This window comes from Pseudomonas sp. NBRC 111140, from assembly GCF_001320885.1.
Taxonomy (GTDB): Bacteria; Pseudomonadota; Gammaproteobacteria; order Pseudomonadales; family Pseudomonadaceae; genus Aquipseudomonas; species Aquipseudomonas putida_P.
The window spans coordinates 1-56,130 of sequence record NZ_BCBQ01000027.1 but is presented as its reverse complement, the minus strand read 5'-3'; the positions used below and the strand labels follow the sequence as shown (position 1 = coordinate 56,130).

51 protein-coding genes (1 of these 51 only partly in view) are annotated in these 56,130 nt (G+C 62.4%); 24 read left to right on the top strand and 27 right to left on the bottom strand.

The features are described from left to right. Nucleotides 1-59, bottom strand: partial view of an aldo/keto reductase gene (locus APH42_RS11445; RefSeq protein ID WP_012271877.1) — the 5' end (the start) only. Its footprint begins 766 nt before the window's first position; only the first 59 of its 825 coding nucleotides appear in the window; its start codon is at nt 57-59; the stop codon falls past the left edge of the window. Nucleotides 60-305: 246 nt separating this feature from the next. On the opposite strand from APH42_RS11445, the gene APH42_RS11440 reads away from it, so the two are divergent. Beyond that, nucleotides 306-1,184 carry a DMT family transporter gene (locus APH42_RS11440; RefSeq protein ID WP_012271878.1) on the top strand — a complete coding sequence of 293 codons (879 nt, stop codon included), beginning with the start codon at nt 306-308 and terminating at the stop codon, nt 1,182-1,184. 11 nt (nt 1,185-1,195) lie between these two features. On the opposite strand, the gene APH42_RS11435 is transcribed toward APH42_RS11440, so the two are convergent. After that, a complete protein-coding gene (locus tag APH42_RS11435) occupies nt 1,196-2,098 on the bottom strand; it encodes a LysR family transcriptional regulator (protein ID WP_012271879.1) in 903 nt (300 codons plus the stop codon). 379 nt (nt 2,099-2,477) lie between these two features. On the opposite strand from APH42_RS11435, the gene katG reads away from it, so the two are divergent. The 3 genes from katG (at nt 2,478) to APH42_RS11420 (ending at nt 7,660) form a co-directional block, all read left to right on the top strand. After that, nucleotides 2,478-4,733 carry a catalase/peroxidase HPI gene (katG, locus tag APH42_RS11430; protein ID WP_060493314.1) on the top strand — a complete coding sequence of 752 codons (2,256 nt, stop codon included), beginning with the start codon at nt 2,478-2,480 and terminating at the stop codon, nt 4,731-4,733. A gap of 261 nt (nt 4,734-4,994) precedes the next feature. Next, nucleotides 4,995-6,206 (top strand): M24 family metallopeptidase, encoded by a 1,212-nt coding sequence (locus APH42_RS11425; RefSeq protein WP_012271881.1) that lies wholly within the window; start codon nt 4,995-4,997, stop codon nt 6,204-6,206. 119 nt (nt 6,207-6,325) lie between these two features. Continuing rightward, nucleotides 6,326-7,660 (top strand): MFS transporter, encoded by a 1,335-nt coding sequence (locus APH42_RS11420; RefSeq protein ID WP_012271882.1) that lies wholly within the window; start codon nt 6,326-6,328, stop codon nt 7,658-7,660. 68 nt (nt 7,661-7,728) lie between these two features. Here the strand turns inward: APH42_RS11420 and APH42_RS11415 are convergent, their stop codons facing one another. Continuing rightward, the gene (locus APH42_RS11415; protein WP_060493313.1) at nt 7,729-8,736 is read right to left on the bottom strand and encodes a GlxA family transcriptional regulator; all 1,008 of its coding nucleotides are present in this window, start codon (nt 8,734-8,736) and stop codon (nt 7,729-7,731) included. Between the two features lie 180 nt (nt 8,737-8,916). Here APH42_RS11415 and pssA point away from each other — a divergent pair, with 180 nt between their 5' ends. After that, nucleotides 8,917-10,245: a CDP-diacylglycerol--serine O-phosphatidyltransferase gene (gene pssA / locus APH42_RS11410; protein ID WP_082421390.1), complete on the top strand. Its 1,329-nt coding sequence runs from the start codon at nt 8,917-8,919 to the stop codon at nt 10,243-10,245. Between the two features lie 9 nt (nt 10,246-10,254). Here the strand turns inward: pssA and APH42_RS11405 are convergent, their stop codons facing one another. Then, nucleotides 10,255-11,214 carry a DMT family transporter gene (locus APH42_RS11405; protein ID WP_060493312.1) on the bottom strand — a complete coding sequence of 320 codons (960 nt, stop codon included), beginning with the start codon at nt 11,212-11,214 and terminating at the stop codon, nt 10,255-10,257. Between the two features lie 101 nt (nt 11,215-11,315). Between APH42_RS11405 and APH42_RS11400 the strand changes: the two genes are divergently transcribed. Further along, entirely contained in the window at nt 11,316-12,257 is a 942-nt protein-coding gene (locus tag APH42_RS11400; RefSeq protein ID WP_012271886.1) for a LysR substrate-binding domain-containing protein, read from the top strand. Here APH42_RS11400 and APH42_RS11395 read toward each other — a convergent pair. Then, nucleotides 12,202-12,549 carry a hypothetical protein gene (locus tag APH42_RS11395; RefSeq protein WP_012271887.1) on the bottom strand — a complete coding sequence of 116 codons (348 nt, stop codon included), beginning with the start codon at nt 12,547-12,549 and terminating at the stop codon, nt 12,202-12,204. The genes APH42_RS11400 and APH42_RS11395 overlap by 56 nt on opposite strands. Nucleotides 12,550-12,854: 305 nt before the next feature. On the opposite strand from APH42_RS11395, the gene APH42_RS11390 reads away from it, so the two are divergent. Then, a complete protein-coding gene (locus APH42_RS11390; protein WP_041166473.1) occupies nt 12,855-14,000 on the top strand; it encodes a GGDEF domain-containing protein in 1,146 nt (381 codons plus the stop codon). 767 nt (nt 14,001-14,767) lie between these two features. On the opposite strand, the gene APH42_RS11380 is transcribed toward APH42_RS11390, so the two are convergent. The 3 genes from APH42_RS11380 to APH42_RS11370 all read right to left on the bottom strand — a co-directional run bounded on the left by APH42_RS11380 (nt 14,768) and on the right by APH42_RS11370 (nt 17,751). After that, nucleotides 14,768-15,088 (bottom strand): DUF2790 domain-containing protein, encoded by a 321-nt coding sequence (locus APH42_RS11380; RefSeq protein WP_060493311.1) that lies wholly within the window; start codon nt 15,086-15,088, stop codon nt 14,768-14,770. Nucleotides 15,089-15,184: 96 nt separating this feature from the next. Beyond that, complete coding sequence (gene ppnN / locus APH42_RS11375) at nt 15,185-16,558, bottom strand: nucleotide 5'-monophosphate nucleosidase PpnN (RefSeq protein ID WP_012271890.1); 1,374 nt, start codon at nt 16,556-16,558, stop codon at nt 15,185-15,187. Nucleotides 16,559-16,689: 131 nt separating this feature from the next. Beyond that, nucleotides 16,690-17,751, bottom strand: coding sequence for a YeiH family protein (locus tag APH42_RS11370; RefSeq protein ID WP_060493310.1), 1,062 nt, complete (start codon nt 17,749-17,751; stop codon nt 16,690-16,692). Nucleotides 17,752-17,861: 110 nt separating this feature from the next. Here APH42_RS11370 and APH42_RS11365 point away from each other — a divergent pair, with 110 nt between their 5' ends. Further along, a complete protein-coding gene (locus APH42_RS11365; protein ID WP_012271892.1) occupies nt 17,862-18,770 on the top strand; it encodes a LysR family transcriptional regulator in 909 nt (302 codons plus the stop codon). Nucleotides 18,771-18,943: 173 nt separating this feature from the next. After that, a complete protein-coding gene (locus APH42_RS29165; RefSeq protein WP_082421388.1) occupies nt 18,944-19,816 on the top strand; it encodes an RHS repeat-associated core domain-containing protein in 873 nt (290 codons plus the stop codon). A gap of 71 nt (nt 19,817-19,887) precedes the next feature. On the opposite strand, the gene APH42_RS11360 is transcribed toward APH42_RS29165, so the two are convergent. Together APH42_RS11360 and APH42_RS11355 are read right to left on the bottom strand one after the other, a co-directional pair. Then, nucleotides 19,888-20,817 carry a DMT family transporter gene (locus APH42_RS11360; RefSeq protein ID WP_012271894.1) on the bottom strand — a complete coding sequence of 310 codons (930 nt, stop codon included), beginning with the start codon at nt 20,815-20,817 and terminating at the stop codon, nt 19,888-19,890. A 295-nt stretch (nt 20,818-21,112) separates the two neighbouring features. After that, nucleotides 21,113-21,706 (bottom strand): cupin domain-containing protein, encoded by a 594-nt coding sequence (locus APH42_RS11355; protein WP_012271895.1) that lies wholly within the window; start codon nt 21,704-21,706, stop codon nt 21,113-21,115. 278 nt (nt 21,707-21,984) lie between these two features. On the opposite strand from APH42_RS11355, the gene glnT reads away from it, so the two are divergent. The 5 genes from glnT (at nt 21,985) to APH42_RS11330 (ending at nt 27,778) form a co-directional block, all read left to right on the top strand. Next, entirely contained in the window at nt 21,985-23,319 is a 1,335-nt protein-coding gene (glnT, locus tag APH42_RS11350; protein ID WP_060493309.1) for a type III glutamate--ammonia ligase, read from the top strand. 66 nt (nt 23,320-23,385) lie between these two features. After that, nucleotides 23,386-24,291, top strand: coding sequence for a glutamine amidotransferase family protein (locus APH42_RS11345; RefSeq protein ID WP_060493308.1), 906 nt, complete (start codon nt 23,386-23,388; stop codon nt 24,289-24,291). A gap of 27 nt (nt 24,292-24,318) precedes the next feature. Next, the gene (locus tag APH42_RS11340; protein WP_012271898.1) at nt 24,319-24,993 is read left to right on the top strand and encodes a protein glxC; all 675 of its coding nucleotides are present in this window, start codon (nt 24,319-24,321) and stop codon (nt 24,991-24,993) included. A gap of 15 nt (nt 24,994-25,008) precedes the next feature. Further along, nucleotides 25,009-26,334: an FMN-binding glutamate synthase family protein gene (locus tag APH42_RS11335; RefSeq protein WP_060493307.1), complete on the top strand. Its 1,326-nt coding sequence runs from the start codon at nt 25,009-25,011 to the stop codon at nt 26,332-26,334. 139 nt (nt 26,335-26,473) lie between these two features. Next, the gene (locus APH42_RS11330; protein ID WP_060493306.1) at nt 26,474-27,778 is read left to right on the top strand and encodes an ammonium transporter; all 1,305 of its coding nucleotides are present in this window, start codon (nt 26,474-26,476) and stop codon (nt 27,776-27,778) included. A 63-nt stretch (nt 27,779-27,841) separates the two neighbouring features. Here the strand turns inward: APH42_RS11330 and APH42_RS11325 are convergent, their stop codons facing one another. Both APH42_RS11325 and APH42_RS11320 read right to left on the bottom strand, forming a co-directional pair. Beyond that, nucleotides 27,842-29,254, bottom strand: a complete 1,413-nt coding sequence (locus APH42_RS11325; protein WP_012271901.1) for a cytosine permease — start codon at nt 29,252-29,254, stop codon at nt 27,842-27,844. Between the two features lie 351 nt (nt 29,255-29,605). Beyond that, nucleotides 29,606-30,058, bottom strand: a complete 453-nt coding sequence (locus APH42_RS11320; protein ID WP_012271902.1) for an Lrp/AsnC family transcriptional regulator — start codon at nt 30,056-30,058, stop codon at nt 29,606-29,608. A 110-nt stretch (nt 30,059-30,168) separates the two neighbouring features. On the opposite strand from APH42_RS11320, the gene APH42_RS11315 reads away from it, so the two are divergent. Beyond that, entirely contained in the window at nt 30,169-30,783 is a 615-nt protein-coding gene (locus tag APH42_RS11315; protein ID WP_060493305.1) for a LysE family translocator, read from the top strand. Between the two features lie 66 nt (nt 30,784-30,849). Further along, the gene (locus APH42_RS11310) at nt 30,850-31,482 is read left to right on the top strand and encodes a LysE family translocator (protein ID WP_012271904.1); all 633 of its coding nucleotides are present in this window, start codon (nt 30,850-30,852) and stop codon (nt 31,480-31,482) included. Nucleotides 31,483-31,503: 21 nt separating this feature from the next. Here the strand turns inward: APH42_RS11310 and APH42_RS11305 are convergent, their stop codons facing one another. The 11 genes from APH42_RS11305 to APH42_RS11255 all read right to left on the bottom strand — a co-directional run bounded on the left by APH42_RS11305 (nt 31,504) and on the right by APH42_RS11255 (nt 42,311). Beyond that, nucleotides 31,504-33,687 carry an ATP-binding protein gene (locus tag APH42_RS11305; RefSeq protein WP_012271905.1) on the bottom strand — a complete coding sequence of 728 codons (2,184 nt, stop codon included), beginning with the start codon at nt 33,685-33,687 and terminating at the stop codon, nt 31,504-31,506. A gap of 100 nt (nt 33,688-33,787) precedes the next feature. Continuing rightward, nucleotides 33,788-34,960 carry a zinc-dependent metalloprotease family protein gene (locus tag APH42_RS11300; RefSeq protein ID WP_012271906.1) on the bottom strand — a complete coding sequence of 391 codons (1,173 nt, stop codon included), beginning with the start codon at nt 34,958-34,960 and terminating at the stop codon, nt 33,788-33,790. 83 nt (nt 34,961-35,043) lie between these two features. Continuing rightward, entirely contained in the window at nt 35,044-35,607 is a 564-nt protein-coding gene (locus tag APH42_RS11295) for an NUDIX hydrolase (RefSeq protein ID WP_012271907.1), read from the bottom strand. Nucleotides 35,608-35,609: 2 nt separating this feature from the next. Continuing rightward, on the bottom strand, nt 35,610-36,362 hold the full coding sequence (locus tag APH42_RS11290) for a GntR family transcriptional regulator (protein ID WP_003256074.1): 753 nt from the start codon (nt 36,360-36,362) through the stop codon (nt 35,610-35,612). Between the two features lie 88 nt (nt 36,363-36,450). Continuing rightward, complete coding sequence (locus tag APH42_RS11285) at nt 36,451-36,840, bottom strand: carboxymuconolactone decarboxylase family protein (RefSeq protein ID WP_060493304.1); 390 nt, start codon at nt 36,838-36,840, stop codon at nt 36,451-36,453. Nucleotides 36,841-36,928: 88 nt separating this feature from the next. Then, nucleotides 36,929-37,414 (bottom strand): flavin reductase family protein, encoded by a 486-nt coding sequence (locus APH42_RS11280; RefSeq protein ID WP_012271909.1) that lies wholly within the window; start codon nt 37,412-37,414, stop codon nt 36,929-36,931. 13 nt (nt 37,415-37,427) lie between these two features. Then, complete coding sequence (locus APH42_RS11275) at nt 37,428-38,909, bottom strand: aldehyde dehydrogenase (protein ID WP_060493303.1); 1,482 nt, start codon at nt 38,907-38,909, stop codon at nt 37,428-37,430. Then, on the bottom strand, nt 38,906-39,739 hold the full coding sequence (locus APH42_RS11270) for an alpha/beta fold hydrolase (RefSeq protein WP_012271911.1): 834 nt from the start codon (nt 39,737-39,739) through the stop codon (nt 38,906-38,908). The genes APH42_RS11275 and APH42_RS11270 overlap by 4 nt, the downstream gene beginning before the upstream one ends. A 68-nt stretch (nt 39,740-39,807) precedes the next feature. After that, nucleotides 39,808-40,404 (bottom strand): amino acid synthesis family protein, encoded by a 597-nt coding sequence (locus tag APH42_RS11265; RefSeq protein ID WP_003256068.1) that lies wholly within the window; start codon nt 40,402-40,404, stop codon nt 39,808-39,810. Between the two features lie 305 nt (nt 40,405-40,709). Next, entirely contained in the window at nt 40,710-41,750 is a 1,041-nt protein-coding gene (locus APH42_RS11260; protein WP_012271912.1) for an LLM class flavin-dependent oxidoreductase, read from the bottom strand. A gap of 75 nt (nt 41,751-41,825) precedes the next feature. After that, nucleotides 41,826-42,311: a flavin reductase family protein gene (locus APH42_RS11255; protein WP_060493302.1), complete on the bottom strand. Its 486-nt coding sequence runs from the start codon at nt 42,309-42,311 to the stop codon at nt 41,826-41,828. Between the two features lie 316 nt (nt 42,312-42,627). Between APH42_RS11255 and APH42_RS11250 the strand changes: the two genes are divergently transcribed. Further along, nucleotides 42,628-44,034: a cytosine permease gene (locus APH42_RS11250; RefSeq protein ID WP_060493301.1), complete on the top strand. Its 1,407-nt coding sequence runs from the start codon at nt 42,628-42,630 to the stop codon at nt 44,032-44,034. Nucleotides 44,035-44,086: 52 nt separating this feature from the next. Here the strand turns inward: APH42_RS11250 and APH42_RS11245 are convergent, their stop codons facing one another. Beyond that, nucleotides 44,087-45,712 carry a methyl-accepting chemotaxis protein gene (locus tag APH42_RS11245; protein ID WP_012271915.1) on the bottom strand — a complete coding sequence of 542 codons (1,626 nt, stop codon included), beginning with the start codon at nt 45,710-45,712 and terminating at the stop codon, nt 44,087-44,089. A gap of 232 nt (nt 45,713-45,944) precedes the next feature. Beyond that, a complete protein-coding gene (locus APH42_RS11240; protein ID WP_012271916.1) occupies nt 45,945-47,141 on the bottom strand; it encodes an NAD(P)/FAD-dependent oxidoreductase in 1,197 nt (398 codons plus the stop codon). A 512-nt stretch (nt 47,142-47,653) separates the two neighbouring features. Here APH42_RS11240 and APH42_RS11235 point away from each other — a divergent pair. Next, nucleotides 47,654-49,033, top strand: coding sequence for an NAD(P)-binding domain-containing protein (locus tag APH42_RS11235; protein WP_060493300.1), 1,380 nt, complete (start codon nt 47,654-47,656; stop codon nt 49,031-49,033). 117 nt (nt 49,034-49,150) lie between these two features. Next, nucleotides 49,151-49,690: an Rrf2 family transcriptional regulator gene (locus APH42_RS11230; protein ID WP_060493320.1), complete on the top strand. Its 540-nt coding sequence runs from the start codon at nt 49,151-49,153 to the stop codon at nt 49,688-49,690. 25 nt (nt 49,691-49,715) lie between these two features. Here the strand turns inward: APH42_RS11230 and APH42_RS11225 are convergent, their stop codons facing one another. Further along, nucleotides 49,716-50,627 (bottom strand): AraC family transcriptional regulator, encoded by a 912-nt coding sequence (locus APH42_RS11225; protein WP_060493299.1) that lies wholly within the window; start codon nt 50,625-50,627, stop codon nt 49,716-49,718. Nucleotides 50,628-50,729: 102 nt separating this feature from the next. Here APH42_RS11225 and APH42_RS11220 point away from each other — a divergent pair, with 102 nt between their 5' ends. From APH42_RS11220 to APH42_RS11200, 5 genes are all read left to right on the top strand, one after another. Continuing rightward, nucleotides 50,730-51,290: a carboxymuconolactone decarboxylase family protein gene (locus APH42_RS11220; RefSeq protein ID WP_041166474.1), complete on the top strand. Its 561-nt coding sequence runs from the start codon at nt 50,730-50,732 to the stop codon at nt 51,288-51,290. A gap of 99 nt (nt 51,291-51,389) precedes the next feature. Continuing rightward, complete coding sequence (locus APH42_RS11215) at nt 51,390-52,454, top strand: acyl-CoA dehydrogenase family protein (RefSeq protein WP_012271921.1); 1,065 nt, start codon at nt 51,390-51,392, stop codon at nt 52,452-52,454. Beyond that, a complete protein-coding gene (locus APH42_RS11210) occupies nt 52,451-53,272 on the top strand; it encodes an ABC transporter ATP-binding protein (RefSeq protein WP_012271922.1) in 822 nt (273 codons plus the stop codon). The genes APH42_RS11215 and APH42_RS11210 overlap by 4 nt, the downstream gene beginning before the upstream one ends. Beyond that, nucleotides 53,259-54,464 (top strand): ABC transporter substrate-binding protein, encoded by a 1,206-nt coding sequence (locus APH42_RS11205; RefSeq protein ID WP_012271923.1) that lies wholly within the window; start codon nt 53,259-53,261, stop codon nt 54,462-54,464. The genes APH42_RS11210 and APH42_RS11205 overlap by 14 nt, the downstream gene beginning before the upstream one ends. Further along, on the top strand, nt 54,464-55,219 hold the full coding sequence (locus APH42_RS11200) for an ABC transporter permease (RefSeq protein ID WP_060493298.1): 756 nt from the start codon (nt 54,464-54,466) through the stop codon (nt 55,217-55,219). Before APH42_RS11205 ends, APH42_RS11200 begins: the two co-directional genes overlap by 1 nt. A gap of 48 nt (nt 55,220-55,267) precedes the next feature. Here the strand turns inward: APH42_RS11200 and APH42_RS11195 are convergent, their stop codons facing one another. Beyond that, entirely contained in the window at nt 55,268-55,954 is a 687-nt protein-coding gene (locus tag APH42_RS11195; protein ID WP_060493297.1) for a GNAT family N-acetyltransferase, read from the bottom strand. Nucleotides 55,955-56,130: the final 176 nt, after the last annotated feature.

The following is a 56,130-nucleotide window of genomic DNA, read 5'->3' as shown; positions in this document are numbered from 1 at the left end:
CAGGTGCCCAGGCCGATTGCAGGCAGGTCCAGGCCGTTACGGGTGGTGAGCCTTTGCATGTAAATTCCTTGTAGAGGGTGCAGGAGGTGGGTCGATGGTCGGTGATCAACAGCACACGGGCCATGCGTGCAAGGTGGAAAGTGGTCGATCAGCGAACAGAAATCGCACTCAGCCTGGACAAGCGGTAAATCAACTTCCTTATGCTGCGGCATCTCTTCTAGAATTCGAGCTGTTGCATCCGCCAGGCCAGGCCTGCGCGGCCTTCCCTGGGCGTGGCATGGCGCCGCGCCGTCATCGAGAGAGCCATGAGTTCCAGCACACCGCTGTCCGGCGTCAACCAACCCCTGCGCGGCATAGCCTTGGTGGTGGTGGCGACGTTCCTGTTCGCCAGCCACGATGCCTTGTCCAAATTCCTCGGCGGCCTGTACCCGATCGTCATGGTGGTGTGGGCGCGTTATGTGGTGCATACGCTGCTGATGGCCGGCATCTTCCTGCCCAAGTCTGGCCTGAACGTATTGCGCACCCGTCGGCCGCTACTGCAAACCTTGCGGGCCCTGAGCCTGTTGAGTACCAGCCTGCTGTTTACCACCGGCCTTCAGTATTTGCCGCTGGCCGAGGCGACGGCGGTCAACTTCCTTGCCCCGGTGCTGGTCACCGCGCTGTCGGCGCCGCTGCTCAAAGAGCGGGTGACGGTGGGGCAGTGGGTGGCGGTGGTACTGGGTTTCATTGGCGTACTGGTGGTGGTGCACCCGGGTGGGGCGATGTTTACCCCGGCCATTCTGTACCCGTTCGGTTCGGCGTTGGGTTTTTGCTTCTACCAATTGCTGACGCGCATCCTTGCCGCGCATGACAGCCCGACCACCAGCAACTTCTATGCAGGGCTGTGCAACACCTTGGCTATGAGTGCACTGGTGCCGTTCTTCTGGGAGGTGCCGCGTTGGGACCATGCCCTGCTGATGCTGGCACTGGGCGGCTTCGGCATGACCGCGCACCTGCTGCTGACCCAAGCCTTCCGCCATGCGGCGCCGGCGTTGCTGGCGCCGTTCAGCTATTGCCAGATCGTGTTTGCCGGGTTGCTTGGGTTTGTCGTCTATAGCCAGGTGCCGGATACCTTGAGCCTGGTGGGTATTTCGGTGATCTGCCTCAGTGGGTTGGGCGCGGCGTGGATGCAGCGGGGCAAGTAAGGCTGCTTCAGCTACCGGGCCATGAACTGCAGAATGCGCTCGCGTAGCCAGCGCTCGGCTGGGTCGTTGTCCTGGGCGCCGCTCCAGACCATCGACAGCTCGGCTTCGGTGATATCGAACGGCGCCGGGTCGGCGCGCAGGCTGCCGTCGTCGGCCAAGGCGCAGGCGGCATAGTCCGGGACCGTGGCGATCATCTCGGTGTTGCGCAGCAAGGCGCGCAGGCTACCGAATTGCGGTACCGCCAGCACCACCTTGCGGCAACGGCCAATGCGCGCAAGGTCCAGGTCTATGTTGCCGCTCATGTCGCCGGAAAACGACACCATCACATGCGGGCGGGCGCAGTACTCGTCGAGGGTCAACGGGCCGGGGCGGTCATCGGCGCGCAGCACCCGCACGCCGATGTCGCGCAGCTTGCGGCGCTTGGCCGTGGCCGGCAGGTCGGTGGTGTAGCTTACGCCTACCGAGATTTCGCCACTGGCCAGCAGGCCAGGCATCAGCAGGAAGTTGGCTCGCCGTACCACGACGCTGATGTCTGGGGCCTCTTCGCGCAGGGCTTGCAGCAGGGCCGGAAACAGGCCGAACTCGGCATCGTCCGACAGGCCCAGGCGGAACACGTTGCTGCTGTTGGTGGGGTCGAACTCACGGGCGCGGCTGATGGCGGCGGATATCACGTCCATGGCCGGGCCCAGCTCGGCGAAAATCTGCATGGCCCGTGGTGTGGGTTCCATGGCGCGGCCACTACGGATCAGCAACGGGTCGTCGAACAGTTCGCGCAGACGGGCGAGGGCGGCGCTGACAGTGGATTGAGTGATGAACAGCTTTTCGCCGACGCGGGTCAGGTTGCGCTCGATCATCAGGGCTTCGAACAGCACCAGCAGGTTCATGTCGACGCGGCGGAGGTCGTTGCGGTTCATTGGCTTCAGGTTCCGGGAGTAGAGGGCTGGCGGTGAATTGAAGCATGCGGGAGGCCGGCTTGCATCGTACGAATGTGCCGGCCTCTTGGTGGGCTGGTCGCGCCGCTGTTCAGGCTCACCTGACAGAGCCAGCCTATCAAGCTCCAACAGCCACTCTATTAGAACTCTGCCCAAGCTCGGCTAGTCTTTCCCGTGGCCCCGCGACTTCCGCGACCGGGCGGCGTGACAGCACCTGTGTGCAACGCCGCGCCAACCCGTCGTGACAGCTTCGCAAGCCCCGTGTAGACCTGATGAGGGGTGGCACGAGCCCACATGCTCGGCTGAAAGAACACCTGGCATAGACCGGAAATCTGGATAACCGACCCAAAGGTACCCGCAGATGTCGAACGAATCGAAATGCCCGTTCCATCAAACCGCAGGTGGCGGCACCACCAACCGTGACTGGTGGCCTGACCAGCTCAACCTGAGAATTCTTCACCAGCATTCCTCGAAGTCCAGCCCCGACCCGGACTTCGACTATGCCAAGGCATTCAAGAGCCTCGACTTCCAGGCCCTGAAAAAAGACCTCACCGCCTTGATGACCAACTCGCAAGACTGGTGGCCCGCTGACTTCGGCCACTACGGCCCGCTGTTCATTCGCATGGCCTGGCACAGCGCCGGCACCTACCGCATTGGCGATGGCCGCGGTGGCGCGGGCTCTGGCCAGCAACGTTTCGCCCCGCTCAACAGCTGGCCCGACAACGTCAGCCTGGACAAGGCGCGGCGCTTGCTGTGGCCGATCAAGCAGAAGTACGGCAACAAGATTTCCTGGGCCGACTTGATCGTGCTCACCGGCAACGTTGCCCTGGAGTCCATGGGCTTCAAGACGTTTGGCTTCTCTGGCGGGCGCGCCGATGTGTGGGAGCCGGACGAAGATGTGTACTGGGGTTCGGAAAAGGTTTGGCTAGGCGGCGACACCCGCTACGGCAAGGATCAGCTCAAGGCGCAGGCGCCAGGCCAGGGTGACCTGGTGGCCGAGCCTGCCAAGCATGGCGAGGAACAGAACCGCGACCTGTCGGCCGAGCGGAACCTGGAGAACCCGCTGGCCGCCGTGCAGATGGGCCTGATCTACGTGAACCCGGAAGGCCCGGAAGGTAACCCCGACCCGGTAGCCTCGGGCAGGGACATCCGTGAAACCTTTGGCCGCATGGCCATGAACGATGAAGAAACCGTGGCGCTGATCGCCGGCGGCCACGCCTTCGGCAAAACCCATGGTGCCGGCCCCGCCGACAACGTGGGCCCCGAGCCCGAAGCGGCAGGCCTTGAGCTGCAAGGGCTGGGTTGGGCCAACAAGTTTGGCACTGGCAAGGGCGGCGATGCCATCACCAGTGGCTTGGAAGTGATCTGGACCTCCACCCCGACGAAGTGGAGCAACGAATACCTGAATAACCTGTTCAACTTTGAGTGGGAACTGACCAAGAGCCCGGCGGGCGCACACCAGTGGCGGCCGAAAGAGGGCAAAGGGGCGGGAACGGTGCCCGACGCGCACGATCCGGGCAAAAAGCATGCACCGTCGATGCTGACCTCCGACCTGGCGCTGCGCTTCGACCCGATCTACGAACCGATCGCCCGCCGCTTCAAGGACAACCCTGACCAGTTGGCGGACGCCTTTGCCCGTGCCTGGTACAAGCTGATTCACCGCGACATGGGGCCGCTGGCACGCTACCTGGGCCCAGAAATGCCCAATGAAGAGTTGCTGTGGCAAGACCCGCTGCCCAAAGCCGACCCATCCACGATCGGCGAGCAAGACATCGCGGCCCTCAAAGCCAAGGTGCTGGCCTCGGGCTTGAGTGTGGGTGAGCTGGTCTCCACCGCCTGGGCCTCCGCGTCAACCTTCCGTGGCTCCGACAAACGTGGTGGTGCCAATGGCGCCCGCTTGCGCCTGGCGCCGCAGAAGGGCTGGGCTGCAAACCAGGGTGTGGACAAGGTGCTGGCGGCACTGGAAAAAATCCAAGGCGAGTTCAACAACGGCGGCAAGAAAATCTCCCTGGCCGACCTGATTGTACTGGCGGGTACCGCAGCGGTTGAAAAGGCCGCCAAGGATGCCGGTTACAGTGGCAGCGTGGGCTTCCGCCCAGGCCGGGTCGATGCGTCTGAGGCGCAGACCGACGTCGAGTCGTTCGCCGTGCTGGAACCGCTGGCCGATGGGTTCCGTAACTTCAGCAAGGCCCGCTACAGCGTCAAGGCCGAGAAGCTGCTGCTGGACAAGGCCCAGTTGCTGACCCTGACCGCGCCGGAACTCACCGTGCTGGTGGGTGGCCTGCGTGTGCTCGGCGCCAACCATGGCGGCAGCAAGCTCGGTGTGTTCACCGACAAGCCGGGCACCCTGAGCAACGACTTCTTCCGCAACCTGCTGGACATGAGCGTGGAGTGGAAGCCTACCTCGGCGGACAATGAAACCTTTGAAGGCCGTGACCGCAAGACAGGGCAGGTGAAGTGGAGCGGTAGCCGGGTCGATCTGGTGTTTGGTTCGCATGCCCAGTTGCGGGCGTTGAGCGAGGTGTATGGCAGTAGTGATGGTGCTGACAAGTTTGTGCGGGACTTTGTCGCGGCTTGGCAGAAGGTCATGGAGCTGGATCGTTTTGACCTGAAATAGTGTTATTTGAAGCGGGGGCGCTTTGCGCCCCTTTCGCGGCGCAAGGCCGCTCCTGCAGGTACTGCGCAATCCAGAAGGTTGTGCGGTACCCGTGGGAGCGGCCTTGTGCCGTGAAGGGGCTGCAAAGCAGCCCCCAGGGCCAGTGGCGATCCCGCCAATTCCAGGTCGGATAGATACAAAAACGTCCTCGTCGGTTCTGTTGCAATGCTTCTCAGGCGGCCGGCCTGAACAGCGTGCTCACAACGACAAGGAACCCCGACCATGCAAATGCCCAAGACCCTGAAAATCCGTAATGGCGACAAGGTGCAGCCAACCTTCTCCGCCCAGGAATATGCGGCCCGCCACGCCCGGCTGCGGGCCTACATGGCCGAGCAGGACATCGAGGCGGCAATTTTCACCTCGTACCACAACGTCAACTACTACAGCGATTTTCTCTACTGCTCGTTCGGTCGCCCCTATGCGCTGGTGATCACCCAGCACAAGGTGGTTTCGATCAGCGCCAACATCGATGGCGGGCAGCCCTGGCGGCGTACGGTCGGCACCGACAACATCGTCTACACCGACTGGCAGCGCGACAACTACTTCGTCGCCATCCAGCAAGCACTGCCGCTGGCCTCGCGTATCGGCGTGGAGCATGATCACCTCAACCTGCAGAACCACGGCAAACTCGCCGCCTGCTACCCCAAAGCCGAGCTGGTGGACATCGGTGCGCCGTGCATGCGCATGCGCATGATCAAGTCGGCCGAGGAGCAGGCGCTTATCCGCCACGGTGCACAGGTGGCCGATATCGGTGGGGCGGCGGTGGTCGAGGCCCTGCGTGAGCACGTGCCCGAGTACGAGGTGGCGCTGCATGCCACCCAGGCGATGGTGCGGGAAATTGCGAAACGCTTCCCGGAGGCCGAGCTGATGGACACCTGGACCTGGTTCCAGTCCGGGCTCAACACCGATGGCGCGCATAACCCGGTGACCAGCCGCCGGGTGGGCAAGGGCGAGATCCTCAGCCTCAATTGCTTCCCGATGATCGCCGGCTATTACACCGCGCTGGAGCGCACGCTGTTCCTCGACCACTGCCCGGACGAGTACCTACGCCTGTGGCAGGCCAACGTCGAAGTGCACGAAGCCGGGCTGAAACTGGTGCGCCCCGGCATGCGCTGCAGCGATATCGCTCGGGAACTGAACGAGATCTTCCTGCGCCACGACCTGCTGCAGTACCGCACCTTCGGCTACGGCCACTCGTTCGGCACCTTGAGCCACTACTATGGCCGCGAAGCGGGGCTGGAGCTGCGCGAGGACATCGACACGGTGCTGGAACCGGGCATGGTGGTGTCGATCGAGCCGATGATCATGCTGCCCGAAGGGCGGCCGGGGGCGGGGGGCTATCGCGAGCATGACATCCTGATCGTCAACGACAATGGCGCCGAGAACATCACCAAGTTCCCATATGGGCCGGAGCACAACATCATTCGCAAATAACGAAAGGTGGCGCCTTCTTCGCGGGCCTGCCCGTGAAGAAGGCCAGCCCCAGACAACAAAAAACACTGTATGACCACAAGACCCTGCCTCCAATTAAAAGAACCAGAGGGTACCCCGTCATGTCCAGCACCACCCTGAATCCCTCCACCTTCGAAGGCCCTGCGCACAACACCGAACGCCAGGCCTTGCGCAAGGCCGCCCGGGCCAGCTTCATGGGCAATTTCGTCGAGTGGTTCGACTACGCTGCCTACGGCTATCTGGCCACCATCATCGCCGCCACGTTCTTCCCGCAGACCGACAAGACCACCGGCCTGCTGGCGACCTTTGCGGTATTTGCCCTGTCGTTCCTGGTACGCCCGCTGGGCGGCATTGTCTGGGGGCATTTCGGTGACCGCCATGGCCGGCGCAATGCGTTGTCGTGGTCGATCCTGATCATGTCGGTGTCCACCTTCTGCATCGGCCTGTTGCCCGGTTATGCGCAAATCGGCCTGTGGGCGCCGGGCTTGTTGCTGTTGATACGCCTGGTGCAGGGCTTTTCCGCCTCGGGCGAGTACGCCGGTGCTGCGGCGTTCCTGGCGGAATACGCGCCACCTGGCCGGCGGGGTTTGTACACCAGCATCGTGCCGGCCAGCACGGCGGCGGGGCTGCTGTTCGGGGCGGCGTTCGTCGCGGTGCTGCACGAGCTGCTCAGCAATGAGGCTCTGCACGAGTGGGGCTGGCGCTTGCCGTTTCTGTTGGCCGCGCCGTTCGGCCTGGTGGGGCGCTACATCCGCATGAGCCTGCAAGACACGCCCAAGTTCCTGGAGATGGAGCAGCGCCTGGAGCACAAGGCCGGCATGGCCCCGACACCGCTGCGCGAACTGCTGGGCCAGCACCGGCGCAGCCTGGCCATCGGTATTGGTGTCACCTGCCTGAACGCGGTGGCGTTCTACCTGCTGCTCAGCTACATGCCGACCTACCTGTCCAGTGAAATGGGCATGAGCGAGCGGGATTCGTTCATCGCTTCGACGGTGTCGCTGGCCACGTACATCGGCTTGATTTTCCTGATGGGGCGGCTGTCCGACCAGTTTGGTCGCAAGACCATGCTGGTGGTGGCTTCGCTGTTGTTCCTGGGGTTGACCGTGCCGTTGTTCCGCCTGCTCGACGGGCAGCCGTTGCTGGTGATTCTGACGATCCAGATTGTTTTCGGGGCGATGTTGGCAATGAATGACGGGACCTTGCCGTGCCTGCTGGCGGAAATCTTCCCCACCCGTGTGCGTTTCAGTGGCTTTGCCCTGAGTTTCAATGTGGCCAATGCGCTGTTTGGCGGGACAGCGCCGTTCATTGCCACCTGGTTGATACAGGTGACCGGCAGCAAGCTGGCACCGGCGGGGTATTTGCTGGCGGCAGCGTTGGTTGCTCTGGTGGCCATGCTGATGTGCCGGGAGACGGCCCACACGGCCCTGGAGGATTGACCAACCTGCACCGGCCTCTTCGCGGGCACGCCTGCGAAGAGGCCGGTAAAGCCATTGCAAATGCTGAATCAATGCAACGAAGCTTGCCGCCGCTCCCCCAACGGCGACAAACCAAAGAACCGGCTGTAACTCTTGGAAAAATGCGCCGGCGAGCTGAACCCGCAGGCCAGCGCCACCTCGCGCACCTGCACGTCACTGCGCAGCAGCAACTCCCGTGCCCGAGACAGCCGCAGCTCCAGGTAATACTGGCTGGGCGTGCGTTGCAGGTACTTGTGGAACAGCCGCTCCAGCTGACGCACGGTTACCTCGTTGAGGCTGGCCAACTCCTCCAGCCCCAACGGTTCCTCCAGGTTGGCCTCCATGATCGCCACCACCTGGCTCAGCTTGGGCTGAGCGCTACCCAGCAGGGTGCGCAGCGGTACCCGCTGGCGCTCACGCTCCCCGCGCACGCGGTCGCACAGCAACAGCTCAGCGGCCTTGGCCGCGATGTCCTGGCCACCGGGTTCGCGGGCAACCAGTTGCAGCATCATGTCCATGGCCGCCACGCCGCCCGAGCAGGTATAACGGTCGCGGTCCAATTCGAACAGCTGGCTGGAGATCACGATACCGGGGAAGTGGGCCTGCAACGTCGGCAGGTCTTCCCAGTGGATAGTGCAGCGGTAACCCTTGAGCAATTCGGCCTTGGCCAACAGGTAGCTGCCGGTGCAGATGCCGCCCAGTGGCAAGCGTTGGCGGGCCAGTTGGCGCAACCAGTCGATCAGCGGGCGGTTGCCACGGCTGCGGTCGATCGGGTTGGCGCCGACCACCAGCAGGGCATCCAGTGCGGGGGCATTGGCGATGCTGTAGTCGGGCAATACGCGCATGCCGTTACTGGCCACTACCGGCATATCGTCTGCCGCGATCAGCACGCTGCGAAACAGCGGCTTGCGCGCGGCCAAGTTGGCCATGCGCAAGGTTTCTACCGCCGACGCCAGGCCGATGGTGGTGAAATTGGGCAAAATCAGAAAGCCGAAGGTCTTTACGGAACAACTCTTTACAATAGACGGCGGGAGGTTTGCAGAAGCGGGGTGGACCATTGCGCTGTTCCTGTGCAAGCTGAGGCATTGTTCGTCAGGGGCAGTGAGAAATACAGCCTCGCGTGGTTCTTGTTGTTATGGGTCGTTGCCGGGTTGATCTTACACCCCGTGCGCAGCGGCCAGGAATGGCTCCGCCAACTCGCAGGGCCGACAGTGATTGCACACAGAAGGTGATCGTTCGTGAACCCCGAATCCATGCTGGCGGCGTTGCCAGGCTACGCCCTGGCGCCCGAGTCGATCCAGGTGCTGCCTGATGCCAAGGCCTATCGCACCTGCCTGTTCGACCGCATCCGCACGGCAACCCGGCGCATCGTCATCGTCGCGCTGTACCTGCAGGAAGACGAGGCCGGCCAGGAAGTGCTGGATGCCTTGTACCAGGCCAAGGCCGCGCGCCCTAACCTGGAAATCACCATTGTGGTCGACTGGTTCCGCGCCCGTCGCGGGTTGCTTGGTGGCGGGCGTCAACCGGGCAACGCTGCCTGGTACCAGGCTCAGCGCCAGCTGCGCGGGCTGGATATCGCCATTCATGGTGTGCCCGTGCAGACTCGCGAGCTGTTCGGGGTGTTGCACCTGAAGGGCAGCATCATCGACGATTGCGTGATCTACACCGGCGCCAGCCTGAACAACGTCTACCTGCACCGCTTCGACCGTTATCGCCTGGACCGCTATCACCTGTTCCAGTCACCTGAGCTGGCCGATGCCATGGTCGGCCTGGTGCAGCGTCTGCTGCACCCCACCGCCACACCGCGTCTCGACCTGCCGGCGCCGCCCTCTACCCGCAACTTGCGCGGCGACATTCGGCGTTTGCGCGCGCGGCTGCGGCGCATGGCCTACGAGGCGCCGGCCAGCGCTGCGGGGCAGGGGCTACGGGTGATCCCGCTGCTGGGTGTGGGCCGTGGCAACCCGCTGAACCGGGCGCTGTGCGCGTTGCTGGCTGCGGCGCGCACGCAGATCATCATCAGCACGCCGTATTTCAACCCGCCACGGGTGGTGATGCGCGAGCTTGACCATGCGCTTGAGCGGGGCGTGCAAGTTGAGCTGATGGTCGGTGACCGCACGGCCAATGACTTCTACATCGCCCCCGGTGAGCCGTTCAGTGCCAGTGGCGCCTTGCCTTATCTGTACGAAGACAACCTGCGTGCCTTCGCCAGGCGCCGCCATGCCGCGATTGCCAGCGGCCAGTTGCAAGTGCGGATCTGGAACGATCCGGGGCATACCTTTCATGCCAAGGGCGTGTGGGTCGACCAGCGCTATTCGCTGCTGACCGGTAACAACCTGAACCCGCGCGGGTTCAACCTGGACCTGGAAAACGGCCTGCTGATCGATGACCCGCAAGGGCAGTGGCTGGTACCACGGGAAGCGGAGCTGAACGCACTGCGCCGGCATGCGCCGAAGATTGGCTCGGCAGAGGCGCTGGGGGTGAAGGCCGAACACCCCAAGGAAGTACGCAAACTTCTGCGGCGGTTGCGTTTTAGCCGGTTGGAACCGTTGATCAAGCGAGTGCTCTGAGGCCTTGCGTCAGGCAGTGGCACCTTTGCCTGGCGCGGCCCCGATGTCCTTCTTGGCTCGGGGCTTGAGCCGCGATACGGCAAACAGCACCACCGCCAGCCCCACTACCTGGTACAGCGAAATCTCTTCATTCAAGATCGCCCATGAGGCCAATACCGTCAGTACCGGCCCCAGGTTACCCACCGCCGCTGTATGGGTCGGCCCCAGGCGCTGGATCGCCAACGCTACCCAGTAGATCGGCAGCACCGTGGAAAACACGGCCATCAGCCCGGCATTCACCCACACTGCGCTCGGTAACTGCCACAACTGCCCGACCGGCGCCACCATCAGGTAATGCGCCAGCACCATCAGCGAGGAGGCAGTACCGCACAACCCGGCCAGGCGCATCGAGCCCATGCGTTTGAGCATCATGCCGGTGCCGGCGTAATACAGCGCGTAGGTCACCGCGCTGGCGAACACCCACAGCGAGCCCAGCACCACCTGCTGGCCAACCCCGGCGACACTGATGTCGTGGACAAAGGCAATGCCCAGCCCCAGATAGCACAGGCCCATGGCCGACAAAGTGCGCAGGCTCGGCCGTTCACGCAGGGCAATGGCCTGGAACACCAGCACCAGCGTCGGGTAGGTGAACAGGATCAGCCGCTCCAGCCCAGCACTGATGTACTGCAGGCCATAGAAGTCGAACAGGCTGGCCAGGTAGTAGCCAAACAGGCCAAGCAGGGCGACGCGCAACCCGTCACCCAGGTTGAGCGGGGCACTGCCCTGACCACGGCTGGCCCATACCAGCCAGGCGAACAGCGGCAGCGACAGGCCCATGCGCATGGCCAGCAGGCTGATGGCATCCACCGGCCCGGCGGCGTAAGCCAGCTTGACGAAAATGGCCTTGAAGCTGAAGCCCAGGGCCGCCAGTACGGCGTACAGGGCGCCGCTTTGCAGTTGGCGCTGTATCAAGCTGCGGTATGCGTTCATGCGTTACCTACGTGGAAGAAAGGCGAGGCTTATTCTGAACAGAAGGCTGTCGCGCTAGAATCGCTTTTTATAGAACAGGGCATTCGTATTTGGAGAATGGCATGCAATTCGACCTGACTGACCTGCGCCTGCTGCTGGCCATTGCCGCCACGGGCAGCCTGAGCAAGGCGGCTGCGACCTTTCCGGTGGCGGTGTCGGCGGCAAGCAATCGCCTGCGCTTGCTGGAAGAACGTTGTGGCTTGGTGCTGTTCACCCGCAAGGCAGATGGCATGCAGTTGACGCCTTCCGGGCGCCTGGTGCTGGAGGGCGCACGCAGCGTGCTGGGTGAGGCGCAAAAACTGCAGGAGACCTTGCAGCAACTGTCTGGCGAGCACCGCACCACCTTGCGCCTGGCGGCCTCTACGGTGTCCAACAGCACATTGCTGCCGGCAGTGTTGGGGCCGTTTCTGGCGGACTACCCGGAGGTCGACCTGCAACTGATGGAGCACAAGAGTGTGGACGTGCTGCGGGTGGTGGTGGCCAACGAGTGCGAGATCGGTGTGTACGATGGCATTTTGCCCAGCGAGGGGGTGGTATCGCTGCCGTTTCGCACCGAGCGCTTGGTCATGCTGGTGCCCGCCGACCATCCCCTGGCTGGGCGCGAACAGCTGCGCCTGGTCGATGCCCTGGGCTACGCGTTCATTTGCCTGCCGGGTGGGCGGCCGATGCAGCGCTTTGTCGAAGAGCTGGCGATGAACTTGGCCATGCCGCTGAAGGTGCGCGTGCGAGCGCCTAGCTTTGAGGCAATCGCACAGTTGGTGGCACAGCGCGCAGGCGTGGCCATGCTGCCTGAAACCGCCGCTGTGCGTGCGGAGCAGGAGCTGCCGGTACGCCGGGTGGCCCTGGCGGAAAGCTGGGCCACCCTGGAGCTACGCCTGTGTTTCCGTGACTGGGAGCGCCTGAGTTCGCACGGGCGGCAACTGGTGAGTTACTTGTCCGGGCAGCGGCTTACTGCGCCGGGGCCAGGCGAATACCGCTCACCTGCACCTGATCACCGGGCTTGAAGTGGGCATTCGGCGAACGGTAGCGCTGGGTGCTGCCGTCGTCGTGGCGCACCACATAGGCCGCGTCGCTGTGCCCGCTGCCTTGTTGCACGGCGGCACCACCAAAGGCGCCCAGGGCGGCACCTGCGATGGCGCCGAACGGGCCGCCAAGCGCGGCGCCGATCATCAGGCCGCTGACGCCACCAGCGCCATAGCCGACGGTATTGTCGGCGCTTTCCGAGAGCACCTGGTCGGCGCAGGCGGGCAGGGCGATGGTCAGGGTCATCGCCAGAGGGAGCAGAGGATTTTTCATGGTTTTTGGTCCGCAAGGCAGTGTTTGGCGAAAGGTCACGCTTCAGCTTTCGTGCCAGTTGGCCAGCCCTTCCGGTACGGCACTATCCGACCAAGTGTGGTCATTACGACCGCGGTTCTTGTGGTGCGAATGACACGATGATGTCAATATGACATGTCGCTCGCACGGGTATCTGCAAGGGCTGGGCTATCATTTGCAGGCAACCGTGCAAGGCCCCTCTGAAAAGTCATCACGAGCGCATACAATCGGGCCTTTCTTCGTTAACCAGATAGGCCAATGCGTATATGGCGCTAGATCCACCCACGATGTTGACCATTTCGGTTGCCTTGGCTGCTGCCGCTGCCTTGTACCTGGCAATTGAATGGCGCAGTGTCCGCGAAACCTCTCTGCTGTTCTGGAGCGCCGGTTTCGCCACCATTACTGTCGGTTGCATCCTGGCTTTGCTGCGCGGGATCGGTTTGTTGTTCATCGGCATCTGGTTCGCCAATGGCTTGCTGGTGGTCGCGCACGGTTTTTTTCTGATGGGCGTGCTGCGATTTACCCAGGAGCGCTTGTCGCGTGCCTGGCTGATGATCGTGGTGGTCTGGTTCGCCTTGCTGCTGTTGCCTGTGGGGCCGCAGTGGTCGAAGGTGATGCTGATGGTCAACTCGTTGCTGGTGGCGGCGTTGACGCTCAAGGCCAGTTTCCTGTTGCGGCCGCATGGCAGATCGCTGAGTGTTGGCGCGGTGCAGTTGCGCTATGTGCTGCTGATTCATGGGGCATTCTATGTAGCCAAGGCGATCATTGCGATTACGCCGGGTACGTTGATTGACCTGGCCACCTTTGGCGGGCTGATCATTCAGGTTTCCCTGGTCGAGGGGGCGATGGCGATCATGCTGATTGCCTTGTCGATGACGGGAACCGTGCGTTACCGGCGTGAGGAACGGATTGCCCGGCTGGCGGCCCGTGATCCGCTGACCGCGCTGTACAACCGGCGAGCGCTGGAGGTGCGGGCTGGGCATTTCTTCAAGGACGTGAGCCCTGCGCAACCTGGGGCGTTACTGCTGATCGACATCGACAATTTCAAGCTGGTCAACGACCTGCACGGGCATATAGCCGGGGACCGCTTGCTGATTGCCTTGAGCGAGATGATTCGCACGGCGCTGCCCGAGCGCTCGCTGGCGGCGCGGTTGGGGGGCGATGAGTTTGTCATCTTGCTGAGTGGGGCGAGTAGCGAACGGGTCATGGAGCTGGGTGGGATGCTGCGTGAGCAGTTCCAGCAGTACGCCTGCAAGACCGTGCCAACGCCGCAGGCGGTTACCTTGAGCATCGGTGCCAACCTGTTCGACCAGCCACCGGCGAGCCTGGCGGCGTTGATCGAGCAGGGGGATGTGGCGCTGTACCAGTCCAAGCGTGGAGGGCGCGACAGCATTCGGTTTGTCGAGCGGCCCATGGCAGACATTAGCCACTAGTCTGTTTTTTGCTTTTGCTTTTGCTTTTGCTTTTGCTTTTGCTTTTGCTTTTGCTTTTGCTTTTGCGTTTAAGCGCGCGGTAGTTCAGGCGACGCAGGTTGCGACTTCAGGAGGCCGAGCGCAGGGCTTGCGGAGGGAGGTGACGGGCATGGATGCCCGTCAAGCGCTGGGCCCCAGGATGGGGCCTGCAGCGCGGTCCTCCCGGGAGCAAGCCCGGAGCGAGGGGACCCCGGAGCGCAGCGCAGGGGCCGGATGATGGGAGCGGACGGTTTTTGGTTCCTTTTTGCCACGACAAAAAGGGACCCGCCGTAAGGGCGGAAAGGTGACTTTGCGCCACCTGCGTGAATGAATGTTTACTTGGTGTGAAGGCCCACATCCAAGAAGCAAGAAGCAAGAAGCAAGAAGCAGAATTTGTCTGTTTTGACTCAGCGAACAGTCCGTTTGCGATGGCGACACTGACTCACCTTTTCGCCCTTACGGCGAGTCACTTTTTGTCAAACGCGACAAAAAGTAACCAAAAAACGCTGCGCTCCCATCATCCGGCCCCTACGCTGCGCTCCGGGGTCCCCTCACTCCGGCCTTGCTCCCGGGAGGACCGCGCTGCAGGCCCCATCCTGGGGCCCAGCGCTTGACGGGCATCCATGCCCGTCACCTCCCTCCGCAAGGCCTGCGTTCGGCCTCCTGAAGTCGCGAAGATCAAGATCAAGATCAAGATCAAGATCAAGATCAAGATCAAGATCAAAACATGTACGATGCGGCGGTTGTATTTACTTGTTGTTGATGCACTGCGACTGCGCGCTGTAGCGAATGGTCTGCAAGCGCCCCTGGCTGTCTTCGAAAGTCATCAGCTTCGGCGTTACGGTGCAGGTTCGTGGGTCACCGGACTGTCGCACGACACTGGCGATATCCAGTTTCATGCCGTAGCGATAGTCCTCGACCGTCGGCATCGGCTTGCCCGCCTTGGCCGCATACGCCAAAACCGCCTGCTGGTGTTCAGCCAGCAACTGCTCGGTACGGTCATCGGAAAAGGCCAGCGCCTGGCCAGTCAGCACTAGCAGCAATGCGCCGCCAGAAAGTAAGGCTTTCATCCTCGAACCTCTGTAGGTCAGTCATCTCGGCACTCAGGCTATCGATGGCCAACCCACAGGGGCATGACGGCAAACTTACATTTCAGAAAGGGACGCTCAGGTCGCCACCTGGTAGCACGGTACGTACGCCGCGCCGCCGGGCAATTTCATGCGGTGCTGGTCGACGAACGCCTGCAGCAGCCGGCCCAGTGGGTCCAGCACGGCACTGTCGCCGTGAATCTGATAGGGCCCGTGTTCCTCGATCAGGCGGATGCCTTTGTCCTTGACGTTGCCGGCGACGATGCCGGAAAACGCCCGACGCAGGTTGGCTGCCAGCTCATGGGGCGGTAGCGCGCGGCGTAGGTCCAGTTCGGCCATGGCTTGGTGGGTCGGATCGAACGGGCGCTGGAAGCTCTCCTCGATCTTCAGCAACCAGTTGAAGTGGAAGGCATCGTTGCGCTCGCGGCGGAACTGCTTCACCGCCTTGAGCCCTTCGACCATGTGCCGGGAGACTTCCGCCGGGTCGTCGATGATGATCTCGTACAGGCGGTGCGCTGCTTCACCCAGGGTGGCGCCGACGAAGGCGTGCAGCTGTTGCAGGTACGGCTCGGCACTGCGCGGGCCGGTGAGAACCACAGGGAAGGGCAGGCCTTGGTTGTCCGGGTGCATGAGGATGCCCAGCAGGTAGAGGAACTCCTCTGCCGTACCGGCCCCGCCGGGGAAGATAATGATGCCATGGCCGACACGCACGAAGGCTTCCAGGCGCTTCTCGATGTCCGGCAGGATCACCAGTTCGTTTACGATCGGGTTGGGTGCCTCGGCGGCGATGATGCCTGGCTCGGTCAGGCCCAGGTAGCGGCTGCCGTGCATGCGTTGCTTGGCGTGGGCGATGGTGGCGCCTTTCATCGGCCCCTTCATCACGCCAGGGCCGCAGCCGGTGCACACATCCAGCTTGCGCAGGCCCAGCTCGTGGCCGACCTTCTTGGTGTACTGGTATTCCTCGGTGCTGATCGAGTGGCCGCCCCAGCACACCACCATCTTCGGCTCCACGCCCGGGCGCAGGGTGCGCGCGTTGCGCAGCAGGTGGAACACGTAATCGGTGATGCCCTGGGAGCTTTCCAGATCGATGCGCTGGCTGGCCAGCTCGCTTTCGGTGTAGACGATGTCGCGCAGGGCGCTGAACAGCATTTCGCGGGTGCTGGCGATCATTTCGCCATCGACGAAGGCATCGGCCGGCGCATTGAGCAGCTCCAGGCGCACGCCACGGTCTTGTTGGTGGATCCTGACCTCGAAGTCCTTGTAAGCCTCAAGGATGGTCTTGGCATTGTCGACATGGGCGCCGGTGTTGAGGATGGCCAGGGCGCACTGGCGGAACAGGGTGTAAAGGCTACCGGTACCGACTTCACTCAGTTGCTGCACTTCACGTTGTGACAGCGTTTCCAGGCTGCCTTTGGGGCTGACGGATGCATTGATGACATTGCGTTGAGGCATCTAAGTCTTTCCTGTGCGGGTAAAACATCCTTCTTTGACAACACCATACCGAGAAATGTGGACGGCAACGAGGGGGGCGTGGAAAAAGCTTGAAACCGAGTCGCCTGCAAAGCGGGCGACTCGGTCTTGAATCATCCCAACAGCTTCTGCACACCGAGGGTAATCGCCAAACCACCCCCGACCAGCCACAGGTTAAGAATCGCCCCGGTAGCCAGCGCCTTTGGCCCGGCCTGGCGGATCTGGCTGAAGCGCGTCTCCATCCCCAGCGCGGTCATGGCCATGGTCAAGGCAAAGGTGTCCAGGCTGTTCACCGCCTGGGTCACGCTGCCGGGCAGCACCTGCAGCGAATTGACCAGCACCAGGGCAAGGAAGCCGAAGGCGAACCAAGGCATGGCGATGCGCCCGTTGCCCTGCGCCAGGCCGGCCTGGCGCGACCGGCTGATCCACAGGCCCACCACCAACAGCACCGGCACCAGCAGCATGACCCGGGTCATCTTGACGATGGTGGCGATGTGCGTGGCCTCGGGGCTGACGTTGCTGGCCGCGCCGACCACCTGCGCCACTTCGTGGATGGTGCCGCCCAGCAAAAGCCCGGCGCCCATGGTGTCAAGGTGCAGCCAGCCGGCGTTGATCGCCAGTGGGTAAAGGAACATCGACAAGGTACCGAACAGCACCACGCTACCGACCGCCATGGCGCTTTTATGCGGGGCGCTGCGCAGCGCCGATTCGAATGCCAGCACGGCGGCAGCGCCGCAGATGGCGCTGCCGGCGGCGGTCAGCAAGGCAGTATCGCGGTCCAGCTTGAATACTTTCATGCCGCACCACAGGCCGATCAGCAGGGTGCTGGACACCACCAGCACCGACACGATGAGCCCCGACCAGCCGACCTCGGCAATTTCCTGCAGGCTTACCCGCAGGCCGAAGAATGCCACGGCGATGCGCAACAGGCCGCGAGCGGAAAAGTTGATACCAGCCGCCCAGCTTGCCGGTACACCGTCTCGCAGCGCGTTGCCATACAGTGCACCGGCGACGATACCGACGATCAATGGGCTGATGCCCAGGTTGGCGATGGCGGGCAGGGCAGCCAGTTGAGTGACTGCAAGCGCGAACAGCGCGACGAACAGGATGCCATTGAGCCGCCCTCGGGTAGAGAGGGTAGGGGCAAAAGCAGGGTTGGACGGAACCGTGGCCATGTGAGTCCTCCGGAAAGTGTTTCGACAAGGCCTACGTTAATCTGGTTATAAGCTTATAAAAAATCGTAATTTAGGATGGCAAATATCCGAATAGCTGATATTTTTAATTCATGACCCCAGAACAGCTGATAACGTTCGCCACCGTTGCCGAGCACGGCAACATCAGCCATGCAGCCCAGGCCTTGCACTTGTCGCAGCCGGCGGTGTCCGGCCAGCTCAAGCTGTTGCAGGAGGCCTTTGGCGAACCGCTCTATCAACGTGCCGGCCGTGGTGTGCGGTTGACGGCAGCCGGCGAGCAGTTGCTGGCCCATGCCGAGCGCCTGCGCGAGACCTTCCGCCAGGCCCAGGCATTGCGCGAGGCCATGCGTGGCCTGGAGCGCGGTACCTTGCGTATCGGTGCCAGTACCACACCCGCCAGCTACCTGCTGCCTTACCTGATTGCCGACTTCCATGCCCGCCACCCGGAGGTGCTGGTGACGACATCGCACGGCAACACGGCGGAAATCGTCGCTGCGCTGGACAGTGTCGACATCGCCCTGATCGAAGGGCCGCCCGGGCAGGAGTTGCCCTTGGGCACGGCAGTGACGGCCTGGCGGGAGGACGAGATCGTTGCCATCGTGCCCAGTGGTCATCCGCTGGCTGGCAGTGACCAGCAGGCCTTGGCGTCGCTGGGTGCCTACCCGTTGGTGCTGCGCGAGAGCGGCTCGGGGGTGCGGCAGATCGTCGAGCGGGCATTTGCCCGTGATGGTGTAGCGATGCGCGTAGCGCTGGAGATTGCCGGGGTGGAAGGGGTGAAGGAGGCGGTGCGTGCGGGGATGGGCGTTGGTTTTGTGTCGGCGATGTCCATCCGCCATGAGGATGGGGCGCTGCACAGGTTGCAGGTGGCGCCCCAGGCACTGGTGCGGCGGTTTTCCATACTGGTGCCGCATGCGGCTACACCGTCGCGGGCGGCTTCGCGGTTCCTTGAATTGTGTGTTGATATGCAAGGGGCAGGAGCGGGTGAAGTCCATTCACCTTGAAGATGTTTCTGTAACCGGTGGGAGACGTGCGGCCAGTTGCCGAAGTCTGCTACCTGATAGCGCCAGCACGAGGGTCGATATAACCAAGTAACCTGTCAAAAACGCCAGTGTTCAAAGCCCCCGTATCTATTTAAGGTGAAGGCATTCGATGTTTGAAATCTGGAGTAGTCTAGATGAGATGCAACCTTCGAAATGCTGGTATCCAGAATCGCCCGACTTATGGTCAATCCTATACACCTTACGGCTTTTCCGGTAAATCACAATATTCGCCCATTGTCGGATTCGCCGGCCAGTGGTTTGACACGATAAGTGGCTTGTATCCGCTAGGAAATGGTCGGCGTCTGTACAGCCCTTCAATCTGCCGTTTTACCCGTCCTGATTTTTTAAGCCCGTTTGGTGGCGGGGGGATGAATGCGTATGCCTATTGCTCTGGTGATCCTATGAATTATGTTGATCCTTCTGGGTCTTTCAGGAATACGTCCAGGGGGCACGTGAACCCTCAAACGACCTTGGATATCAATATTTTGCAAAAGGAGGGTTTTCCATCAAGCTTGCACCCACAGCTTTTGCATTTCCGGAAAGTGGCGAAGGGAATACATCGAGGGCCGATGGAAAAGAATGTCGTAGTTGCACGGTTATATAAGCATGACGCTCCGCACTATGCGTACACTCGATGGGACCTAAAATACAATTTTGCAACCAATGGGTTTGCAGCGGATTTTGTGGCTGGTAGCCCCATTTTTCATTTGCCGGTTGGTCACTATGAGGCGAAGCTGAATATTTTTGTCTTGGGCGTGGGACCTTTCAAACCCGCACGAGGGCTCGGAAATTCTAAATCTTACGAAGTCCGTAAAAGAGATCTTAAGGGTTTCTCTCTTCCTGCTGCTCAGCACGAGAGACCGCAGCTTGCAGGGGCAGCGTGGCCTGAAGTAGCTAAAGCAATGTGGGATGTGCGTTTCCAAAGGGAGATTGACCGGTTTGATGAGATGCTTGAGCGCTATGGACCACCAAAAGCGCCCCCTTCTCCACCCCCTAGGCGACGCTAACTCCAGAAATAAGCCTTCTCGCTTTCGTTAAGCAGGCACGGCATGCGTTGAGCCACGCCCAGGACACACATTCAATGCGCGCAGCGACTGGTATCGCCTTGCGCCGCTGGCGCCTTTCGCGCTGCCGCCAGAAGGGTAGCCAGCACGATCAACGCGGCACCCGCCGCCATACGCAGGCTCGGCTGGTCACCAAACAACCACCAGGCACCCATGATCGCGTAAACCGGCTCCAGCGCGATGATCATGCCCGCCGTGCGCGCTTCCAGCCCTTTCAGGCTCCTGACGAACAGGAATTGCGACAGGCCGGTGCAGAACACCCCGAGCAGTGCCAGGTTGATCCAGTCGCTGCTGGCCAGGCTGGTGTTGCCCAGGTGGGTGAAGGCAAACGGCGCCACCAGTACGGCCACCACCACGTTTTGCCAGAAGGCTACCTGCATGGCATTCATGCTCGATGCATTGCGGCGGTTGGCTACGGTCAGCAAGGCGAACGCCAGGCCCGAGCCCAACCCCCAAAACAGGCCGAGGGTGCCTTTGTCGAGCAGGTCGAAGGTGGGTACTACCAGCACCAGGCCGGCCGTGACCATCAGCAACAGCACACCTTGTACCGCACCGATGCGCTGGCCGAACACGCCACGCTCGACCATGGCGATGAACGCCGGGAAGCTGGCGAAGCCCAGGGTGGCAACCGCTACGCCACCGACTTTCACGGCAATGAAGAAGGTCACCCAGTGGGTCGCCAGCAGGGCGCCGGTCAGGCCCAGCACTGGCAGGTTGCGCAGGGTCAGCGCATCGAGCAGGCGTGTCCCCTTGAGCCCGGCGACGAAGCCCAAGGCAATGAAGGCGAAGGTGGCGCGGCCGAAGGTGATGATGCTGGCATCGGCTTCTATCAGGTGACCGAGAATGCCGGTCAAGCCGAACAACACAGCGGCAATATGGGCAACGCACAGGGCGTTGCGGTGGCCGGTGGCAGCACCGGCTACGGGGATTGAAGTCGCGATCATGGCAGTCAAGTCTTCACAATGTGGCGCGCGCAAACACTCCCGGCTGGCGCGGCGCGGGTCTCTAATACTGGGAGTTTTATCGTTATGAGCCCGGACGAATTGCCCGGTGCAAAAAGGCGCCACAGCGTTGGAATTGTGAAGCGAGGCTGTTTTACTCGCGGTTACCACGTCGTCCAGCCCACGGCGCGGGGCTGGTCGATGTGTGTATTATTTTTGTATACAGGGTTTTGCAGCCGATTGCGGGCGACGTGTGCTTGTCTGATCGCGACATCGATGGTTGCCTTGCAGCGCCGTCCTACTCGTCGCCGTAGTTCATGATCGACAGCAGGCGAATCGGCACTTGCACCAGTTGCTCCGGGCCGTGCGGGGTTTCGCCGTCGAAGGTCAGGCTGTCGCCAGCGTGCATGTGGTAGAGCTGGTTGCCGTGGCGGTACACCAGTTCGCCCTCCAGCAAATGGAGGAACTCGGTGCCTGGGTGGGCGAAGGTCGGGAACTCTTCGCTGGCGTCGTCCATGCTCACCATGTAAGCCTCGAAGTGCTTCTTCGGCCCTCTGGCGTGATTGAGCAAATGGTAGGTGTGGCCCTTCTCGGTGCCACGGCGCACCACCTCCAGCCCTTCACCGGCTTTTACCAGCAGGGCATTGCCGTCGGGCTGATCATATTGGCTGAACAGCTTGGCCATCGGCATACCCAGCACGTCGCACAGGCGGCTTAGGGTGTCGAGGCTGGTGGATACCTGAGCATTCTCGATCTTGCTCAGCATGCCCTGGCTGATGCCGGCGATGCGCGCCACGTCGGCGAGCTTGAGGGACTGGGCCTGGCGCTGGCGTTTGATCTGCAGGCCCAGGTATTGCTCCAGGCGAAGGCGCGGTTGGGTTTCGGTCGACATCTAATGCCCTGCACGGTTTCAGTTCAAGAATAATATTTTCGCACTTAGAAAGTGCGAAATGCAGCGGCGTGGCCGCTTCTTTCCTCAGAAGAAAACGAGTTTCCCATAAATAGAGCATAAAAAGCTGCCTGGGTTTTGCCCAGCCTGTACTGGCGTCTTGGCGGGTACAGGCCTGGATAAAGAACGCTTTGGATAAGTTGGCAAGTTCGTTGCATTCCTGTGAGGAAAGTAATTTTCTCGTGCGGAATCATTGCCCCTTACCCAGGAGTGTTCAACCCATGTTGCCAGCAGAAACCCAGCGCACGCTCGACCAACACGGCATCAAGTACGTGCTGGCGCAGTTCGTCGATATTCATGGCTCGGCGAAGACCAAATCGGTGCCGGTCTCGGGCCTGAAGATGGTCGCCGAAGAGGGCGCCGGTTTTGCCGGCTTCGCCATCTGCGGCATGGGCATGGAGCCACACGGACCGGACTTCATGGCCCGCGGCGACCTGACGACCTTGATTCCGGTGCCATGGCAGCCGGGTTATGGCCGCGTGGTATGCGTGGGCCATGTAAACGGCCAGCCGTGGCCCTACGACAGCCGTCACGTGTTGCAACAGCAGGTGCAGCGCCTGGCCGAAAAGGGGTGGACGCTGAACACCGGCCTTGAGCCCGAGTTCAGCCTGTTTCGCCGCGACGAGGGTGGCAAGCTGCAACTGGTGGATGCCTCCGACAACCTCGACAAGCCGTGTTACGACTACAAGGGCCTGTCACGCTCGCGGCTGTTCCTCGAGCGCCTGACCGAGGCGTTGCAACCGGTGGGTTTCGACATCTACCAGATCGACCACGAAGACGCCAACGGCCAGTTCGAGATCAACTACACCTACAGTGACGCCATGGAGTCGGCCGACCGTTTCACCTTCTTCCGCATGGCCGCCGGCGAGATCGCCAACGACCTGGGGATGATCTGCTCGTTCATGCCCAAGCCCGACCCCAAGCGCGCTGGCAATGGCATGCACTTTCATCTGTCGCTGGCCAGCAGCACCAACAAGAACCTGCTCCACGACCCGTCCGACAGCAGCGGCATGGGCCTGTCGAAGCTGGCCTACCACTTTGCTGCAGGGCTGCTGGCCCACGGCCAGGCGTTGTGTGCCTTCGCGGCGCCAACGGTCAACTCCTACAAGCGTCTGGTGGTGGGGCGCTCGTTGTCGGGTTCGACGTGGGCCCCGGCCTTCGTAGCCTGGGGGGCCAACAACCGCTCGGCGATGGTGCGCATTCCTTATGGTCGCCTGGAATTCCGCTTGCCGGACGCCGGTTGCAACCCGTACCTGGTCACCGCCGCAATCATTGCCGCCGGCCTCGATGGCATCGACCGCCAGTTGGAGCCAGGCGAGATGTGCAATGAAAACCTCTACAACCTGAGCCTTGAAGACATTGCCGCGCGCGGCATCAAAACCCTGCCGCAATCGCTGAAGGAAGCCGTTGACGCACTTCAAGCCGACCCGCTGTTCCGCGAGGTGCTGGGCGCCGAGATCGTCGACGAGTTCATCAAGCTCAAGCGCATGGAGTGGGTGGAGTACTGCCGGCACGTTTCCGACTGGGAAATCCAGCGCTACACCGAATTCTTCTGACCGCCCCCAATCCCTTGGGCGGCCAGCAGCAAAGCGGTCGCCCACTGCCTAGTAAGGAGCATCACCATGTGTGGAATCGTAGGTCTGTACCTGAAAAAGCCCGAGCTGCACGCCCAGCTTGGCAAGCTCTTCGAGCCCATGCTCGAAGCCATGACCGACCGTGGCCCGGACAGCGCCGGCTTTGCCATCTATGGCGACGAGGTGGCCGATGGCTGGGTCAAGTTGACCCTGCAGGCCGCTGACATCGACTACCCCTGGGCAACCCTGATGGGCCAGTTGGAAGGCCGCCTGGGCTGCTCGCTGAACGGGTTCCAGAACGCCAGCGCTGCTGTGCTCAAAGTGCACACCGATGAAGCCACCGCCCGTGCCGCGTTGGCCGAGCTGGCGCCCGACGTGCGCATCATGAGCGCCGGGCAGAGCATCGAAATTCTCAAGGGCATGGGGTTGCCGGCAGAAATTTCCAGCCGCTTCGGCCTGGCCGCGATGAAGGGCGGCCACATCATCGGCCATACCCGCATGGCCACCGAAAGCGCCGTGACCATGGAAGGCAGCCACCCATTCTCTACCGGTGCCGACCTGTGCCTGGTGCACAACGGTTCGTTGTCCAACCACTTTCGCCTGCGCCAGAAACTCAAGCGCGAAGGCATCAGCTTCGAGACCGACAACGACACCGAAGTGGCCGCCGGCTACCTGACCTGGCGCCTGCAACAGGGGGACAGCTTGGCCCAGGCCCTGGATGGCGCGCTGGAAGACCTGGACGGCTTCTTCACGTTCGCCATCGGCACCCGCAACGGCTTTGCCGTGATCCGCGACCCGATTGCCTGCAAGCCTGCGGTGCTGGCCGAGACCGACGATTACGTGGCCATGGCTTCGGAATACCAGGCGCTGGCCAGCTTGCCTGGCATCGAGCACGCAAAGGTCTGGGAGCCGGCGCCGGCCACTTTGTACGTCTGGGAGCGCGAAAGCGCCTGACTTGCCATCGAACCCCTGGAGAACCTCATGAAAACGATCGACCTTTCCAACACTGCGGTGCGCGTGCTCAACCAGTCCCTGCATGGCGAGGTGCAAGACCAGGAATGGCGGGTTACCCACCCGGACGGCAAACACAACCTGGCCGTGGGCATCAACGCTGCCGTGGCCGTGGATATCGAAGGCCACGCTGGCTACTACTGCGCCGGCATGAACCAGCAGGCCAGCGTCACCGTGCATGGCAATGTCGGTGTGGGGGTGGCCGAGAACATGATGTCTGGCTCGGTGCGGGTCAAAGGTAGTGCTTCCCAGGCCGCCGGTGCTACTGCCCATGGTGGGTTGCTGGTGATCGAGGGTGACGCCGGTGCCCGTTGCGGCATTTCCATGAAGGGCGTGGACATCGTGGTGGGCGGCAGCATCGGCCACATGAGCTGCTTCATGGGCCAGGCCGGGCGCCTGGTGGTCTGCGGCGATGCCGGCGATGCACTGGGCGATTCGCTGTACGAGGTACGTATCTACGTCAAGGGCGCGGTGCAGTCGCTGGGCTCGGACTGCATTGAAAAAGAGATGCGCGCCGAACACCTGCAAGAGCTGCAGGAACTGCTGAACAAGGCCGGCCTGGACCATAAGGCTGCCGATTTCAAACGCTACGGCTCGGCCCGCCAGCTGTACAACTTCAAAGTCGACAACGCCAGCGCATATTGATCCAGGAGCATTCCAATGAGCGAGCAATTCCCCCCGGTACTGCGTGAGTCGGCCACTTTCGATCGCCTGACCATCCAGGAAATCCAGCGTGCTGCCGAAACCGGCATCTACGACATCCGCGGCGGTGGTACCAAGCGCCGCGTGCCCCACTTCGACGACCTGCTGCTGCTGGGGGCCAGCGTGTCGCGCTACCCGCTGGAAGGCTACCGCGAGAAGTGCGGCACTGATGTGGTGCTGGGCAACCGCTTTGCGAAAAAACCGATTCACCTGAAAATCCCAGTGACCATCGCCGGCATGAGTTTCGGCGCGCTGTCGGCCAACGCCAAGGAAGCGCTGGGCCGTGGTGCGACCATCGCCGGCACCAGCACCACCACCGGCGACGGTGGCATGACCCCGGAAGAGCGCCGCCAGTCGCAGCACCTGGTGTATCAGTACCTGCCATCGCGCTACGGCATGAACCCCGACGACTTGCGCAAGGCCGACGCCATCGAGATCGTCCTCGGCCAGGGCGCCAAGCCGGGCGGTGGCGGCATGCTGCTGGGCATGAAAGTGACCGAGCGAGTGGCCGGCATGCGCACCTTGCCGGTCGGCGTCGACCAGCGCAGTGCCTGCCGCCATCCGGACTGGACCGGCCCGGACGACCTGGCGATCAAGATTGCCGAGATTCGCGAGATCACCGACTGGGAAAAGCCGATCTACGTGAAGATCGGCGCCAGCCGCCCGTACTACGACGTCAAGCTGGCGGTTAAGGCGGGTGCTGATGTGATCGTGCTCGATGGCATGCAGGGCGGTACCGCAGCGACTCAGGAAGTGTTCATCGAGCATGTCGGCATCCCGATTCTGCCGGCCATCCCGCAGGCGGTGCAGGCGCTGCAGGAAATGGGCATGCACCGCAAGGTACAGCTGATTGTCTCGGGGGGCATTCGCAACGGTGCCGACGTGGCCAAGGCCATGGCTTTGGGGGCCGATGCGGTGGCTATTGGCACGGCGGCATTGATCGCCTTGGGTGACAACCATCCGCGTCTGGACAGTGAGCTGAAGAAGATTGGCTCGGCCGCCGGCTTCTATGACGACTGGCAGAACGGCCGCGACCCGGCCGGCATCACCACCCAAGACCCCGAGCTGGCCAAGCGCCTGAACCCGGAAGAGGCGGGGCGCCGGCTGGCGAACTACCTGCGGGTGCTGGTGCTGGAGGCGCAGACCATGGCGCGGGCGTGTGGCAAGTCGCACCTGCACAACCTAGACCCGGAGGACCTGGTGGCGTTGACCGTGGAGGCTGCGGCGATGGCGCGGGTGCCGTTGGCGGGGACTGCCTGGGTGCCAGGGCAGGCGCAGTATTGAGTTGAGCATCGGGGGCCGCTTTGCGGCCCATTCGCGACACAAGGCCGCTCCTACACGGTCCCTTGTAGGAGCGGCCTTGTGTCGCGATGGGCTGCACAGCAGCCCCAAAGCCACCCACCATTCCCACAGGAGTGACGTCATGAAGCACCTCACCCTCGCTGTAATGTTGTTAGCCCTGGCCACCCAGGCCACTGCCGCCGAAACCACCCTGGACACCGGCAACACCGCCTGGATGATCTGCGCCGCGATGTTCGTGCTGATGATGTGCATCCCCGGCCTGGCGATGTTTTACGGCGGCATGGTGCGGGCCAAGAACTTTCTTTCGGTGTTCACCCAGCTGTTCGCCGTGGCCGGCGTTATCGGCATTATCTGGGTGCTGTTCGGCTACAGTCTGGTGGTCGATACCACCGGCATGGTCGAGGGCCAGCTCACCTTCAACAGTTTCATCGGCGGGTTGGACAAGGCGCTGATGCTGGATATCGGCCATGACAGCCTGGTCGGCACCATCCCCGAAGGTGTGTTTGCGGTGTTTCAGCTGACGTTCGCCATCATCACCCCAGCGCTGATTGCCGGTGGTTTTGCAGAGCGCATGAAGTTCACCGCCTCGTTGCTGTTCATGGCGGCGTGGTTCGTGCTGGTGTATGCACCTATTGCCCATATGGTATGGGGCGGGCCGGGGGCACTGATGGTCAACTGGGGAGTGCTGGACTTCGCCGGCGGCACTGCGGTGCACATCAATTCCGGCGTGGCGGCCTTGGCGGCGGCGTTGATGCTGGGCAAGCGCAAGGGCTACCCGCAGGTGGCCATGCCGCCGCATAACCTGGGTTTTACTCTGGTGGGCGCGGGGTTGATGTGGGTGGGCTGGTTCGGCTTCAACGTTGGGTCGGGGCTTGCCGCGAACCAGGGGGCAGGGGTGGTGATGCTGGCGACCATGGTGGCGGCCTGCGCGGGGATTGTCGGTTGGTTGCTGACCGAGAAGGTGATGCATGGTCGACCGACTGCCTTGGGTGCTGCGTCGGGGGCACTGGCGGGGCTGGTGGGTATTACACCGGCCTGCGCATTCGTCGGGCCGCTGGGGGCACTGGTGATCGGTGTGTTGACCGGGGCCATCTGCTTCTTTGCCGTGACCCGGCTCAAGCAGGCGCTAGGGTATGACGACAGCCTTGATGTGTTCGGGCTGCATGGTGTGGGTGGGATGGTCGGGGCGATTCTGACCGGTGTGTTTGCCGCGCCGGCGCTGGGTGGCTATGTGGAAGGCGCATCGCCCATTGGGCAAGCACTGGTGCAGTTGAAGGGTGTGGCTTTCACCTTCGTGTACTGCTTCGTGGTGAGCTGGGTAATTCTCGCGGCCATCAAGCTGACCATCGGGTTGCGGGCCAGCCGAGAGGAAGAAGAGCAAGGGCTGGACCTGGCGGAGCACAATGAGCGCGCTTATAACCTTTGACAACACGTTGTGCCTGCCGGCCCCTTCGTGGTTTTACCCGCGAAGGGGCCGGTGCAGTTTGAATCAGTGCCCCATGGCCAACTTGGCACTCATCTGCCGGCGACGGTAGGCACTGTCACGGCTGGCCAGCCACCAGTACAGCGGTGAAGTAATCGCCAGCCCTACCAGCCACGACAGGTCAGCCCCGTTGATGTGCTCGGAAATCGGCCCGACATACAGCGGTGTGTTCATGAACGGGATCTGCACCACGATACCCACCGCATAGGCGATCAGCGCCTGTGGGTTGTAACGGCCGTAGATACCGCCATCGACCTGGAAGATCGACTGGATGTCGTAGTCGCCCTTGTGAATGGCATAAAAGTCGATCAGGTTGATCGCCGTCCATGGCACCAGCACCACCAGCAGCACCAGCACCATGTCGACGAAGTGGCCGATGAAATCTGCCGAAGCGAACACCGCTACCACGCTGCAGGCTGCCAGCACGATCAACGACAGCACGGCGCGGCTCTTGGCGGTAGGGATCCAACGGTAGGCGAAGGTCTGGATCAGGGTGATGATCGACAGCACCGCACCATACAGGTTGAGGGCATTGTGGCTGATGACGCTGAGCAGAAACAGCACCAGCATGATCGGGCCGAGGGTGCCGGTGGCCAGTTTGACCGCGTCCATGGTGTCCATGCCGGCCGGGATCGCCAGCACGGCCACGGCGCCGAAAATGAACGACAGGCTCGAACCCAGGGCTGAGCCCAGGTAGGTGGTCCAGAACGTCGAGCTGACTTTCACATCTGCCGGCAGGTAGCGTGAATAGTCCGACACATAGGGCGCAAAAGCGATTTGCCACAGCGCCGCCAGCGAAACGGTGGCCAACCAGCCAGCCAGGTTGAAGCCGCCGCGGGTGAGGAAGTCGTCGCTTTGTACATGGGTGAAGATGTAGCCGAAGCCGACCACGATGCCGATGCCCAGCACCCAGGTGCCGATGCGGTTGAGCACGTGAATGAAGCGGTAGCCGATGATGCCGATGATGCCCGAGCCCAATGCACCGATGACGATGCCGACCGGTACCGGTACGGCGTCGACCACGCCATGCAGTGACTTGCCGGCAAGCACGATGTTGGACGCGAAGAAGCCGATGTACATGACGCCGGCGATCACTACCACCAGCAGCGCACCGAGGGTGCCGAACTGGGCGCGGCTCTGGATCATTTGCGGGATGCCCATTTGCGGGCCCTGGGCCGAGTGCAGCGCCATCAGCACACCGCCGACCAGGTGGCCGACCAGGATGGCGACGATGCCCCATACCAGGTTCAGGTGGAACAACTGCACGCCCAGCGCGCCGGTGACGATGGGCAGCGGCGCGATGTTGCCGCCGAACCACAGTGTGAACAGATCCCTTACCTTTCCATGGCGGTCTTGCGGGGGCACATAGCCGATCGTGTGTTTTTCTATCAGGGGTGCCGAATTGGCTGCACTGGTCATGACTGACTCCAAGGCAAGGTAGGGCATCGGGAGCTGCCCGGGGGCGTGCCGGCGATGGGCGACGCGTTCTTGTTGGAGCGATGATGCGGGGCGCGGGGATAACGAGAAATTAGTAAATATGTACCCATAAACCTTAAAAAACCTAAGGCTGACAAAAGCTTAAGCGGGGGACGGTAGCAAGGAGGGTGCCAGCAGGCGGGAAGGCTTGGGATAGAGGGGGTGAGCCCTTTGCCCGTAGCAAGTGGTGGGCTTTGCTGGTGCATCATGCCCATTTTCAGGGCAGCTGAATGGTTGCCAGTAATGGCCCTTTCGCGGGGTTGTCCGCGAAAGGGCCAGCACAGGAGCAAACGGCTACATCGGCAACAACCGGTCTTGGATCACCTCTTTCATCACCAAGGTCGAACTCAGGCGCTTCACATTGGGAATGCTGGTCAGTTTCTCGTCATACAGCTTCTGAAACGCCGGCAGGTCCTTGGCCACCACATGCAGCAAATAATCCGGGTCGCCGAACAGCCGCTGCGCCTCGACGATCTGCGGGATCTCCGCCAGTGCCGCTTCAAAGTCCGCCACCGGTTGGCGGGTTACCTCGCGCAGGGTAACGAACACCAACGCGGCAAAGTTCAGCCCCAGGGCGCTCGGCGCCAAGCGGGCGTGATAGCCCAGAATCGCTCCGGACTCTTCCAGCGCCTTCAAGCGCCGATGGCAGGGCGACAGGCTGAGCCCTACGCGGTCGGCCAGCTCGGTTACCGACAGCCGCCCATCCTTTTGCAGTTCGGCAAGGATTTTTCGATCTGTTCGGTCCATGGGGGAGAATCTTCCAGTAAATAAATGAAGAGGGGGAATATACGAAAGAAAATCCCCGGGAGGAATCCGTAATCTTTCGACATCCAACGCAGTAGATAAGGAAGATTCAAGTGGCTATCAGTGTGCTGACGGCGTTTTGGGCCGTGTCGATGCTGTTCGTGATGACCCCGGGTGCAGACTGGGCCTACGCCATCTCGGCGGGCATGCGCGGGCGCTGGGTGATGCCGGCGGTGGTGGGGATGTTGTCGGGGCATTTTCTGGCCACGCTGGTGGTGGCGGCCGGGGTCGGCAGCCTGCTGGCAGGCCACCCCTTGGCGCTGACCTTGCTGACCCTGGCGGGTTGCAGCTACCTGCTATGGCTAGGCGGCAACCTGTTGCTGAGCCCGGCATTGCCGGCGGCCGGGCAGGGCGGTGCGGGGGAGTCGGGTTCGCGCTGGGCGTTCAAGGGGTTTTGCGTCAGTGGCCTGAACCCGAAAGTGTTCCTGCTGTTCCTGGCCTTGTTGCCGCAGTTCACCGACCCGCAGTCGAGCTGGCCGGTGCCGTTGCAGATCTTGTTGCTGGGGCTGGTGCACCTGTGCAGTTCACTGGTGATCTATTCGCTGGTGGGTTACGGCGCCAAGGCGGTACTGAGCACACGGCCAGGGGCGGCGAAACTGGTCGGGCGGGTGTCGGGGGTGGCAATGATTGCAGTAGCCTTGGGACTGATTGCAGGGCAAATCAACTGAACTCACCTGTATGCGATGGCTTCGGATAAACTCGCTGCAGCCCAATGCACAACAAGGATGTGCCCCATGCCCGATATCACCCAACTGCTCACCTTCGCCCTGATCTGCCTTGGCATGGTCCTTACCCCAGGGCCGAACATGATCTACCTGATCTCCCGCTCGATCTGTCAGGGCCGCAAGGCCGGGTTGATTTCCCTCGGCGGTGTGGCCCTGGGCTTCGTTATCTATATGTTCTGCGCCGCGTTGGGCATCACTGCCCTGGTGATGGCCGTACCCTTTGCCTACGATGCGTTGCGCATCGGCGGTGCGCTGTACCTGTTGTACCTGGCCTGGCAGGCGCTGCGCCCCGGTGGTCGTTCGCCGTTCCAGGTGCGTGACCTGCCTGCCGACAGCCCGAGGCGGTTGTTCACCATGGGCTTTGCCACCAGCCTGCTGAACCCGAAGATCGCCGTCATGTACCTGTCGCTGATGCCGCAGTTCATCGAACCGGGGCACGGCAGTGTGCTGTTGCAATCGCTGGTACTGGGTTCGACGCAGATCGCCATCAGCGTCACGGTCAATGCCATGATCGCGATCATGGCCGGATCCATCGCCGTGTTCCTTGCCGGTCGCCCATTGTGGCAGCAGGTTCAGCGCTGGTTGATGGGTACGGTACTGGCTGGCCTTGCCGTGCGCATGCTGGCGGAAGGGCGCCGCTGATCGCCCATCACAAGCGTGGGTTCAGTTGCCCAGCACTTTCCCGAGCAGGCGGCACACCTGTTCTGCCGAATAGGGCTTGGCCAGGAAGGTGAACCCCTGGTGCCCCCCTTCGGCAATCGCCTCGCTGTAACCCGACGTGAGGATCACCGGCAACCGTGGGTGCAGGCGGCGTAGCTCACGGGCCAGCGCCAGGCCGCCCATGCCGGGCATGACCACATCGGAAAACACCGCATCAAAGTCACCTGCCGGTCCCTCCAGCTGCGTCAGGGCCTCTTCCGCCGAGCGCGCATAGCTGATCCGATAGCCGTGGTCTTCTAGGATTTGAGCGGTGAAGTTGCCAAGATCAGGGTTGTCCTCCACCACCAGTATTCGCCGTCGTTCGCCCTGCGCCTGCGCCTGGCTGCTGCTTGGGGCATCCGCCGGCAAGGCTGCGGGCGGTGTCTCCTGTGGCAGGTACAGGGTAAAGGTGGTGCCCTGGCCCTGAACGCTGTGCACCTGCACGTCACCGCCAGACTGCTTGGCAAACCCGAACACCTGCGACAACCCCAGCCCAGTGCCTTCACCCGGCGCCTTGGTGGTGAAGAACGGGTCGAAAATGCGCTCCAGCAGCTCGCTGGCAATACCGACACCACTGTCGCTCACCGAGATGGCCGCAAACGGGCCAGGCTGTGGCGCCTGGCCGCGCAGGGCAGGCAGGCTCTGGTCGGCCTGCAGACGCAGCAGCAACGTACCTTCGCCGGCCATGGCGTCGCGTCCGTTGAGCATCAGGTTGATCACCGCCGTTTCCAGCTGGCTGAGGTCGGCGCGGATATGGCAGGGCGCCTGCGGCAGCTTCAGTGCGACCTGGATGCGTGCGCCGGTGGCGGTGTCGAGCATTTCGGCCATGGCTTCCAACCGAGGGCCGGCCTCGAACACTTGCGGGCTGAGGGCCTGGCGGCGGGCAAAGGCAAGCAGTTGGCCGGTCAGCTTGGCGCCGCGGTCCACGGTGTCGGACATGGTCTTGATGTAGCGTTCGCGGCGTTTCTCGTCCAGGTCGGGGCGCTGCAGAAAGTGCAGCGAGGACCGAATGATGGTCAGCAGGTTGTTGAAGTCGTGGGCGACACCACCTGTCAGCTGGCCGATGGCTTCCAGCTTTTGTGCCTGGCGCAGTACGGCTTCGGTGTGCAGCAACTGGGTAGTACGTTCTTCGACGCGGTGCTCCAGGGTGGCGTTGAGCGCCTCCAGCGCTGCCATGGCCTCGCGCACTTCGGCATTGGCCTGCACCCGCTGGATATGCGCCCAGCAACGTTCGGTCACTTCGCCGATCAGCGCTTGCTCGTAGTCGGTCCATACCCTTGGCACGCGGTCATGAATGGCCATCAGCGCCGTCAACCTGCCACCCTTGATCAGCGGTATGCAGATAGTGGCCGTAATGCCGATGGCCTGAAAGGTTGCCGCCTCGTCAGCCGCCAGCTCGCGGAGGTTGTCGTTGATCACCAAAGCCAGGCCGCTGCGCAGCCGGCTGACCGCCATGTGGCCGAAGTCATGCAGGTGGTACTGGCCCACCAGGCGTGGTGAACCGGGTGCCACCGCGTCGCCGCAGATAGTGAAGCCATCCTGGTCCGGCTCCATCACCGCATAGGCACAGCTGGACAGGCCAAGGTGCTCGACCAGCATGCGGGTGGTGATGGCCATGATCTGGTCCGGGTCGTTGGCCTCGGTCACGGCGCGCCCAAGGTTGTCGAGAAAATTCAGGCGCTGGTTGGTGACCACGCTGGCGGTGGTTTCGGTGACCGTGTCGAGCATGCCCAGCACCTTGCCGTCATGGCCGCGTATCGGGCTGTAGCAGAAGGTGAAATAGGCTCGCTCGGGGCAGCCGTTACGCACGATCGCCAACGGGAAGTCTTCGATGTACACCGCTTCACCGGCCAATGCACGGTCGGCCATGCTGCTGATGTCGGCCCAAGCTTCTTGCCAGACCTCGCGGAAGGGGACGCCCAGGGCCAAGGGTTTCTGCCCGAGGATTGGCAAGAAGGCGTCGTTGTGCAGGGTAAGCAGGTCGGGGCCCCACAACACGGCCTGTGGGAAGCGCGAGGCCAGGCACAGCGCCACGGTGGTCTTGAGTGCATCCGGCCAGGCCTCGAGCGGGCCGAGGCTGGTACGTGTCCAGTCGTGGTTGCGGATGCGTTCGGCCATCAAGCCGCCGCCGTCTAACCATTTCGCCATGGCCTGATGCCGATCCTTTAGCTTGAGAAGCTAAAAGATGCACTGAGATGGCGTGATTTGCGAGTGTTTTGTAGCGGTCAGCCAGGCGAGTGGTGAGCTGTTAGCGAAAACCCGCCACGATCCCTTTGCGCTCTTCGAGTAAACGGTGGTTATCGGCGGTGTCCTTGTCCCCCAACCGGATACCGTCCACCTCGCGCTGCGGGTCTGACCAGTAAGGTAGCCGGACCGTATCCAGTCTGAAAGCGGTCATGACGGTATACAATTTTGGTCCGTCCGCTGGCTCATGAGCGTAGCCATGGCCATAGGCAAACGGACCGCTTGCGTTATCATGTGCCCCCCCTAAAAGGTGGCCGATTTCATGGGCAAAGGTGAATCTCCCGACCCCGATGCAGCGCACGTTTACTACGGTGAATGCAGTCTCGGCGCTGGCGCCGATCTCACCGGCAAATCCACAGCTCGTGTTGGCGTTGTCACGTAGCAAAACCACCACGTCGGCCTTCAAGGTGTCTCTCATATCATGGACTTCGTCCATGTAACCGTCATCGATCTTCATGAGCCTGTCCAAATCCCAGTTCGGACTGAATGACTGCTCGTAGTCCAGTGGGAACACGTCTGCAAGTTCCAGCGAAAGATCGATTCCGCTTTCGTCGAAGGTCTGGTTCGACTCCTCGATGGCCAGATGAGCCATTGCTCTCAAGTCTTCGCTGGCTTCGTCAGCCTGACGCGAAGCGACAACCAGTACCCGAATAGTGGCATGGCCCGGCTGGTAAGGCGCTATTGCGACATGTTGGCGGGGGCCGAGCATTGCCCCACTTGGTATTGACGGATCGTGGTCGGGAGGCAGCTTCGCTGCGTCGATCTTGCTCAGTACCGTTGCATCCCCACTGGGAAGGAGGCTGTAAGCCTGGCCATCGCGGCGGATGATTCCGCTAACTCGGTTGCTGGAGCGGATCAGAATGATGCTGTTCAGGGCGGCCTTGAGCGAACCGTTTGCTGCAGGGGCGGCACTCTCAGCGATGAGAGTGCCATGCCAGGCAATCGTGCCGTCTGGCAGCGTATGGACTGCTATCCGGTCTGCCAGGAGACGCCCCTCGCCGGGAATTACAAGGCTCAGGCGCTGGGTGTCCGTATCAATGCTCTGTGGATTGATGCGCACCTGCCACTGTTCGGGGATCCACGCCGCCCTGGTAGCCTGCACTGGCGGGTTGATGGTCGAACAGGCAGCTAGCGTTGTCGTTAGCAGCAGGCACAGGAGGCGATTCCAGATCTTCATGGGCACACTCCGAGTGGAGTGCATACGCTAGCAACCCGTTGCGGAACTGGAACCTGGCAGTTTTACTAGGTGGTTCGCCGGTTTCAGCGAATGAAGTGCACCTTGCCGGTGTCGTCATTGCCCATGTATATGCCATACACCCCGGCTTGGCGTTCAAGGATATAGCGCTCGAGAATCTGCCGGATCGCCGGGTAGTAGATTTGATCCCAGGGGATTTCATCCGGTTCGAAGAACTTGTAAGCCAGGGTCTCCGGCCCGTACTGCCCGGTCTCTTCGGTGACGCTGGCGCGGAAGATGATGTACACCTCGCTGATTTTCGGCACGCTGAAGATCGAATAGGGTGAGACGATGTCCGCACGAACGCCGGTTTCTTCCCACACTTCGCGCAATGCCGCCTGCTCGGTGGTTTCCCCAGCCTCCATGAACCCGGCGGGTAAAGTCCAGGTGCCCGGCCGCGGCGGGATGGCGCGTTGACACAGCAGGTACTTGCCATCGCGCTCGATGATGCAGCCGGCGATGATCTTCGGGTTGATGTAATGGATGTAGCCGCAGCCGGTGCAGTGCAGGCGTTCATGGGTGTCGCCTGTGGGAACGCCCCGGGCCAGTTCCGTGGTGCAGTGCGGGCAGTAGCGCGGGGCGTTGGGCATGATCAGCGGCCTATGCGGGGTTCCTTCAGGGCCAGGGGCTCGACAATGTCGCGCACCTTGGCGTTGTCATCCTGCTTCTGGCGCAGGTAGTCCAGGGCCACCTTGGCGGCGGCGCGGACGTGGTCGACCGAGGCCTGGTGGGCCACCAGTGGGTCGCCCCCCTTGATCGCCTCGACGATCTTTTCCATTTCGCGGTTGCTGGCACCACGGCGGTTTTCCTGCGACACCGAGGTGGCGCGCAGGTAGCTGATGCGGGCCTGCAACTGGCGCAGCTGCTGCGCCGCCACCTGGTTGCCGGAGCCTTCCAGCAGCACATCGTAAAAGCCTTGTACCGAATCCAGCACCTGTTGCAGCTCGCCTTCTTCCAGTGCTTCGCGGTTGACCTCCAGCGCGCGCTCCAGAGCACGGATGTCCTTGGCCTTGGCGTTGAGGGTGAACAGCTGCACGATCAGGCCTTCGAGCACACAGCGCAGCTCGTAGATGTCGCGGGCGTCTTCCAGGGTAATGATGGCCACGCGCGGGCCTTTGGCGTCGGCGAATTCCACCAGGCCTTCGGACTCCAGGTGGCGCAGGGCTTCACGCACCGAAGTACGGCTGACGCCCAAGCGGTCGCAGAGGTCGCGCTCGACCAGGCGGTCGCCTGGCAGCAGGTGAAAGTTCATGATCGCGGCGCGCAGCTTGTCGAGCACGATTTCGCGCAGGGTAACGGGGTTGCGGTTGACCTTGAAGCTGTCGTCGAGTGGCTGGCGTTTCATCAGGTGCGCTCTTTATGAGGCTGTTGCGCCAACATCGCGGAACGCCCCGAACCGAGGCTTTCCATGCAGTGGTTCGAACAGCCCGTTGTTAACGGGTTGACTCCGCATCGGCTTCGGCAAACGCTTCACGGGCCAGGCGGAAACTGTCCACCGCCGCGGGTACGCCGCAATAAATGCCGACCTGGAGCAGGATCTCGCGAATCTGTTCACGGCTCAGGCCATTGCGCAATGCGCCGCGAATGTGCAGCTTGAGCTCGTGGGGCCGGTTGAGCGCGGAAATCATGGCCAAGTTTATCATGCTGCGCTCTTTGAGCGAGAGGCCTTCGCGGCCCCAGACGTGGCCCCAGCAGTATTCGGTGACCAGCTGCTGCAACGGCTGGGTGAACGCGTCGGCGTTCTGGATCGAGCGGTTGACGTAGTCCTCGCCCAGCACCTGGGTGCGGATCTTCAGGCCTTTTTCGTACGTTTCATTGCTCATGTGCAGTACTCCGGAATAAAACAGGGGCCGCAACCGAGGGTGAGACGATAGCGCGGCCCCTAAAACAGGGGATCGGTGTTGGCGTACGTCAACCCAAGGGCGGCAGGGCGCCGAGTTTGCCTTTGTGGTAAACCATCGGCGTTACCGGCTGCTCGGGCAGCACCAGGTTCTTCACCGCCCCGACGATGATCGCGTGGTCACCGCCGTCATACTCGCGCCACAGTTCGCACTCGATGATCGCCGTGGCCTTGGCCAGCAGCGGGTTGCCAAGCTCGCTCAGGTGCCACTCGACACCCTTGGCCTTGTCCTTGCCCTTGCCGGCGAAAGCATAGGCTTCGGCGGTTTGCTCGGCGGACAGCAGGTGTATCGCGAACTGCTTGCTGTCACGCAAAACCGGGTAGGTGTCGGAGGCATAGTTAGGGCAGAACAGCACCAGTGCCGGGTCGATCGACAGCGCGCTGAAGGCGCTGGCGGTGATGCCGACGATGGCGCCGTCGGCGTCCAGGGTGGTGACTACCGTGACGCCGGACGGGAAGGAGCCCATCACGTCTTTGTAGATGCCGGGTTCGATCATCTCGTGCTACCTCCTAACGCATCACAAACGGGTCGGGCATCGGTGCGGTGGACAGGTTGATCCACACGGTCTTCAGCTCGGTATAGGCCAGCACCGAATCGATGCCGCTCTCGCGGCCGTAGCCGCTGTTTTTGAAGCCACCGATCGGCGCCATGGCCGACACGGCACGGTAGGTGTTGACCCAGATGATCCCCGAGCGCACGTCACGGGCCAGGCGGTGGGCACGGCCCAGGTCGCGGGTCCAGATGCCGGCAGCCAGGCCGAACTGGGAGTCGTTGGCGATGGCCAGGGCTTCTTCCTCGGTCTTGAAGCGGATCACCGCGGCGACCGGGCCGAAGACTTCCTCCTGCATGATGGTCATCGAGTTGCTGTCGCACTCGAACAGGGTCGGTTCGTAGAACCAGCCGTCACCTTCAACCTCGGCACGCTTGCCGCCCAGGTGCAGCTTGGCACCCTCGGCCTTGGCCGCAGCCACCAGGCCTTCGACCACGGCCAGTTGCTGTGCGGTGGCCATTGGGCCCATTTCGCTGGCGTCGTCCTGCGGGTTGCCGATGCGGATACGCTTGGCGCGGGCAATCAGGCGCTCGACGAATTCGTCGAAGATCTCGTCCTGCACCAGCAGGCGCGAACCGGCCACACAGCTTTGCCCGGAGGCTGCATAGATGCCGGCCACGGCACCGTTGATGGCACTGTCCAGGTCGGCGTCGGCGAAGATGATGTTCGGCGACTTGCCGCCCAGCTCCAGCGACAGCTTGGCGAAGTTCTCGGCACTGCTGCGCACCACGTGGCGGGCGGTGGCAGCGCCGCCGGTGAAGGCGATCTTGCGCACCAGCGGGTGGCGGGTGAGCGCTGCGCCGGTGCTTGGGCCGTAACCGGTGATCACGTTGACCACGCCGGCCGGGAAGCCGGCTTCGAGGGCCAGGCGGGCCAGCTCAAGGATGGTCGCCGAGGCGTGCTCGGACGGTTTGAGCACGATGGTGTTGCCGGCGGCCAGGGCCGGGGCCAGCTTGATCGCGGTGAGGTACAGCGGGCTGTTCCAGGGGATGATCCCGGCCACCACGCCGATAGGCTCGTGCACGGTGTAGGCGAACAGGTCGGGCTTGTCCAGCGGCAAGGTGCCGCCTTCGAGTTTGTCGGCCAGGCCTGCGGTGTAGTGGAAGAACTCTGGCAGGTAGCCAACCTGGCCGCGGGTTTCGCGGATCAGCTTGCCGTTGTCACGGCTTTCCAGCTGGGCCAGGTGTTCCTTGTTCTCGGCAATCAGGTCGCCCAGGCGACGCAGCAGCTTGCCGCGTGCGGTGGCGGTGATGCTGCGCCACTCTTTGCTGTCGAAGGCACGCTGGGCGGCCTGTACGGCCAGCTCCACATCGGCTTCGTCGGCGTCGGGCAGTTGCGCCCAGGCCTGGGCGGTGGCCGGGTTGAGGCTGTCGAAGGTCTTGCCGCTCTGGGCATCGCGCCATTGGCCGTCGATGCACATCTGGAAACGAACGAGGGTCATGCAACAATCCCCTTGGCGGATTCGGTGAGGGTGCGGGCTTGCGCAAGGAAGTCCAGCAGCATCTTGTTGACTTCACGGGGTGCTTCCACCGGCATCATATGCCGTTGCTCGGCGAGGACCACACTGTGTGCGCCTGGAATGCTGGCGGCGAGCTGGCGGGTCATGGCCGGGGTGGAGCCAGCGTCGAGTTCGCCGGTGGCGATCAGCGTCGGCACCTGGATGCTGCCCAGGTCATTGGCGCGATACATGTCCTGGGTGGCGAACAGCGAATAAGTGGTGTGGTAGCCCTGCGGGTCGTTGCTCGCCAGTACCTGGCGAATGGCGGCGACCTGCGCCGGGTTGGCTGCCTTGTATTCACGGCTGAACCAGCGGTCCAGGGCTGCATCGACGTTGGCATCGGGGCCCAGCTCCGCCGCCTGGGCCGCGCGGGCAATCACGCCAGCGCTTTGCTCCGGGGTGCGGTTGAACACGCTGTTGAGCACCACCAGGGCAGTCAGGCGCTGCGGGTGGTTAAGGGCAAATGCTCGGGCAACCAGGCCGCCCATGGAGAAGCCGATCACGGTGGCCTGGGCAATTTGCAGGTGGTCAAGCAGTTCGGCGAGCTGGTCGGCATAGCCTTCCAGCGGTGTGTCGGCGGCCGGTACGCGGCTTTGACCGTGGCCGAGCATGTCGTAGGCGATGACGCGGTAGTCGTTGGCCAAGCCAACGAACTGACCGCCCCACATTTCCTTGTTCAGGCCCACGCCGTGGATCAGAACCACGGGTTGGCCCTGGCCGACAGCCAGGTAGCTGGTGCCGGCAGGTGTGCGTTCAGCGACAGGCTGAATCATGGAGGGCGCTCCTTGAAGGTCGGGCGCGGCGGGTAAGCACGCCACGCCCCGGCCCGTCTTGGTTGTTGTTATTGAGCGTTGGCTTTTTCGGCAGCCAGTTCTTCCAGGTCGATGTAGCGGTTGCCGATGCGCGGATGCAGGCGGCCACCATCGGCTGCGCCCAGGACCACGACGATTTCGTCGGCGCGCGGGGCGTCTTCGATCTGCATCTCCAGGGTGATGTAGTGCGAGCGCAGGCCTTCGTCGTCCTTCTGCATCATCGGGATCTGGATCGAGGTGCCTGGGCCGCCGCGCTTGTTGGTGAAGCTCAGGTAGCTCTTGGCCTGTACCGCTTCGCGGTAGTGGTTGCCGAAGCGCAGGGTGTGGATCACGGCCGAGGCGTGCTCGATTTCGCCGTCGGCGCCGACCACAGCAGCCTTACCGTAGGCTTCGATCTTGTCGGCACCGCCGATGGCGGCGGTCAGGCGCTCGACCATCAGGGCACCCAGTTCCGAGCAGTTGGCGCGAATTTCCGGCTTCAGATCTTCAACGAAACCGCGACCGGCCCATGGGTTCTTGATCACGACGGCCAGGCCGACCATGGTCACCGGTTTGTCGGTGGCCTTGCCGCCTTCGATGCGGGTCTCTTCGGAGTAGGTGACGATCTTGCGGATTTCGAAACTCATGGGTGGCTCCTGGTGAGGGTTATCAGCTCTTGTTGTCTGATGGTATACCATAATATTTGTTGTGCAAGAGGTGTCAGGAAATTTCTCTTGCCGGGGGACGAAAGGTGGCCTGATGCCTTGATTTTTGTGGTGTCTGCACTGGCCTCTTCGCGGGTAAACCCGCTCCCACAAGGGACCGCGTATTCCTGTGGGAGCGGGTTTACCCGCGAAGAGGCCAGTGCAGGTTTCAAAAAAAAGCCCGCTCACGCAGGCCGAAGGGGCCCACGGGAGCGGGCGCGTCCCGCAATGATTCAGGCAAAGGGAATTCAGGCGAACGCCGGCACCACTTCCTTGATGAACAGCTCCAGCGACTTTTTCTTCTCGGCGTGGGGCAGGCTGTTGTCGCACCAGAAGCTGAACTCGTCGACGCCGAGTTCCTGGTAGTACTTGATGCGCGCGATGATTTCTTCTGGGGTGCCGATCATGGTGTTCTTGCGGATGTTCTCCAGCTGAAACGCCGGCACTTCGGCAAACTTCGATTCCGGGCTTGGCTCGAGGAAGCCGTTGACCGGGGTGGTCTTGTTGCCGAACCAGGCGTCGAAGGTCCGGTAGAAGCGCGAGATGGCCTGGGCACCGACCTTCCAGCCATCCGGTTCGGCTGGGCTGTGCACGTGGGTGTGGCGCAGCACCATCAGTTGTGGGCGCGGTACGTCCGGGTTGTTGTCCAAGGCGGCCTGGAACTTGTTCTTCAGGTCCAGGACTTCTTCGTCACCCTTCATCAGTGGGGTGACCATGACGTTGCAGCCGTTTGCCACGGCGAAGTTATGCGAGTCGGGGTCGCGGGCGGCAATCCACATCGGCGGCGTCGCGTTGAATGGTTTCGGCACGCTGGTGGAGGTGGGGAACTTGTAGACTTCGCCGTCATGGGCGTAGTCGCCTTCCCACAGCTTGCGTACCACAGGCACCATCTCACGCAGCGCCTTGCCGCCGTCGGTGGCCGGCATGCCATTGGCCATGCGGTCGAACTCGAACTGGTAGGCGCCACGGGCCAGGCCCACTTCCATGCGGCCGTTGCTGATCACGTCCAGCAGGGCGCATTCACCGGCAACGCGGATCGGGTTCCAGAACGGCGCGATAATGGTGCCGGCGCCCAGGCGGATCTTGTCGGTACGTGCGGCCAGGTAGGCCAGCAGCGGCATCGGGCTTGGCGAAATGGTGTACTCCATGGCGTGGTGTTCGCCGATCCACACGGTGCTGAAACCGCCGTTTTCGGCCATCAGGGTCAGTTCGGTCAGGTCTTCGAACAGCTGGCGGTGGCTGACCTGTTCATCCCAACGTTCCATGTGCACGAACAACGAAAATTTCATGGGGCTTTCCTCAACGCTTGAAAGGGTCTGGCGCCGGGCAGGGGAGGCGCCAGGGGTGTCGATTCAGAATAGGCTTCAGGCAAAGGCCGGCAGGCTGGCCATCTTGCCGCGGCAGTACACCATCGGCCGTGGCGCTTGCGCAGGGACAATCAGGTTGTGCACCTTGCCGACCATGATGGCGTGGTCGCCACCTTCATACTCACGCCACAGTTCACATTCGATGACTGCGGTGGCGCCGGCCAGGACCGGGTTGCCCAGTTCGCTCAGGGTCCACTCGATGCCGCTGGCCTTGTCCTTGCCCTTCTTGGCGAACGCATAGGCTTCGGCTTGCTGTTCACCGGACAGCAGGTGAATGGCGAAGCGCTTCTGCTTGATCAGTACCGGGTAGGAGTCGGAGGTGTAGTTGGGGCAGAACAGCACCAGCGGCGGGTCCATCGACAGGGAAGAGAAGGCGCTGGCGGTCAGGCCGACGACCGAGCCGTCGTCGTCCAGGGTGGTGATGATGGTAACGCCGGATGGGAAGGAGCCCAGGACGTTCTTGTAGACGGTTGCGTCGATCATCGGAAGTACCTCTAAAAGGCTGCGGTGGTCCGCGGTTTTTATCGTTGATGTGTCTGATGGTATACCGTAATACCTATTTTGCAAGCGGAATTTTCAGCCCTGGTTTTTCACGATGAACGGCTCAAGGCCACGTATATCGTGGTCTTGAGCGGTGAGGTGGTTTGTCGCAGGGCTTTTGCAAGCGGATCAGCGGGCGTTTTTTACTGCGGATCAGTGTTGTCAAAAGTTTGGAATACCATAATATGGTCTGCAGCTGAGAGGCCGCCTAGATGCGGTTTCCTTACAAAGATAAAAACGACCTTTCGAGCTGAAAACCATGTCCCAACCGTCATCGCAACACCAGTTTGTCGAGAATCACACGGTCGATTACGTTCCACCTGCCGAGCGCCACGGGAAGGCGCGCGACCTGTTCACCCTCTGGTTCAGCACCAACATTGCGCCACTGCCCATCGTCACCGGCGCCATGGTGGTCCAGGTGTTCCACCTGAACCTGCTGTGGGGGTTGATCGCCATCGTGCTGGGCCATCTGGTTGGGGGCGTGGTCATCGCCCTGGCCTCTGCGCAGGGACCGCAGCTGGGCATTCCACAGATGGTGCAGAGCCGTGGCCAGTTTGGCCGATACGGCGCGCTGCTGATCGTGTTCTTCACCGCGCTGATCTATGTCGGCTTCTTTATTTCCAACATTGTCCTGGCAGGCAAGACCATCCACGGTATCGCCCCGAGCGTGCCGATGCCCGGCGCCATTGTGATCGGCGCCCTGAGCGCCACCGCCATTGGTGTGATCGGTTACCGCTTCATCCACATCCTCAACCGTATCGGTACCTGGGTGATGGGTTCGGCCTTGCTGGCCGGTTTCATCATGATGTTCATCCAGGACCTGCCGGCCGACTTCTTCAGCCGCGGCGCGTTCAACCTGTCCGGTTTCATCGCCACCGTGTCGCTGGGCACCATCTGGCAGATCAGTTTCTCGCCTTACACCTCCGACTACTCGCGCTACCTGCCGCGTGAAGTGGGTATTGCCAGGCCGTTCTGGGCTACCTATTTCGGCGCCACCCTGGGCACCATCCTGTGCTTCAGCTTTGGTGCGGTGGCAGTGCTGTGCGTGCCGCAAGGTACCGACGCGATGGACGCGGTGAAGCAGGCCACCGGCTGGCTGGGCCCGGTCCTGATGGTGCTGTTCCTGCTCAACATCATCAGCCACAACGCCCTTAACCTGTATGGCGCGGTGCTGTCGATCGTCACGGCGATCCAGACCTTCATGGCCGAGTGGACGCCGAGCATCAAGGTGCGGGTGATCCTGGCGTCGGTGATTCTGGTTGGCTGCGCGATGGTTGCGCTGAACGCTTCTGCGGACTTCATCGGCCACTTCATCGGCCTGATCCTGGCGCTGCTGCTGGTGCTGGTGCCGTGGGCTTCGATCAACCTGATCGACTTCTACCTGATCAAGAAGGGGCAGTACGACATCGCCTCGATCTTCAGTGCAGACGGTGGCATCTATGGCCGCTTCAACCACCACGCGATCATTGCCTATGCTTGCGGCATCCTGGTGCAGTTGCCGTTTGCCAATACGTCGTTGTATGTGGGGCCGTATTCCAACATCGTCGAAGGGGCGGACTTGTCCTGGCTGTTCGGGCTGATTGTCACGGTGCCGCTGTATTACTGCCTGGCGACTCGGGGCAAGGCTGGCGAGAAGGCGGGGCGGGTTGTGAGTGTCAATGACTGATAGAGCGTCGTTGCTGTAACCGGGGCCGCAACGCGGCCCCGGCGGTTTCAGATCAGACCTTGAACTGCGCCACCATGCCGTTCAGATCCACCGCCAACCGCGACAAATCCTGTGCCGCCGCACTGGTCTGGTTCGCCCCTGCCGACGTCTGCATCGCCAGGTCGCGAATGTTCACCAGGTTACGGTCCACCTCCCGCGCCACCTGTGCCTGCTCCTCCGAAGCACTGGCAATCACCAGGTTGCGCTGGTTGATCGACGCAATCGCCTCGGCAATCACTTCCAACGCCAGCCCGGCGCCTTGCGCCACCTCCAACGTGCCGGTGGCACGCCCCTGGCTGCTGTGCATCGCCGTCACCGCGCGTTCGGTACCGTTCTGGATACCGGCAATCATTTGCTCGATCTCTGCCGTCGACTGCTGGGTGCGGTGGGCGAGGGCGCGGACCTCGTCGGCCACCACGGCAAAGCCACGGCCTGCCTCACCAGCGCGAGCCGCTTCGATGGCGGCGTTCAACGCCAGCAAGTTGGTCTGCCCGGCAATCGCACCAATCACATCCAGCACGCGGCTGATTTCGTTGGCATTGGTGGCCAGCTGTTCGATCTCGGCCGAGGTACCGGTCACGTCAGCCACCAGGTGCTGGATGGACGCCAGTGCCTGGTTGACCCGGTCGCGGCCGTCGCGGGTAGTCTGGTCGGCGCCTTTCGAGGCGTCGGCGGTGCTGACCGCATTGTTCGCCACTTCCTCGACCGCTGCAGTCATCTGGTTGACGGCCGTCGCCGCCTGGTCGATTTCTGCGCTCTGCTGGTGCAGGCCACGGCTGGTGTCCTCAGTGACCGTGTGCAGCTCTTCCGAGGCCGAGGCCAGTTGGTCGGACGAAGCCGCGATCTTGCGCAAGGTGTCGCGAAGGCTGTCTTGCATACGGCCCAAGGCGCGCAGCAGCAAGGCTGGCTCGTCCTGGCCGATCACGCGGATTTCCCGGGTGAGGTCGCCGGTGGCCACACGCTCGGCGACAGCCACGGCATCGGCCAGCGGCACAACGATACTGCGGGTAAGCACGGTGGCAATGGCGGCGAGCGCAAGCATGATCACCAGCAACGAGACGATGATGGCAGTGAATGCCTCGTCGGCCACATCGCTGCTGCGCTGCGAGGCATCTTCGGCACCCTTGCTGTTGTAGGCGATCAACGCGGTCAAGGCCTTCATCATGCCGTCGGCGCGCTGCGTGAGTGGGCCGCCGATCTGCTGCTTGGCCTCGCTCATGCGGCCAGCAGCGATGTCCTGCAGCACCCTCACTTGCAGGTCGAAATACTGCTGGTAGGCGTCGTTGAACGTGTTGAACAGGGCACGGTCGTCGGCCGCGATGATGGTATCGGCGTAGGCTTTCAACCCATCCTTGAGCTCGGCATTGATGCCATCGAGCAGCTGCAGGTTGCGTGTGCGTTCGTCGGGGTTGTCGTCCAGCGCGGCGCGCAGGGTGACGGCGCGAGCGCGCCCGAGGTTGCTGCTGATGTCACCCAACGCCACCACGGCGGGCATCCAGGTGACCCGGATCTCGTCGGTAGCCGTGTCCATCTGGCGGGTTTCGTAGAGTGCGATAAGGCCCATGAACAGGACCAGGATGCCCAACAGGGCGAATACGCTGGCAGCGCGAATGCCGATCTTCATATTCCGTAACTGCATGGAATGCTCCTTGACGGTGGCGTGCAGGCCTCAGGAGCTTGGACGGAAAAGCCGGAACACCGGTAAGGCGCCAGGCTCTTGATGCGCTGCGGATTGTGTTGTGTGCCTCACCCTCTTGCATACTTTTTGATTTGAATGATGCCATATGGCCATCATTGTTGAACAGTCATTCAATGTAACGAAATAATTGACAAAACCGTCGTTTTTTGACGGTTTTGTCAGGTTTTTGCCGTCAAACGATCGCGATCATCGGGTCGGCGGCGGCCAGGGCCAGGGCGCGGTCAGCTGCCGGCGGGTAGATCCACACCGAGTTGATCTGGCGCTTGAGGTCCTTGCCTTCTTGGCCCTGCAGTTTCAATTCGCGCTCCCAGCCTTCGCTGTATGCCGCGCCCCATTCACCCAGGTCCAGGCAGGTAACGTACTTGGGCTGGCGGTACACCACGGGCGTCACCCCAAGCAGGTCGGCCATGGCGTTGTTGCCACTGTGGCGGCCCATGGGGATGGCGTGCTGGCAGGTCATCAGCGCGTGGTTACCGATTTCATCCACGGCAGCCCAGGCGGTATCCCCGGTGGCATAGATGTGCTGCTGGCCAATCACCTTGAGGTGATCGTCGACCTTGAGCCGGCCGAAGTTGTCGCGCTCGCCGGCAACCTGTGCGGTCAGCGGGCTGGCCTTGACGCCGACGGTCCAGATCACGGTGTTGCTGGCGATGTAGTCGCCGTTGTCGAGGGTGACCCCGCCTGCATCCACGGCCACCACCGAGGTGCCGGTCAGCCATTCGACGCCGGCCAACTGCGAGGCCGCAACGATCGATGGCTTGATGCCCGCGCCCAGCGCCGCGCCGACACTGACACCACGGTCTACCAGCAGCACCCGTACATCGTTACCGAGGATGGCGCGCAGCCGCGCAGGCATTTCGGTGGCCGTTTCGATACCGGTGAAGCCACCACCGCAGACCACCACGGTATTGCGTGCAGGCGAAGCGGGCAGGGCGGCCAGGCCCGCCAGGTGTTGCTCCAGGCGCACGGCCGACTCCATCTGGTCGACGTCGAAGGTATGTTCGGCAAGGCCTGGGACTGCTGGGCGTGCAACCTGGCTGCCAGCGGCAAGGATTAGGCGGTCGTAGCTGATCTGCTGGCGCTGGCCGTGGCTGTCGGTGTAGCTGACGTTGCGTGCATCGGCGTCGATGGCTTCGGCGTTACCGGTAATGAAGCGCACGCCAACGGCCTCGAACAGTTCACCCACGGGGGCTTTCAAGGTGTGCGCGTTGGCCTCGTAAAAGCGCGGGCGAATGCGCAGTTCCGCTTGCGGGGCCAGCACGCTGATGCTCAGGTCGTCGCGTTGCGCCTGGTCGAGCAGGCGTGCTGCGCTCAGGGCGCTCCAGACACCGGCAAAGCCGGCACCGATGATGAGGATGTTCGATTTCATGCTGTGCTCCGCTGGAAAAGGGGGATTCGCCCCGTGAGTCGTGTTGCATCAATAACTCCGACTATAGTGGTCGTAGTTTGTTTGTGCAAGCGTTTCCAAACCGCAGTCGCCCCTGCCGAATGCTCGGCAGGGGTGATTGCGGGTGTGGCACAGCAGGGCCACAAACCTTGATATACCCAGCCCCATCCGTTATAGATAAAAAGGAAACCACAAAGAAAAGAGGCCATTGCAGCCCCCATGTACGAGAACACACGTATCTTGCGCCCCTCAGGCCCCCATTTTGCGCCCTGCGCTGATGGATACGGGCCCACCCCCATGATCCTTTCCCCGCTTTCAAGCCTGTTTCACGTGTTATCGATTCCTCCCGCCAACATCCTGCTCCACCAGATGCGCAAACGCCCCGTCCCTCCGCCTGCACCGTAACGCCTGAACTCCGTTACCCCCGGCTTTTTGCCGTTCGGGGTTGGGGAGCCTTTGCATTTTTTTCAGCGTTCAACTGTTCAGGAATCACTATGACTCTTCGTGTAGCAATCATCGGTGCCGGCCCGTCCGGCCTTGCACAACTGCGTGCGTTCCAGTCTGCCCATGCCCAGGGCGCACCCATGCCGGAAATCGTCTGCTTCGAGAAACAAGCCGACTGGGGCGGTATGTGGAACTACACCTGGCGCACCGGTCTCGACCAGCATGGCGAGCCGGTGCACGGCAGCATGTACCGCTACTTGTGGTCCAACGGCCCCAAGGAGTGCCTGGAGTTCGCCGACTACAGCTTCGATGAACACTTCGGGCGGCCGATTTCCTCGTACCCACCGCGTGAGGTGCTGTGGGACTACATTCAGGGCCGCGTGAAGAAGGCCGGGGTGCGCGATTACATTCGCTTCAATACAGTGGTGAAGAACGTCAGTTTCAATGAGCGCACGCGCGAGTTCACCGTAAGCGCCCATGACTACAGCGCAGGGGTCGGTATCGAGCAGGTGTTCGATTTCGTGGTGGTGGCCAGTGGGCACTTCTCCACGCCGCACGTGCCGGAGTTCGAAGGCTTCGAGCGTTTCACCGGGCGTATCCTGCACGCCCACGATTTTCGCGAAGCGGTGGAATTCAAGGGGCAGGATCTGCTCATTGTCGGCAGCAGCTACTCCGCCGAAGATATCGGTTCGCAGTGCTACAAGTACGGCGCGCGTTCGATCACCACGGCCTACCGTACCCAGCCGATGGGCTACAAATGGCCCAAGGGGTGGGAAGAGCGCCCGCAACTGGTACGGGTCGAAAACGACCTGGCGTTTTTCGCCGATGGCTCGAGCAAGCGCGTGGATGCGATCATCCTGTGCACGGGCTACCAGCATCACTTCCCGTTTCTGCCGGATGAGCTGACCCTCAAGACCAACAACCGCCTGTGGCCTGCGGGCCTGTATCAGGGCGTGGTATGGGAGCAGAACCCGCAGTTGCTGTACCTGGGCATGCAAGACCTCTGGTACAGCTTCAACCTGTTCGACGCACAGGCATGGTTTGCCCGTGACTACATGATGGGCCGCATCAAGCTACCGTCCAGGGCCGGCATGCAAGCCGATAGCCAGCGCTGGCGCGAGGACGAAGAGGGGCTGGAAACCACGGCTTCGATGTACGAGTTCCAGGGCCGATACATCAAGCACCTGATCGAGCAGACCGATTACCCACGCTTCGATATCGATGCGGTCAACCGCATCTTCCTGCAATGGAAGCAGGACAAGAAGCACGACATCATGGGCTACCGGGACAAATCGTACCGCTCGGTGCTCACCGGCACCAAAGCAGTGCCCCACCATACCCGCTGGATGCAGGCGATGGATGACTCGCTGCAGGAATACCTGCGCGAGACGGACGGCAAGAAAGGCGAAGTGAAGGCTTTGCGCGGGTAGACGCCAGCCTTTTGCAGCGCGATGCGGTTGGCGCTCCAGCACTTCAAGGCAGAGGACCGCTTTGCGGTGCTGGCGTTACCCGCGTATTATTTGCGACAAAGTTGGTCGGAGATTGAAATGTCGCTTTACAGTGCTGGCGTCGAATACGGCATCCATTGCCTGTTGTTCCTGGTGGACGAGCGTGGTGATTCGCGCGAGTCCAGCGTGCGCGATCTGGCGGAGTTGCAAGGTGTGCCCCAGGAGTACCTGGCCAAGGTCTTCACCAAGCTGGCACGCGCCAAGCTGGTGGTTGCCACCGAAGGTGTGCGCGGCGGCTTCCGCCTGGCCCGGCCTTCGGACGAAATCACCGTGCTGGACATCGTCAATGCCATCGATGGGCCGAAGAAGATCTTCGACTGTCGCGAAATCCGCGAACGCTGCACGCTGTTCGACGGTGCTGCACCGGGGTGGGCGACTGAAGGCACCTGTGCGATTCATGCGGTGATGCTGGGGGCACAGAAGCGTATGGAAGAGGCCTTGGCGCAACAGACCATACTGGACTTGGCGCGACGGTTCGGGCGCAAGGCCCCGGCCGAGTTCGGTCAACAGGTCAATAGCTGGATGGGTGAGCGGCGGGAAGGTAAAGGAGGCGGGGACATACCGGTCAGCCAAGTCTGAATGGGCCGCTACAGCAGTAACGCTTTCAGCGCCCTTCATGCTGGCGCCGGTACGCCCCCGGCTGCACCCCCACCGCTTTGGCAAACGCGCGGGTAAACGCTGCCACCGACTGATACCCCACCTGCGCACCCACTTGTTCAACAGTATTTCCTGCCCGCAGCAACTGGCTGGCATGGCGCATGCGCAGCGCCAACAGTACTTGCCCCGGCGACTGCCCGGCCAGTTCGCTGAACCGCTTGAAAAACGCCGACCGCGACAAACCCGTGCAGGCGGCCATGCTCTCCAGCGTCCAGGCTTGCCCCGGTTGCGCGACCAACTGTTCCAGCAGCCCGGCAAATGCCGGCTGGCGGGCGAGGGCGATCAGCCCGCCCAGTGACTGCTCGGCATTTACCTGCTGGCGCAGCACGTACAGGAACAACAGGTGCGTCAGCCGCTCAAGCAATACCTGCGACGGGCCTGCGGCACGCCGGCATTCTTCCAGAATCAGCCCGAACAGCGCCCGCGCTGCGCTGCCAGCGGGGTCTTCGGCGCGCAGCAAGATCCAGTCAGCCAGGCCCTCGACAATCAACGAAGTCAGGCCCGACTGAAAATGGAAGAAGCCGCAGACCAGCCCAACGCCGTCGCTGGCCTCGCTGTCCAGCGCCTGCATGGCCTGGCGCGGTTGGGCGCAGGCGTCTACCGGGTCCTGGTCGCTGGACAAGCGATAGGCCAGGTCGCGCAACAGGAACACCGCGTCGCCTTTTTCCAGCCGCACCGGTTGCGGTTGGCCATCGATGTGCAACCAGCAGTGCCCCTGCACCACCAGATGGAAGCTGGCGCGGCCCATGCCCTGGGTGCTGGCATGCCAGCCGCCACAGTAGCGGCCCACATGAAACAGACTGGCATCGAGCTCCAGGCTTTCTAATAACCAATCGACAAGGTGGCTGGACGAAATCATCTAATGCAAAGACTCAGGAGCAAGGAAAGGCGACTGATGAATATGGAGGGTAATTCTTATAACCAACAGACTGTAGTGACCCCCATCAAAGGAGACCACTCCATGTCCTCGCGCATTACTTTACACACCCTGCAGAGCGCCCCGGAAGCGGCGCGTCCATTTCTCGAAAACGCCCAGAAGAATTCTGGCTTCATCCCCAACCTGCTCGGCGTGCTGGCCAACGCCCCGGCGGCGCTGGAAACCTACGTGACCGTCTCGGCACTCAATGGTAAATCCGACTTGAGCCTGGCCGAGCGCGAAGTGGTGCAGTTGATTGCCGCCACTGTGCATGGTTGTGATTTCTGCGTGGCTGGCCATACGGCTGTGGCGCTGAACAAGGCCAAGCTGCCGCAGGAGGTAGTGGATGCCCTGCGTGCCCGTGGTGAACTGCCCGATGCCCGATACGAAACCCTGGCTGCCTTCGCCCGTGAAGTGATCGCTACCCGCGGCAACGTCGGCGAAGCCACCTACCAAGCCTTCCGTGAAGCTGGCTTCAGTGAAGGCAACGCCCTGGAAGTGATTCTTGGCGTAAGTCTCGCAACCCTGTGCAACTTTGCTAATGTTTTCGCCCAGACCCCGCTCAACGACGAGCTTGGCAAGTACCGCTGGCAGCCAACTGCATAGCCCACGTGTGATAGCGACCCAGACGCGGTCGCTGTAGGAGCGGCCTTGTGCCGCGAATGGGCCGCCAAGCGGCCCCGGCGTTCCAAAAGGAGCAAGACCATGCAAGATTGTGCATTTCGACAATGGCTGGATGCCAATGCCGAGGCCATCGACCGGGGCCTGTGCGAACCGCAACAGGTGCTGGCGCAGATTGCCGAGTCGCAGTTGCTGCGCATAGGTGTCGACCCGGCGCAGGGTGGCACGGGCGGGCGGGTGACCGACGCTGTCGAGGCAATCGCCGCTATTGCCAGCCGATCGTTGGCGGCGGCGTTCGTCTGCTGGGGCCAGCGCGCCTTCATCGAATACCTGTTGCACAGCCCCAACCACGCCCTGCGCGAGCGCCTGCTGCCGGGCTTGTTGACGGGCGAACTGGCCGGTGCCACCGGGCTGTCCAACGCCATGAAGTTTCTGTCCGGCATCGAAGCGCTGCAGGTGCGTAGCCGCCCGGCAGCCGATGGCTGGCAGCTGGAAGGGCGCCTGCATTGGGTGACCAACCTGCGCAAGAGCGGCTTCGTGGTGGCGGCGGCCATCGAAGATGAAGCCGGTGGCGCGCCGTTCGTCCTGGCGATTCCTTCCAATGCCCAGGGCCTGGAGCGCTCTGACGACCTGCAACTGATGGGGCTGCAGTCGAGCAACACGGCAGCACTGGCGTTTCACCAGGTGCCGCTGGCGCGTGATTGGCTGCTGCATGAAAATGCCCGCGAATTCTTGCCACGGGTACGCCCGGCGTTCCTGGCGCTGCAGTGCGGCATGGCCATCGGCCTGGCGCGACGGGCGTTGGAAGAGGTTCTGGCGCACTTGCATGGGCGCACCTCGTTCCTCGACGAAGCCCGTCAGGTGCTCAGCGAGCGCCTGGAAAATACCGTCAGCGAGCTCAAGCAGGGCCTGCTCGAAGGCCGCTTCCAGCAACACCCAGCGGCCTTGTTCAAGCTGCGCATCACCTTGGCTGAATGTGCCGCCGACGCCGTGCAGTTGGAGTTGCAGGCCAGTGGTGGCAAGGCTTATCTCAGCGAGTATGGCGAAGGCTTTGCCCGTCGCTGGCGTGAGTCGGCCTTCGTGCCGATCGTCACCCCCAGCTTGGTGCAACTGCGCGCCGAACTGCAACGCCAGGCGGGCGCCGCATGAGCGCAGTGTTGCTCGAGGCCCGTGACATCAGCCTGGGCTACCCACGCGAAGGTGGCTGGCAGGAAGTGCTGGCGCAGTTCGACCTGCAGCTGGCGCCGGGCGAAGTCGTGAGCATCCTTGGCCCCAGCGGCGTCGGCAAGTCGAGCCTGCTGCGGGTGCTGGCAGGCTTGCAGCAGCCCCGTGGCGGTCGCGTGAGCCTGCACGGTCAGCCGCTGCAGGGGCCGCACCCGCGTCTGGCGGTGGCTTTTCAGGACCCGAGCCTGCTGCCGTGGCTTAGCCTGGAGAAGAACGTTGCCTTTGGCCTGGACTTCGCCCGTCAGCCCAAACTGGCTGCTGCCGAGCGGCGTGCACGCATCGATCATGCGATTGCCGCTGTCGGCCTTGAGCATGCCCGTGGCCAGTACCCGGCGCAGCTGTCTGGCGGCATGGCCCAGCGTACCGCGCTGGCCCGCTGTCTGGCCCGCCAGCCTGAAGTACTGCTGCTCGACGAGCCGTTCGGCGCGCTGGACGAAGTGACCCGGGCCGACATGCAGCAACTGCTGCTGCAACTGATCGCTACCCACAACACGGCGGCGGTGCTGATTACCCACGATATCGACGAAGCCCTGCTGCTGTCCGACCGGGTTCTGCTACTGGGCAACCACCCAGCGCACATCCTCGGCCAATGGCACATCGACCTGGCGCAACCGCGCGCGCAGCGGATCGAAGAACTGGGCGCCTTGCGCATCGAAATTCTCAAAACCCTTCGGCGGGCAAGCCGCACAGTCGAACCTACCTCAACCCCGTTGCCCTCGGAGGCTGTCCATGTGCATGGATGACTGCTGTTCCACTTCATCGCGTCGTGATTTTCTCAAACTCGGAGCCATGCTTACCGCCGCCGGTGCGCTGCCGTTGCTGTCGAGCTTGCAGGCCCGCGCCGCCGCCGAGCCGGACGCACCGGTGCGCATCGGCTATCTGCCGATCACCGACGCCACGCCACTGCTGGTGGCGCATAACAACGGGCTGTTCGAGGCCGAAGGCATCAAGGCCGAGCGCCCGGTGCTGCTGCGCAGTTGGGCGCAGGTGATCGAGGCGTTCATCTCGGGCCAGGTCAACGTCATCCACCTGTTATCGCCGATGACCGTATGGGCGCGCTATGGCAGCAAAGTGCCGGCCAAAGTGGTGGCCTGGAACCATGTGGGCGGTTCGGGGCTGACCGTGGCGCCCGATATCACCGACATGAAACAGCTCGGTGGCAAGACCGTGGCGATTCCGTTCTGGTATTCGATCCACAACGTGGTACTGCAGCAGATGCTCAACGACAATGGTCTGTCGCCGGTGTCGAAGCCGGCCAATGCGCAGCTAGCTGCCAACGAAGTCAACCTGCTGGTGCTGCCGCCGTCCGACATGCCACCGGCGCTGGCCAGCAAGCGCATCGCCGGCTACATCGTTGCCGAGCCGTTCAATGCCCTGGCCGAAAACCTCAAGGTTGGCCGCGTGCAGCGCTTTACCGGCGATGTGTGGCGCAATCACGCCTGCTGCGTGGTGTTCATGCACGAACATGACCTGAACAACCGTCCAGAGTGGTCGCAGAAGGTGGTCAACGCCATCGTCAAGGCCCAGCACTGGACCCGCGACCACCGCGCCGAGGCCGCGGCCTTGCTGTCCAAGGCCGGCCCCAACAAGTACACCCCGCACGAGCCTGCGGTGTTGGCCAAGGTTCTGGCGCCTGCCGCCGAGGACCGTGCAGGCTATATTGCCAGTGGCGCCATTCGCCATCAGCAGTGGGACGAAAAACGCATCGACTTCCAGCCATACCCGTTCCCGAGCTACACCGAAGAGCTGGTCAAGCGCCTGAAAACCACCCTGATCGAAGGCGACAACGGCTTCCTGGCCGGGCTGGACCCGGCGCAGACCGCCCGCGACCTGGTCGACGATCGCTTCGTGCGCAATGCCATCGCTGCAGTCGGCGGCCCGTCGGTGTTCGGCATTGCCGACAACTTCGAGCGTAGCGAGGAGTTCGCGGTCTGATGCGCACCCATGTCGTACATGCCGGCCTTGGGCTGGCCGGGTTGTTGGCCTTGTTGCTGTTGTGGTGGGCCGGTGTTGCCATGTTCGGCCAGGCCGACGGCCTGTCGGCGCGCTTTTCACCGGCGGCTACCTTGGCCAGTCTGGTCGAGCTGTTGGGGCAGGGCGAGGTCTACGGGCATATCTGGGTCAGCCTCAAGCGTATCCTGGTCGGGCTGCTGCTGGCGCTGCTGATAGGGGTACCGTTGGGCTTGCTGGTTGGCAGCTACCGGCACCTGGAGGCGGCGACCACGCCGGCGTTCCAGTTTTTGCGCATGATCTCGCCATTGTCGTGGATGCCGGTGGTGGTGATGCTGATGGGTGTGGGTGACCAGCCGATCTACTTCCTGCTGGCGTTTGCCGCGTTGTGGCCGATCTTGCTGAACACCGCGGCAGGGGTACGGCAACTGGACCCACGCTGGCTGCAACTGAGCCGCAGCTTGAGCGCCACGCGTTGGGAGACCTTGTGCAAGGTGATCGTGCCGGGGGTGATCGGCCATGTGCTGACCGGGGTGCGTCTGGCCATCGGTATTCTGTGGATCGTGCTGGTACCGTGCGAAATGCTGGGCGTGAGTGCGGGGCTTGGGTATTTCATTCTCGATACCCGCGACCGGCTGGCGTACTCCGAGCTGATGGCGATGGTGCTGCTGATTGGCGTGCTGGGGTTTGTGCTGGATGCCCTGGCGCGTGGGCTGCATCGACGCTGGGTACACGGTTGACGGGGCAATGGGGCTTCTCGCGGGCATGCCCGCGATGAAGCCCTACGCTCAATGCACGGTTTTGCGCTGCCGCACACATTCCTGGGCTTGAGCGGCCAATTCATCCAGCCGCTCATCGCGCAACTGCTCCGCTTCGATCATCGCATCCTCACCTTGCTGGTTAAGCAGGTAGGTATGAATCTGCAGCACTTCAGCCGTCTGATAAATCGGCGCAATGTCCAATCGCCCTATCAATGCGCCGCTGGCTTGCCCGGTGCTACTCATCAGCACTTGCGGACCATTGGCGGCCACCGCCTGCATACCCATGGCCTCGAACCACGGCACCTGGCTGGCGAAGGCATTGAGTTCTACACAGGCATGGCGAGCTCGCAAGTCGTCCAGCAAGGCGCGGGCGATGCCCTGGCGGCGGTGGCTGGGGCGCACGGCCAGGAATGCCAGTGCACAGGCCTGCTGGTCGTCCTCGGCTGGCAGAGACAGGGCAAAGCCCAGCAACTGGTCCGGTGCTTCGGCATCCAGCGCCAGGGTGAGCGCAACGGCCAGGCCACGGTTGCCGTCCAGTGCTTGCAGGTACTGGTGCACTTCCATGCCGACGCCGTACTGGTATAGCGGGTACAGCGGGTTGTCGGCAGTGATGGCGACACTGCTCAGTTCGCCGACATTGTGGATTACCAGCTCGCGGATCTGGTTCTGGAAAGATTCGGGCGGCACGCTGTCGAGGCGGCTCAGGATGAACATCGGGGGGCAGGCTCCGGCGGGTGAGATTACAGCCCGCGCTGTGTTGGCGCGGGTTGTACAGTCTAACCGGTTTTGCCGTATCAGCCTTGTGCCTGTAATGCACCGAGCATCAGGTCGAGGTTTTGCACCGCAGCACCCGAGGCGCCTTTACCCAGGTTGTCGAACACGGCGGTGAG

Bases quoted from the DNA above. Each gene is read 5' to 3' on its own strand.
- APH42_RS11440 (WP_012271878.1), top strand. From the start codon at position 306: ATGAGTTCCAGCACACCGCTGTCCGGCGTCAACCAACCCCTGCGCGGC.
- APH42_RS11435 (WP_012271879.1), bottom strand. From the start codon at position 2,098: ATGAACCGCAACGACCTCCGCCGCGTCGACATGAACCTGCTGGTGCTG.
- katG (WP_060493314.1), top strand. From the start codon at position 2,478: ATGTCGAACGAATCGAAATGCCCGTTCCATCAAACCGCAGGTGGCGGC.
- APH42_RS11425 (WP_012271881.1), top strand. From the start codon at position 4,995: ATGCAAATGCCCAAGACCCTGAAAATCCGTAATGGCGACAAGGTGCAG.
- APH42_RS11420 (WP_012271882.1), top strand. From the start codon at position 6,326: ATGTCCAGCACCACCCTGAATCCCTCCACCTTCGAAGGCCCTGCGCAC.
- APH42_RS11415 (WP_060493313.1), bottom strand. From the start codon at position 8,736: ATGGTCCACCCCGCTTCTGCAAACCTCCCGCCGTCTATTGTAAAGAGT.
- APH42_RS11405 (WP_060493312.1), bottom strand. From the start codon at position 11,214: ATGAACGCATACCGCAGCTTGATACAGCGCCAACTGCAAAGCGGCGCC.
- APH42_RS11400 (WP_012271886.1), top strand. From the start codon at position 11,316: ATGCAATTCGACCTGACTGACCTGCGCCTGCTGCTGGCCATTGCCGCC.
- APH42_RS11395 (WP_012271887.1), bottom strand. From the start codon at position 12,549: ATGAAAAATCCTCTGCTCCCTCTGGCGATGACCCTGACCATCGCCCTG.
- APH42_RS11390 (WP_041166473.1), top strand. From the start codon at position 12,855: ATGTTGACCATTTCGGTTGCCTTGGCTGCTGCCGCTGCCTTGTACCTG.
- APH42_RS11380 (WP_060493311.1), bottom strand. From the start codon at position 15,088: ATGAAAGCCTTACTTTCTGGCGGCGCATTGCTGCTAGTGCTGACTGGC.
- ppnN (WP_012271890.1), bottom strand. From the start codon at position 16,558: ATGCCTCAACGCAATGTCATCAATGCATCCGTCAGCCCCAAAGGCAGC.
- APH42_RS11370 (WP_060493310.1), bottom strand. From the start codon at position 17,751: ATGGCCACGGTTCCGTCCAACCCTGCTTTTGCCCCTACCCTCTCTACC.
- APH42_RS11365 (WP_012271892.1), top strand. From the start codon at position 17,862: ATGACCCCAGAACAGCTGATAACGTTCGCCACCGTTGCCGAGCACGGC.
- APH42_RS29165 (WP_082421388.1), top strand. From the start codon at position 18,944: ATGAGATGCAACCTTCGAAATGCTGGTATCCAGAATCGCCCGACTTAT.
- APH42_RS11360 (WP_012271894.1), bottom strand. From the start codon at position 20,817: ATGATCGCGACTTCAATCCCCGTAGCCGGTGCTGCCACCGGCCACCGC.
- APH42_RS11355 (WP_012271895.1), bottom strand. From the start codon at position 21,706: ATGTCGACCGAAACCCAACCGCGCCTTCGCCTGGAGCAATACCTGGGC.
- glnT (WP_060493309.1), top strand. From the start codon at position 21,985: ATGTTGCCAGCAGAAACCCAGCGCACGCTCGACCAACACGGCATCAAG.
- APH42_RS11345 (WP_060493308.1), top strand. From the start codon at position 23,386: ATGTGTGGAATCGTAGGTCTGTACCTGAAAAAGCCCGAGCTGCACGCC.
- APH42_RS11340 (WP_012271898.1), top strand. From the start codon at position 24,319: ATGAAAACGATCGACCTTTCCAACACTGCGGTGCGCGTGCTCAACCAG.
- APH42_RS11335 (WP_060493307.1), top strand. From the start codon at position 25,009: ATGAGCGAGCAATTCCCCCCGGTACTGCGTGAGTCGGCCACTTTCGAT.
- APH42_RS11330 (WP_060493306.1), top strand. From the start codon at position 26,474: ATGAAGCACCTCACCCTCGCTGTAATGTTGTTAGCCCTGGCCACCCAG.
- APH42_RS11325 (WP_012271901.1), bottom strand. From the start codon at position 29,254: ATGACCAGTGCAGCCAATTCGGCACCCCTGATAGAAAAACACACGATC.
- APH42_RS11320 (WP_012271902.1), bottom strand. From the start codon at position 30,058: ATGGACCGAACAGATCGAAAAATCCTTGCCGAACTGCAAAAGGATGGG.
- APH42_RS11310 (WP_012271904.1), top strand. From the start codon at position 30,850: ATGCCCGATATCACCCAACTGCTCACCTTCGCCCTGATCTGCCTTGGC.
- APH42_RS11305 (WP_012271905.1), bottom strand. From the start codon at position 33,687: ATGGCGAAATGGTTAGACGGCGGCGGCTTGATGGCCGAACGCATCCGC.
- APH42_RS11300 (WP_012271906.1), bottom strand. From the start codon at position 34,960: ATGAAGATCTGGAATCGCCTCCTGTGCCTGCTGCTAACGACAACGCTA.
- APH42_RS11295 (WP_012271907.1), bottom strand. From the start codon at position 35,607: ATGCCCAACGCCCCGCGCTACTGCCCGCACTGCACCACGGAACTGGCC.
- APH42_RS11290 (WP_003256074.1), bottom strand. From the start codon at position 36,362: ATGAAACGCCAGCCACTCGACGACAGCTTCAAGGTCAACCGCAACCCC.
- APH42_RS11285 (WP_060493304.1), bottom strand. From the start codon at position 36,840: ATGAGCAATGAAACGTACGAAAAAGGCCTGAAGATCCGCACCCAGGTG.
- APH42_RS11280 (WP_012271909.1), bottom strand. From the start codon at position 37,414: ATGATCGAACCCGGCATCTACAAAGACGTGATGGGCTCCTTCCCGTCC.
- APH42_RS11275 (WP_060493303.1), bottom strand. From the start codon at position 38,909: ATGACCCTCGTTCGTTTCCAGATGTGCATCGACGGCCAATGGCGCGAT.
- APH42_RS11270 (WP_012271911.1), bottom strand. From the start codon at position 39,739: ATGATTCAGCCTGTCGCTGAACGCACACCTGCCGGCACCAGCTACCTG.
- APH42_RS11265 (WP_003256068.1), bottom strand. From the start codon at position 40,404: ATGAGTTTCGAAATCCGCAAGATCGTCACCTACTCCGAAGAGACCCGC.
- APH42_RS11260 (WP_012271912.1), bottom strand. From the start codon at position 41,750: ATGAAATTTTCGTTGTTCGTGCACATGGAACGTTGGGATGAACAGGTC.
- APH42_RS11255 (WP_060493302.1), bottom strand. From the start codon at position 42,311: ATGATCGACGCAACCGTCTACAAGAACGTCCTGGGCTCCTTCCCATCC.
- APH42_RS11250 (WP_060493301.1), top strand. From the start codon at position 42,628: ATGTCCCAACCGTCATCGCAACACCAGTTTGTCGAGAATCACACGGTC.
- APH42_RS11245 (WP_012271915.1), bottom strand. From the start codon at position 45,712: ATGCAGTTACGGAATATGAAGATCGGCATTCGCGCTGCCAGCGTATTC.
- APH42_RS11240 (WP_012271916.1), bottom strand. From the start codon at position 47,141: ATGAAATCGAACATCCTCATCATCGGTGCCGGCTTTGCCGGTGTCTGG.
- APH42_RS11235 (WP_060493300.1), top strand. From the start codon at position 47,654: ATGACTCTTCGTGTAGCAATCATCGGTGCCGGCCCGTCCGGCCTTGCA.
- APH42_RS11230 (WP_060493320.1), top strand. From the start codon at position 49,151: ATGTCGCTTTACAGTGCTGGCGTCGAATACGGCATCCATTGCCTGTTG.
- APH42_RS11225 (WP_060493299.1), bottom strand. From the start codon at position 50,627: ATGATTTCGTCCAGCCACCTTGTCGATTGGTTATTAGAAAGCCTGGAG.
- APH42_RS11220 (WP_041166474.1), top strand. From the start codon at position 50,730: ATGTCCTCGCGCATTACTTTACACACCCTGCAGAGCGCCCCGGAAGCG.
- APH42_RS11215 (WP_012271921.1), top strand. From the start codon at position 51,390: ATGCAAGATTGTGCATTTCGACAATGGCTGGATGCCAATGCCGAGGCC.
- APH42_RS11210 (WP_012271922.1), top strand. From the start codon at position 52,451: ATGAGCGCAGTGTTGCTCGAGGCCCGTGACATCAGCCTGGGCTACCCA.
- APH42_RS11205 (WP_012271923.1), top strand. From the start codon at position 53,259: ATGTGCATGGATGACTGCTGTTCCACTTCATCGCGTCGTGATTTTCTC.
- APH42_RS11200 (WP_060493298.1), top strand. From the start codon at position 54,464: ATGCGCACCCATGTCGTACATGCCGGCCTTGGGCTGGCCGGGTTGTTG.
- APH42_RS11195 (WP_060493297.1), bottom strand. From the start codon at position 55,954: ATGTTCATCCTGAGCCGCCTCGACAGCGTGCCGCCCGAATCTTTCCAG.